Source organism: Streptomyces caniscabiei (assembly GCF_014930365.1).
In the GTDB taxonomy this organism is placed as follows: domain Bacteria; phylum Actinomycetota; class Actinomycetes; order Streptomycetales; family Streptomycetaceae; genus Streptomyces; species Streptomyces caniscabiei.
The window spans coordinates 1-42427 of the sequence record NZ_JABXWI010000038.1 but is presented as its reverse complement, the minus strand read 5'-3'; the positions used below and the strand labels follow the sequence as shown (position 1 = coordinate 42427).

11 protein-coding genes and 1 pseudogene are annotated in these 42427 nt (G+C 74.4%); 9 read left to right on the top strand and 3 right to left on the bottom strand.

Annotated elements, in window-relative coordinates; all coding sequences use genetic code 11:
* From HW837_RS47175 to HW837_RS47135, 6 genes and pseudogenes are all read left to right on the top strand, one after another.
* A partial coding sequence (locus HW837_RS47175) for a type I polyketide synthase (RefSeq protein WP_237270730.1) occupies positions 1 to 2715 on the top strand: 2715 nt, incomplete at its 5' end.
* A gap of 9 nt (positions 2716 to 2724) precedes the next feature.
* Complete coding sequence (locus tag HW837_RS49475; protein WP_193382668.1) at positions 2725 to 12498, top strand: type I polyketide synthase; 9774 nt, start codon at positions 2725 to 2727, stop codon at positions 12496 to 12498.
* A 249-nt stretch (positions 12499 to 12747) separates the two neighbouring features.
* Positions 12748 to 13950, top strand: a complete 1203-nt coding sequence (locus HW837_RS47150; protein ID WP_045558321.1) for a cytochrome P450 — start codon at positions 12748 to 12750, stop codon at positions 13948 to 13950.
* Positions 13951 to 14182: 232 nt separating this feature from the next.
* A pseudogene (locus HW837_RS47145) lies at positions 14183 to 23188 on the top strand (SDR family NAD(P)-dependent oxidoreductase); the annotation flags it as partial.
* A 236-nt stretch (positions 23189 to 23424) separates the two neighbouring features.
* Positions 23425 to 34557, top strand: coding sequence for an SDR family NAD(P)-dependent oxidoreductase (locus HW837_RS49470; protein WP_408994923.1), 11133 nt, complete (start codon positions 23425 to 23427; stop codon positions 34555 to 34557).
* A gap of 144 nt (positions 34558 to 34701) precedes the next feature.
* Positions 34702 to 35769 carry a hypothetical protein gene (locus tag HW837_RS47135; protein ID WP_193382162.1) on the top strand — a complete coding sequence of 356 codons (1068 nt, stop codon included), beginning with the start codon at positions 34702 to 34704 and terminating at the stop codon, positions 35767 to 35769.
* A gap of 225 nt (positions 35770 to 35994) precedes the next feature.
* Here the strand turns inward: HW837_RS47135 and HW837_RS47130 are convergent, their stop codons facing one another.
* The 3 genes from HW837_RS47130 to HW837_RS47120 are packed head-to-tail and all read right to left on the bottom strand — an operon-like array spanning position 35995 to position 39481.
* Positions 35995 to 36972 (bottom strand): Gfo/Idh/MocA family protein, encoded by a 978-nt coding sequence (locus tag HW837_RS47130; protein WP_060886940.1) that lies wholly within the window; start codon positions 36970 to 36972, stop codon positions 35995 to 35997.
* Positions 36969 to 38297, bottom strand: coding sequence for an NDP-hexose 2,3-dehydratase family protein (locus HW837_RS47125; protein ID WP_193382161.1), 1329 nt, complete (start codon positions 38295 to 38297; stop codon positions 36969 to 36971). The genes HW837_RS47130 and HW837_RS47125 overlap by 4 nt, the downstream gene beginning before the upstream one ends.
* Positions 38291 to 39481: a cytochrome P450 gene (locus HW837_RS47120; RefSeq protein ID WP_064744227.1), complete on the bottom strand. Its 1191-nt coding sequence runs from the start codon at positions 39479 to 39481 to the stop codon at positions 38291 to 38293. The genes HW837_RS47125 and HW837_RS47120 overlap by 7 nt, the downstream gene beginning before the upstream one ends.
* 313 nt (positions 39482 to 39794) lie before the next feature.
* Between HW837_RS47120 and rfbA the strand changes: the two genes are divergently transcribed.
* The 3 genes from rfbA (at position 39795) to HW837_RS47105 (ending at position 42341) form a co-directional block, all read left to right on the top strand.
* On the top strand, positions 39795 to 40703 hold the full coding sequence (rfbA, locus tag HW837_RS47115) for a glucose-1-phosphate thymidylyltransferase RfbA (RefSeq protein ID WP_045558313.1): 909 nt from the start codon (positions 39795 to 39797) through the stop codon (positions 40701 to 40703).
* Complete coding sequence (gene rfbB, locus HW837_RS47110; RefSeq protein WP_060886937.1) at positions 40700 to 41656, top strand: dTDP-glucose 4,6-dehydratase; 957 nt, start codon at positions 40700 to 40702, stop codon at positions 41654 to 41656. Before rfbA ends, rfbB begins: the two co-directional genes overlap by 4 nt.
* A 67-nt stretch (positions 41657 to 41723) precedes the next feature.
* Positions 41724 to 42341: a dTDP-4-dehydrorhamnose 3,5-epimerase family protein gene (locus HW837_RS47105; RefSeq protein WP_193382160.1), complete on the top strand. Its 618-nt coding sequence runs from the start codon at positions 41724 to 41726 to the stop codon at positions 42339 to 42341.
* The last annotated feature ends 86 nt before the right edge of the window (positions 42342 to 42427 follow it).

The following is a 42427-nucleotide window of genomic DNA, read 5'->3' as shown; positions in this document are numbered from 1 at the left end:
GAGTTGTCGACCCCGGAGTACTGGGTGCGGCATGTCCGGGCGACGGTGCGGTTCGCGGACGGGGTGCGCGCTCTGCGGGCCCAGGACATCGGCACGGTGCTGGAGATCGGCCCCGACGGCTCCCTCGTGGGGCCGATCCAGGAGACCGTCCCCGACCTCCTCGCGCTCGCCGCCCTCCGCAAGGGGCGGGGCGAGGTGCGTTCCCTGGTCACCACGCTCGGGCGGCTGCACGTCCGGTCGGTGGACGTGGACTGGCCTGCCTTCCTGGGCGAGTCCGGGGCGCGCCGCGTCGAGCTGCCGACGTACGCCTTCCGGCGCGACGCCTACTGGCTGGAGACGACCAGGCAGGGCGCGGACGAACGCGAAGGCGCTGCGGATGCGCACACGGCCGAGGCCCTGAACGTGACCGAAGGCGTGAGCACGGTCGGGGACCTCTTCACCCTGACCTGGCAGCCCGTGGACGGTGTCCCCCCGGCAGAGGCGCGCTGGGCGGTTCTCGGGCAGCCGGACGGACGGGCCGGGGCCCTGGCCAAGGCGCTCGCGCTGCACCCGGGGAGCACGGCCGACGTGTACGGCTGCCCGGAGTCCATGGAGGAGACGACCGAGGTGGTCGTCCTGGCCCTCGACACCGCTACCGGTTCCGACCCGGACCGAGGGTGCCCAGCCGCTGTACGCCACTCCACGCACGACACGCTGGCCCGGGTGCAGGACGTGCTCGCCCATGAGCCGTCGGGGGGCTCCCGTGTGGTGATCGTGACGGGCGGTGCGACCACCGGCGACCCGGCGGGGGCGGCGGCCTGGGGGCTGTTGCTGTCGTTGCAGGCCGAACGCCCCGACCGGTTCGTCCTCGTCGACCTGGAGGACGACACCACGGACGCGCCGGCCCTGGCCTCGGCCGTGGCGATCACGCTGGCCCATAAGGAGTCCCAAGTGGCGGTGCGGGAAGGCGAGTTGTACGTCCCCCGCCTCAAGCCGGCCGAGGCGTCGTCCAAGGAGACGATGCCGACCCGTGAGTCGCCCGACGAGCCGTGGCCCGTTGGTGTGTCGCCCATCGAGCCGTCGTCGGCCGTGGCGTCGTCCGCCGGTGTGTCGCTCACCGTGGCGTCGCCCGTCGAGCCGTGGCCTGTTGGTGTGTCGCCCATCGAGCCGTCGCCGGCCGAGGCGTCGTCCGCCGGTCTGTCGCCTGCCGTGGCGTCGCCCGTCGAGCAGTTGCCGGCTGGTCCGTTGCCCACGGGTCCGTCGCCCGCCGAGCCGTCGTCCACTGCCGCGTCGCCCACCGACCCGCCCGCGCGCGAGCACGGCACCGTCCTCGTCACCGGTGGCACCGGTGAGCTGGGGGGCCTCGTCGCCCGGCATCTCGCCGCCGCTCACGGCGTACGCGATCTGCTGCTGGTCAGTCGACGGGGGGCGGACGCGCCGGGTGCCGGCGCGATCGCCGCCGAACTCGAACAGGCGGGCGCACGGGCCACGTTCGCCGCCTGCGACGTGTCCGACCGCGCGGCGCTCGCCGCCGTCGTGGCCGGGATTCCGGCCGACCGGCCGCTGACAGGAGTCGTCCACACCGCCGGCGTCGTCGACGACGGGGTGATCACCGCGCTGACTCCCGAGCGCGTGAACACCGTCCTCGGGCCGAAGGCCGACGCCGCCCATCACCTGCATGAGCTGACCCGCGACGCGGCCCTCTCGCACTTCGTGCTCTTCTCCTCGGCCGTGGGCACCCTGGGCGGCGGCGGACAGGCGAGCTACGCCGCCGCCAACGCCTACCTGGACGCCCTCGCCCGCGCCCGCCGCTCGCTGGGGCTGCCCGCGACCTCGCTGGCCTGGGGGCTGTGGGGCACCGGCGGCGGCATGGGCGGCCGACTCGCCGACGTGGACCTGCGGCGACTGGCCCGGGCCGGACTGCTGCCGCTCGACGCGGAGCGGGGGCTCGCCCTGTTCGACCGGGCATGGGCGGGCGAGGAGACCGTCCTCGTGCCGATGCGCACCGACCCCGCCGTGCTGCGCGCCCGCGCCGACGCGGGCACACTGCCCCCGGCCCTGCGCGACCTGGTCCCGCAGACCCTCGCGGGGCGGGGAACGTCCCGGGCGGGGCGGCGATCGGGAGCCGGAGCACCCGCGCGGGACCTCGATCGCGCCCACCCGAACGGGACGCCGCCCGACGCCGGTCACGCCGCACAGCTGGCCGCGCTGCCCGACGCCGAGCGGGCCCGAACCCTGCTCGACCTGGTCCGGGCGCGGGCGGCCGCCGTCCTCGACTACCCCTCGCCCGACAGCCTCGACCCGCGCCGGTCGTTCCGCGAGGCCGGGTTCGACTCGCTGACCGCCGTGGAACTGCGCAACAGCCTCGCCGCCGCCACGGGGCTGCCGTTGCCCGCCGCCCTCGTCTTCGACCACCCCAGTCCCGCCGCCCTGGCCGAACAGCTGGATCGTCGCCTCCGCGACCACGCCGACCGGGCGGTCCCGGCGAGGCGACCCGCGCTGCCCGCGCTCCTCGACCAACTGGAGGCGGCGTTCGCGGAGTTGGACGCGGACGATCCCGAACGGCCCCGGGTCGCCGCCCGTCTGCGGACCCTGGCCGCGGGCCCCGCCGTAGCCGTGTGCGCCACCGGCGGCACCCAGGGCGAGGAGCGCGAAGCCGACGTGGACACGCGCCTCGCGGCGGCCTCGGACGACGAGTTGCTGGACTTCATCCGCACGGAACTCGGCAAGGAGTGAACGGTTCACATGGCTGATGACAAGGAACTCCGCGACTATCTCAAGCAGGTCGCCGCGGAACTGCACCGGACGCGGGGGCGCCTGGTCGAACTGGAGTCGGCGGCCCGCGAACCGATCGCCGTCGTCGGCATGGCCTGCCGCTACCCCGGCGGGGTGCGGTCACCGGACGACCTGTGGCGGCTCGTCGCCGAGGGCCGCGACGCGGTCGGCCCCTTCCCCGCCGACCGGGGCTGGGACCTGGCGGCCCTCTACGACCCCGACCCGTCGAAGGAGGACACCTGCTACGTCCGCGAGGGCGGCTTCCTCGACGACGTGGCCTCGTTCGACGCCGCGTTCTTCGGGATCTCCCCGCGCGAGGCACACTCCATGGACCCCCAGCAGCGGCTGCTCCTGGAAAGCTCCTGGGAGGCGCTGGAGCGCGCTGGCATCGACACCCGGACCCTGAAGGGCAGCCGCACCGGTGTGTTCGCCGGCGTCTCGCAGCAGGACTACGCCACCCTGCTGACCGCCACCGAGGGCCGCATCGACGGCCATGGCTCCACCGGGGTCTCCAACAGCGTGCTGTCGGGCCGGATCTCGTACGTCCTCGGACTGGAGGGCCCGGCCCTCACCGTGGACACCGCATGCTCGTCCTCGCTGGTGGCCCTGCACCTGGCCGTACGGGCGCTGCGGGCCGGCGAGTGCGATCTGGCGCTGGCCGGCGGTGCCACCGTTATGGCCACGCCCGATGTGCACGTGATGCTGTCCCGGCAGGGCTCGCTCGCCCCCGACGGGCGGTGCAAGGCGTTCGGCGCCGCCGCCGACGGCGCCGGCTGGAGCGAGGGCGCCGGTGTCCTCGTCGTGGAGCGGTTGTCGGACGCGCGCCGCAACGGCCACCCGGTCCTCGCGGTCGTCCGGGGCACGGCGGTCAACCAGGACGGCGCCTCCAACGGGCTGAGCGCGCCCAACGGCCCCTCCCAGCAGCGGGTCATCCGGGACGCCCTCGCCGACGCCGGGTTGACCGCCGCCGACGTCGACGCCGTCGAGGCGCACGGCACCGGCACCCGGCTCGGCGACCCCATCGAGGCCGACGCGCTGCTCGCCACCTACGGCGCCGCCCGCCCCGAGGGCCGCCCGCTGTGGCTGGGCTCCCTGAAGTCCAACATCGGGCACACCCAGGCCGCCGCCGGTGTCGGCGGCATCATCAAGATGGTGCTCGCGCTGCGCGAACGGGTCCTGCCACGGACGCTGCACGCCGCCGACCCGACCCCGTTCGTCGACTGGTCCGCCGGCACCGTACGCCTCCTCCACGAACCCCGCGCCTGGCCCGACAGCAGCGCCCCCGGACGCGCCGCCGTCTCCTCCTTCGGCGTCAGCGGCACCAACGCCCACGTCATCCTCGAACAGGCGCCCCCCGCCCCCGCCGAGGAACGCGCCGCCCCGGCCTCGGCCCCAACCGGCCTTCTCCCCGCCGTCCTCTCCGCCCACGGCACCGCCGCGCTCCGCGCCCAGGCACGCCGCCTCGCCGACCACCTCACCGACGGCGCCCACTCCGAACCCGCCGTCGCCGACGTCGCGTACTCCCTCGCCACCACCCGCACCCCCCTCGACCGCCGGGCCGCCGTCCTCGCCACCGACCGGGACACCCTCCTCGCGGGCCTCACCGCGTGCGCCGAGGGCCGCCCGCACGACGCGCTCGCCGAGGGGACCGCCGTCACCGGCAGGACCGCCTTCGTGCTGCCCGGCCAGGGCTCGCAGTGGCTCGGCATGGCACGCGAACTCCTCGACAGCGAGCCCGTGTTCGCCGAGAGCGCCCGTGCCTGCGCCGCCGCCGTGCGGGAACTCGTCGACTGGGACGTCCTCGGCGTACTGCGCGGCGAACCCGGCGACGTCGACCCGGACCGCATCGACGTCATCCAGCCCGTCCTGTTCACCGTGATGGTCTCGCTGGCGCGGACCTGGCAGGCGTACGGCGTCGAACCCGACGCGGTGACCGGCCACTCGCAGGGCGAGATCGCCGCCGCTCACCTCGCAGGAGGCCTCTCCCTCCGGGACGCGGTCCGCGTCGTCGTCCTGCGCAGCCGCGCCCTGCGCACCCTGACCGTGCGCGGGGGCATGGCCTCCGTGCTGCTGCCCGAGGAGCGGGTCCGGGACCGGCTCACCCCGTGGGCGGACCGGTTGTGGATCGCCGCCGTCAACGGCCCCGCCTCCGTCGCCCTCACCGGCGACCCCGACGCCTGCGACGCGTTCGTGGCGGCCTGCGCGGCCGACGGCGTACAGGCCCGGCGCATCCCCGGCGCCGGCAGCCCCGGCCACTCCCCGCACGTCGAGGCGCTGCGGGAGCGGCTGACGGCCGACCTCGCGGACCTCGAACCGCGCAGCGGCACGGTGCCGTTCTACTCGACCGTCACCGGCGGCCCCTACGACACCGCCGGGCTCGACGCCGCCTACTGGTGCCGCAACATGCGCGAACCCGTCCGCTTCGAGTCGGCCGCCCGGGCCCTGCTCGCCGACGGCCACCGCCTCTTCGTGGAACCGAGCCCGCACCCCGTCCTCGTCGGCTCCCTCCAGCAGTGCGCCGAGGCAGACGACCACGAGGTGACCGTCACCGGCACCCTGCGCCGGGGCGAGGGCGGCACCGGCCGACTGCGCACCGCCCTCGCGCAGGCATGGGCCGGCGGCGCGCCCGTCGACTGGCCGCGCGTGTTCACCGGCACCACCGCCCGCCGCGTCGACCTGCCCACCTACGCCTTCCAGCGCACCCGCCACTGGCCCGAAGGCCCCCGTCGCGGCGCCGACGTCACCACGGCCGGCCTCAACCCGCTCGACCACCCCCTGCTGGGCGCGCTGGTGCGACTCGCCGACGACGACGGGGCCGTTCTCACCGGACGGATCGCCCCGCACGACCACCCCTGGCTCGCCGGTTACCGCATCGGCGACCACGCGGTCCTGCCCGGCACCGCCTACGTCGAACTGGCTGTCCTCGCCGGCGACCAGGTCGGCTGCGGCCGCATCGAGGAACTCACCCTGCACACCCCGCTGGTACTGCCGTCGGACGGCGCCGTCGGCCTCCAGATCAGGATCGGCGCCGACGCGGCAGGCCGCCGCACCCTCGCCGTCCACGCCTCCACGGCCGCCCCCGGCACGGCCGGCCCATGGACCCTGCACGCCTCCGGCACCCTCGTCCCCGACACCGGCCCCCGGTCCGAGCCCACCGCCCCCGCGACCGGCGGTCAGGTCCCGCACCTGACGGCCTGGCCACCGCCCGGGGCCACGCCCGTACCGGTCGAGGGCCTGTACGAGCGGCTGGCCTCCGACGGGTTCTCCTACGGCCCCGAGCGCCGACTGCTCAGCGCGTTGTGGCGCACCGGCGACGAGGTGTACGCCGAGGTGGCCCTGCCCGCCGGACAGCACACCGAGGCCGCCCGCTTCGGCCTGCACCCGGCCCTCTCCGAAGCCTCGCTGCACGCCCTGTACGCCCTCGGGGACGACCAGGAGCCCGCCGTCCCGTTCTCCTGGTCCGGCGTCGAACTCCACGCCACCGGCGCCGCCCGCCTCCGGCTCCGGCTCACCCGTACCGGCGAACGCACCGTGGCGCTGCTGCTCGCCGACACCACCGGCACCCCCGTGGCCGTCGCCGACTCCCTGCTGCTGCGCCCCGCCGACCCGGCCGGACTGCTCACCGCGCCCCCGGCCGAACGCCTCGACCGCGTGGAGCCCACCCCCGCCGCCCGACCCGCCCGAGCCCGCCGCACGGCCGCCGCCGAGCCCACCGGCGACACCGATCCCGGCTCACTGCGGGCCCGCCTCACCCCGCTCACCGAGACCGAACGCACCCGCGCCCTGCTGCACCTCGTCAGCGACACCGCCGCCACGGCACTCGGACACACGGACGCCGACACCGTCCAGGCGGGCCGGCCGTTCAAGGACCTCGGCTTCGACTCCCTCACCGCCGTCGACTTCCGCAACCGGCTGTCCGCCGCCACCGGACTGCGCCTGCCCGTCTCCGTCGTCTTCGACCACCCCTCGCCCCGCCGCATGGTCCGGGCCCTGTACGGGGAACTGTTCGACGACGCGCAGGCCGCCGCCCCGGACACGCCGGCGACCGTGGGCGCCACGGGGGCCGGCCCGCTGCGCCGCCGCGCCGTCGACGACGAACCCCTCGCGATCGTCGGCATGGCCTGCCGCTTCCCCGGCGGTGTGACCAGCCCCGACGAATTGTGGGACATGCTCGTGGAGGGCCGCGACGGCATCACCGGCTTCCCGCGCGACCGGGGTTGGCGTGCCCAGGACACGGCGCGCGGCGGCTTCCTCGACGACGTCGCCGGCTTCGACCCCGGATTCTTCGGGATCACCCCGCGCGAGGCACTCACCATGGACCCGCAGCAGCGGCTGCTCCTGGAAGCCTCCTGGGAGGCGGTCGAACGCGCGGGCATCGACCCGACGAGCCTGCGCTCCACCCGCACCGGCGTGTACGTCGGCGCCGCCGGGCTCGGCTACTCGCTGCTCTTCCCGCCCGGCTCGGAGCAGTTGGCCGGGTACACCGTCACCGGCACCGCCACGAGCGTGATCTCCGGCCGTGTCTCGTACGTCCTCGGCCTGGAGGGCCCGGCGGTCACCGTCGACACCGCCTGCTCCTCCTCCCTCGTCGCCCTGCACACCGCCGTCCAGGCACTGCGCGCCGGACAGTGCGACCTGGCGCTGGCGGGCGGGGTCTGTGTGATGCCCGACGCCTCGCTCTTCGCCGACTTCGAGCGCCAGGGCGGACTGGCACCGGACGGACGCTGCAAGGCGTTCGCGGGGGCCGCCGACGGCACCGGCTGGTCCGAGGGCGTCGGCCTGCTGGTCGTGGAACGGCTCTCCGACGCCCGTCGCTCCGGGCACCCCGTCCTGGCCGTCGTACGCGGCTCGGCGGTCAACCAGGACGGCGCCTCCAACGGCCTCACCGCCCCCAACGGCCTGGCCCAGCAACGGGTGATCCGCGACGCGCTTGCCGACGCCGGCTGTCTGCCCTCGGACGTGGACGCCGTCGAGGCGCACGGCACCGGCACCCGGCTCGGCGACCCGATCGAGGCGCACGCGCTGCTCGCCACCTACGGTCAGGACCGTGAACAGCCGCTGTATCTGGGCTCGTTGAAGTCCAACATCGGCCACACCATGTCGGCAGCGGGAGTCGGCGGTGTCATCAAGACGGTGCTGGCGATGCGCCACGGCACGCTGCCGAGGACACTCCACGTCGACGAACCGTCGTCGCGGATCGACTGGTCGACGGGGTCGGTGGAACTACTGACCGAGCCCCGGCCCTGGCCGGAGACGGGCCGCCCGCGCCGGGCCGGTGTCTCGTCCTTCGGCATCAGCGGCACCAACGCCCATGTCGTCCTCGAACAGGCACCGACCGAGGAAGACGTCACCGAAAAGCCGACCGAGGCCGCCGCCGGGACGTCCGTGCGGGTCGCGGCCGGGGGGCCGGTCGAGGGCGCCTACGGGACGCTCGTGGCGGGCGCTGCCGGGGCGCCGGCCGAGGTCGCCGCCGAGGCGTCCGTGTCGGTCGCCGCCACGGCACCGGGCGAGGGCGCCCCCCGCTTCTGGCCCCTCCTGGTCGCCGCCCATGACGACGACGCCCTGCGCGACCAGGCGGCGCGCCTGCTGGACCGGCTGGCGACGGACCCGGGCCTGGACGTCGCCGACCTCGCCCGTGCCCTCGCCACCACCCGCGCCGCCCTCGGCCACCGGGCCGCCGCCGTCGTCCGTGACCGGGCCGGGGCGACCGCCGCCCTCACCGCCCTCGCCAGGGGCGAACTCCCGCCCGGCCTGCTGCGCGACACCGCCCGTGAGGGCGCCCTCGCGGTGCTCCTCACCGGACAGGGCGCACAGCGGTTCGGCATGGGCAGGGAACTGTACGCCGCCCACCCCGTCTTCGCCGAGACCTTCGACGCCGTGTGCGTCCACCTCGACCCGCGACTGCCCCGCCCGCTCGCCGAGATCGTGTTCGGCGCCGGGGCGGGGGAGCCCGACCCGGAGGCCGTGCACCGCACCGAGTACGCCCAGCCCGCGCTGTTCGCCTTCGAGACCGCCCTGTACCGGCTCCTGGAGAGCTGGGGAGTGCGCGCCGACTACCTGCTCGGCCACTCCGTCGGGGAGATCACCGCAGCGCACCTCGCCGACGTCCTGACCCTGCCCGACGCCTGCCGTCTCATCGCCGCCCGCGGCCGGCTCATGCAGCAACTCCCGCCCGGCGGAGCCATGCTGGCCGTAGCCGTCGACGAGAAGCAGGCGACCGAGGCGATGGAGGACCACCCGGACCTCGTCGTGGCGGCCGTCAACGCACCCGGCTCCGTCGTGCTCTCCGGCCCGGCGGAGCCCCTCACCGTCCTCCGCGACCGCTTCGCCGAACAGGGCACGCGAGCGAGCTTCCTGACGGTCAGTCATGCGTTCCACTCGCCCCTGCTGGAGCCCATGCTCGACGACTTCGCCCGGGTCGTCGCCGAACTCGACCTCCGCCCGCCCCGGATCCCCGTCGTCTCCAACGTCACGGGCGAGCTCCTCACGCCGGAACAGGCCTGCTCGCCCGACTACTGGGTGCGGCACGCACGGGAGACGGTCCGCTTCGCCGACGGGGTGCGCACCCTGGTCGCCGAGGGCGTCACCGTCCTGCTGGAGGCCGGCCCCGACGGAGTCCTCACCGGCTCGGCGCACAGCTGCCTGGACACGGCCACCGACGCCGAGCCCAACGGCGGCGTCGAGCCCTCCGGTTCCGGTGCCGGTGGTGAACCCGTCGTGTGCGTCGCCGCGCAGCGCAAGGCCGCCCCCGAGGACGAGAGCCTGCTCACCGCCCTCTCCCGTACCCACCTGGCGGGTGTCCCCGTCGACTGGGCCGCCGTCCTGCCCGGCTCCCGAGCCCGCCACGTCGACCTGCCCACCTACCCCTTCCAACGCGCCCGTTACTGGCCCGATCCCCGTCCGGCGGGCAGCACCGGCGACCTCACCGCACTCGGCCTTCGCCCCACCGGTCACCCGCTGGTGGGAGCCCACGTCACCTCGGCCCTCGACGGCACCACCCTGTTCACCGGTGAACTGTCCACGACCGCCCAGCCGTGGCTCACCGACCACGCCGTCCTCGACACCGCCCTCTTCCCCGGCACCGGATTCGTCGAACTCGCCCTCTGGGCGGGCCGCCGGCTCGACTGCCCCCACCTCGACGAACTCACGCTGGCCGCCCCCCTGCTGATCCCGGCCGACGCCCCCGTCCAGCTCCAGGTCACCGTCGGACCGCCGGACGACACCGGCCACCGCACCCTGTCCGTCCACTCCCGCACCGAGCCCGACGAGACCTGGACCGCCCACGCCGAAGGCACCATGACCCCGCAGCCGCCCGCCACCTCCCTCGCCCCGCCTGACGCCGCCTGGCCCCCGCAGGACGCCGAACCCGTCGAACTGGGCACCTTCTACGAGGACCTGGTCGACCACGGCTTCACCTACGGCCCCGCCTTCCGCGGCCTGACCTCCGCCTGGCGGCGCGGCGACGAGGTCTTCGCGGAGGTACGGCTGCCCGAGTCCGCCGGTGGGGGCTTCGCCGTACACCCGGCCCTCCTCGACGCCGCCATGCACGCGCTGGCCTTCCGCCCCTCGGCACCCGCCGACGGAGGCCCGCTGCTGCCCTTCGCCTGGCGTGGCGTCACCGGCCACGAGCAGGGGACGACCGCGCTGCGCGTGCACGTCCGCGACGAGGCCGAGGACCGGGTGGCGGTGGAGCTGACCGACCCCTCCGGGCGCCGGGTCGCTTCCGTGGCCGCCCTGCACATGCGGGCCGCGTCCACCGAGGGCCTCGACGCCACCCGCATCCGCCCCGAATGGCTGCTGCGCACCGAGTGGATCCCGCCCGCCCCCGCACCGGGCGGGGCCGACGACGCCCTCCCGAGCCGTTTCGCGGTCCTGGGCGACGCGACGGCGTACGCCCAGGTGGAACCGCTGCTGCGCACCGCCGGGTCCGTCGAGCACCACGCCGACCTCGACGCCCTGCGCGCCGCCGGGGGACCGCCCGACGTGGTCGTCGTACCGCTGCCGCCCGCCGCCCCCACCTCGGCCGCCGCCCGCGACGCCGTGCACGCGACCCTCGCCCTCCTCCAGGAATGGACCGCCGACACCAGCCTCGCGGGCACCCAACTGGTCCTGTGCACCTCGGGCGCGGTCCGTGCCTCGGACGCCGAGACCCTGACCGACCCGGCGGGCGCCGCCGTCTGGGGCCTCGCCCGCTCCGCCCAGCTGGAGAACCCCGGCAGCGTGCTGCTCCTCGACCACCTGCCGACCGTCACGACACCCCTGCCCCGGGCCGTCGCCCTGGCCCTGGCCCTGGGCGAACCCCAACTCGCCCTGCGCGACGACGAGATACGCGTTCCCCGGCTCACCCGGCTCGGCCACACCGAGGCCGCGAGCGACGAAGGACCCTCCCCGGTCGACCACTCGGTCTGGCCCACCACCGGCACGGTTCTGGTCACCGGAGCCACCGGCACCCTGGGCCGCCTCGTGGCCCGGCACCTGGTCACCCGGCATGGCGTACGCGATCTGCTGCTGGCCTCCCGCCGGGGCGCCGACGCGCCCGGCATGGCGGAGCTGTCCGCAGAACTGGACGCGCTCGGCGCCACGGTCCGCCTCGAAGCCTGCGACATCAGCGACCGTGCCGCGCTGGCCGCGCTCCTGGAGACCGTCCCGGACCTGAAGGCCGTGGTGCACACCGCCGGCACCGTCGACGACGCCACCGTCACCGCCCTGACACCCGCCCAGGTCGACGCCGTCCTGCCGGTCAAGACACAGGCCGTGGAGCACCTGCACGACCTGACCGCCGACCGGGACCTGGACGCCTTCGTGGTCTTCTCCTCGCTCGCCGGCACGATGGGCGGCGCCGGACAGGCCAACTACGCGGCCGCCAACGCCTTCGCGGACGCTCTGTGCGTGCGCCGGGCAGCCGCCGGACTGCCCGCGCTCTCCCTCGCCTGGGGACCCTGGCAGCGCGGCGAGGGCATGACGGCGGGCGTGGCCGACAGCGATCTCAAGCGCATCGCGCGCGTGGGCCTGCGCCAACTCGACCCCCGTGAGGGCATGGCCCTGTTCGACGCGGCCCTCACCACCGGCGCGAGCGTCGCCGTCCCCGTACGACTGGACACCTCGGCGCTCGACCCCGGCTCGCCCACGACACCCGCGCTGCTGCGCGCGCTCGCCACCGGAACCAGAACCGGCGGCGGTGCACCGGCCACCCCGGTGACCGGCGTGCGGGAACGGCTGCTGCCGCTGTCCGAGGCGGACCGCGCCGCCGCCCTCGTGGAGCTGGTGCGGGCGGAGGCGGCCACCGCCGCCGGACTTCCCTCGGCGGAGTCCGTGCCGTCCGCCAAGCCCTTCCAGAACCTCGGCTTCGACTCCCTCATGGCCGTGGACCTGCGCAACCGGCTCTCCGCCCTCACCGGCCTACGACTGCCCGCCACCCTCGTCTTCGACCACCCCACCCCGAAGAACCTGGCCGAACTACTCCAAGAGAGGCTGGACTTGACGCCCAGTCAGGCGTCCGACCCGGCCCTCCTCGCACTGGAGTCCCTGGAGGCGTCCCTGCGGACACCCGCCGAGGACCCCGCCCGCCGGGCCTCCCTGGCCCTGCGCCTGCGCGTCCTGCTCACCAAGGTCGAGGAGACTCCGGGCGCCTCCGGCGGGCCCGCCGTCGCGGCGGCCGGCGGCGACGACACCGACAGCGACATCAGCGCGGCGAGCGCGGAGGAACTCCTCAGCCTCATCGGAGACGAGTTCGGCATCCGCTGACCTCCGGACCCGCCCTCACCCGTCCCCCCCGGACCCGCCCTCACCCCTGCCCCCCCCCGGACCCGCCCTCACCCCTGCCCCCGGACCCGTCCCCACCCCTGACCCCCGGACCGCCCCGCACCCCTTCCCCCGGCCCCGCCGGGTTAGGGGGCGGCGGGCCCGGTTCTGGGGCTCCCAGGCCAGGCACGGACCCGTAGCGTCACGATCACCGTCGCCCCCCCACGCGCTCGCTCACCCCCAAGGAGAACGATGCCCCTCGACATCGAGATCCCGCTGCCCTACCAACGCGACGCCGTCTGCCCGTTCGACCCGGGACCGCGCCTGCGCGAGGCGCAGCGGAACGATCCCGTGCACAGATGGCGCCTGCCCGACGGCCGGCACATCTGGGTCGTCACCCGCTACGACGACGTACGGCAGATGTTCACCGACCCCCGCCTCAGCAGCGCCCTCACCCCGCTGACCCTCATGCTCCCCGGCCTCGACGAGGACCAGCTGCAGGTGGCACCGGGCAGCTTCGTCAACATGGACCCACCGGAACACACTCGGCTGCGCCGGACCGTCGCCTCCAGCTTCACCGCCCGCCGGATGCGGGAGCTCACCCCGCGCCTGGAACAGCTCGCCGAGGACTGCCTCGACGGCATGGAACGGATGGGCGCGCCCGCGGACTTCATGACCGCGTTCGCGTTCCCCTTCCCCCTCTTCGCCATCTGTGAACTGCTCGGTCTCTCCGAGGAGGAGCGCGCCGAGTACCTCGCGCTCACCGCCAAGGCGGCGGTCGGGCTCGCCGGCACCGCCGAGGAGGTCAAGGAGGTCGTCGACGCCGCCCACCGCTTCATGCTGGACGCCGTCACCACCCGGCGCGCGCAGCCGGACGACGGCATGATCGGCATGCTGGTCCGCGAGCACGGAGACGACCTCGCCGACGAGGAGATCGTCGGCATCAGCAACATGTTCCTCTCCGCCGGTTTCGACACCACGGCCAACACCCTCGGCCTCGGCCTCCTCGCCCTCTTCGACAACCCCGGCCAACTCGCCCTGCTCCGCGACGACCCGGGCGTCCTCGACACGGCCGTCGAGGAACTCATGCGCTACCTCAGCGTCATCTCCGCCACCAGCGGCCGCACCGCCACCGAGGACCTGGAGATCGGAGGCGTCACCGTCAAGGCGGGCGAGTACGTCGTACCGGCCCTGGCCGTCGCCAACCGGGACCCGGACCACTACGCCGACCCAGACCGCCTCGACCTCACCCGCACCCCGGCCCAGCAGCTCGCCTTCGGGCACGGCATCCACCGATGCACCGGTGCCGCCATGACGCTGCTGGAGCTGAAGATCGCCTTCCCCGCGGTACTGCGCCGCTTCCCCGGCCTGCGCCTGGCGGTGCCCCGCGAGGAACTCACCTACCGTGGCTACAACATGGTGCACGGCGCCCTGAGCATCCCCGTCGCCTGGTGAGCCCCTCCCCGCGCAGCCCCTGGGAGCCCCCGCACCCCTAGGGCCTGTCTGACAATTCCCGTCTGCCTCGCGACCTCCGGGCGACGACGGGAATTGTCAGACAGGCCCCAGGAGGCGGGCGGCCCGTCCCCCGGCCACCCCCTGAACAGCCCCAAAGCGTCCACCACCAGCGGCAGAACGAGTGGGAGCCCGAGGCATGAACAACACATCTCTCGACGAGGTCATCGACGCGCTGCGCGCCTCCCTCCTGGAGAACGAGAGGCTGCGCCGGCACAATCAGCGGCTCTCCTCCGCCGCCACGGAGCCGCTGGCCGTCGTCGGCATCGGCTGCCGCTTCCCCGACGGCGTGTACCACCCGGACGACCTGTGGCGGCTGGTCACCGAGGGCCGCGACGTCATGACCGGCCCTCCCACCGATCGCGGCTGGGAACACCACCCGGCCTACGACCCCCGCCACCGGGGCGCCTTCCTTGCCGGGGCCGGCGACTTCGACGCCGCCTTCTTCCGTGTCTCGCCCCGCGAGGCCCTCGCGATGGACCCCCAGCAGCGACTGCTCCTGGAGGTGTCCTGGGAGGCCCTCGAACGCACCGGCATCGACCCGCTGTCCCTGCGCGGCAGCCGTACCGGCGTCTTCGTCGGCGGCGCCACCCAGGAGTACGGCGTCCTCCTCGGCGACTCCCCGGAGACCACCGGCGGATACGCCCTCACCGGCCTGCCCGCCAGCATCATGTCCGGGCGCATCGCCTACCACCTCGGCCTCGAAGGCCCCGCGATCACCGTCGACACCGCCTGCTCCTCCTCGCTCGTAGGCCTCCATCTCGCGGGCCGGTCGCTGCGCGGCGGCGAGTGCGACCTGGCCCTCGTCGGCGGCGTCCTCGTCATGACGTCACCGGCCATCTACGGCGAGTTCGACAGCCAGGGCGGATCGGCCTCCGACGGCCGTTGCAAGGCCTTCGCGGACACGGCCGACGGCACCGGCTGGGGCGAGGGCGCGGGCGTGCTGGTGATCGAGCGGCTCTCCGACGCCCGCCGCCACGGTCACCCCGTGCTGGCGGTGGTGCGCGGCTCGGCGGTGAACCAGGACGGCGCGTCCAACGGCCTGACCGCGCCGAACGGACCGGCCCAGCAACGGGTGATCCGCGACGCGCTGGCGAACGCCGGGCTGTCGCCGTCGGACGTGGACGCCGTCGAGGCCCACGGCACCGGCACCCGGCTCGGCGACCCGATCGAGGCCCAGGCACTGCTGGCGACGTACGGGCAAGGGCGCCCGGAGGAACGGCCGTTGTGGGTCGGCTCGGTGAAGTCGAACATCGGTCACACCCAGTTCGCCGCGGGCATCGCCGGAGTCGTCAAGACGGTCATGGCGCTACGGCACGGGGTGCTGCCGCGCACCCTGCACGTCGACGAGCCGACACGGCAGGTCGACTGGTCGGCCGGAGCGGTGCGGGTACTGACGCGGGAGCGGGTGTGGCCGAAGGCGGACCGTCCACGCCGGGCGGGCGTGTCGTCCTTCGGGATCAGCGGCACCAACGCCCATGTGATCCTCGAACAGGCCCCCGAGGACGTACCGGAGCCGGTCGGGGAGGGCCAGGGACCGGATGCCCCCCACCCTCCGCTGCCGGCCCTGGCCCTGCCCCTGAGTGCGCACAGCGCGGCGGCCCTGCGCGCCCAGGCCGTACGCCTCCTCGACCACCTTGACCACCTCGACCGCGGTCCCGGCATCCGCCTGCCGGACCTTGCCCACTCCCTGGCCACCACCCGTGCCCTCATGGAACACCGCGCAGCCGTCACCGTCCCCGCCGGCGACCTGTCCGCCCTGACGAGCGGACTGCGCGCCCTCGCCGAGGGCGAGGACGCTCCCGGACTGGTGCGGGGCACCGCCTCCGACGGCGGGTTCGCGGTGGTGTTCTCCGGCCAGGGGTCCCAACGCGTCGGTATGGGACGCGGGTTGTACGACACGTTCCCGGTGTTCGCCGCCGCGTTCGACGAGGTGTGCGCGGCCTTCGACGCAGTGGTGCCGGGCTCGCTGAAGACGGTCGTCCTCGACGGCCCCGCCGGGGTGCTGGAGTCCACCGACTGGGCCCAGCCCGCGTTGTTCGCCCTGGAAGTGGCGCAGTTCCGCCTGATCGAGTCATGGGGAGTGAAGCCGGATGTGGTGCTCGGGCATTCTGTGGGCGAGATGGTCGCGGCTCACGTGGCAGGCGTGTGGACGCTTGCTGACGCCTGCCGGGTGGTCGCGGCGCGCGGGCGGCTGATGCGGGCCCTGCCCCCGGGCGGTGCGATGTGGGCGGTGCGGGCGGACGAGACGGAGATCCCCCGCGACAGCGGGGTGTCGGTGGCGGCCGTGAACGCTCCCTCCTCGCTCGTCCTGTCCGGCGCCGAGGAGGCCGTACGCGACCTGGCCGACCGGTTCGCGGCCGAGGGACGGACGGTGAAGCGACTGGCCGTCAGCCACGCCTTCCACTCCGCCCTGATGGAACCGATGCTGGAGGAGTTCGCCGAGGTCCTCGCGGACGTCCGGTTCGCCGAGCCGGTGATCCCGGTCGTGTCGAACGTGACCGGCAAGATCGCGGGGGAGGAGCTGTGCACCCCCGAGTACTGGGCCCGGCACGTGCGCGCGACCGTGCGGTTCGCCGACGGAATGCGCGCCGTGCGTGAGCGGGGCGTGGGGACGGTCCTGGAGCTCGGCCCGGACGGTTCGCTGGTCTCGGCGGTGCGGGAGACCGTGCCCGAGCTGACGGCCGTGGCGGCGCTGCGCCGGGACCGGGACGAGCCGGTGACCCTGTTGTCGGCGCTGGCCGAGGCACAGGTGCACGGCGCGACCGTGGACTGGGGGACGGTGTACGCGGGCACGGGTGCCCAGCGGGTGGACCTGCCGACGTACGCCTTCCAGCGCCGCCGCTACTGGCCCGACACCCGTGTCCGCGCGGGCAGGGGCCGGGTGGTGGACGACTGGCGCTACCGGGTGGTGTGGCGGCGCCGGCCACTGATCGCGGGCGCGGCGTCGACGGGTGACGAGACAGGGGACCTGGCAGGTGCCTCGCCAGGTGGTCCGATGGGTGGCGGCCAGGCAGACGTCCTGCCCGGCGCCCTGGGAGATCGTGCCGCGCCCGACCGGGTTCTGACGGGCCGTTGGCTGCTGGTGGAGTCGGCGGAAGGCAGTGGCGCGGAGGTCGCGCGGGCCCTGCGGGCGGCCGGCGCCGAGGTGGAGGTCGCCCGGCACGCCGTGACCGGCGACTTCGCGGGGGTCGTCGCCCTGCCCGACACGGTCGAGGCCGCCGCGGAGCTGGTGCGAGGGCTGCGGTCCGCCGGCACCAGGGTGCCGCTGTGGTGGGTGACGGCCGACGCCGTCGCGGTCACGCCCGGAGACACCGTACGACCCGAGGCGGCGCAACTGTGGGGCCTGGGCCAGGTCGTCGGCCTGGAGGAACCCGCATGGTGGGGAGGCCTCGTCGACCTGCCCGCCGTCTGGGACGACGACACGGGCGTCCTGCTCACGGCCGTCCTCGCGGGCGCCGCCGACGGGGAGGACCAACTCGCCGTACGCGGACCGGAGACGTACGTCCGACGTCTGGTGCGCGCACCGCTGACCCCGCGCGGCCCGGCCCGCGCATGGAAGCCGCGCGGAACGGTCCTGGTCACCGGCGGCACGGGCGGTGTCGGCGCGCACGTCGCCCGGTGGCTGGCCCGCGAGGGTGCCGAACGGCTGGTGCTGACCAGCCGTCGCGGCGCCGGGGCACCGGGCGCGGAGGCCCTCGCGGCCGAACTTCGCGCCCAGGGGACGGACGTGACCCTGGCGGCCTGCGACATGGCCGACCGCGACGTCCTGGCCGCCGTCCTGGCGGCCGTCCCGGAAGACACCCCGCTGACCGCCGTCGTCCACGCGGCCGGCGTCGTGCGCTACACCAAGGTGCGCGACCTGACCCCCGAGGAGATCGAGGAGGTCGTCACCGGCAAGGCGATCGGCGCCCGCCACCTCGACGAACTCACCGCCGGCCTGGACCTCGACGCGTTCGTCCTCTTCTCCTCGGGCGCCTCCTCCTGGGGCGGCGGCTCACAGGGCGCCTACGCCGCCGCCAACGCCTACCTCGACGCCCTCGCCCAGGACCGCCACGCCCGGGGACTGCCCGCCACCTCGCTCGCCTGGGGCACCTGGCGCTCCGAGGGCATGGCCGCTGACCTGGACGAGGAGTCCCTGTCCCGGATGGGGCTGGCCCTCATGGAGCCCGCGCTCGCGCTGTCCGTCATGAGGGAGGCGGTCGAGTACGGCGAGGCCTGCCTCACCGTCACCGACACGGAATGGTCCCGCTTCGCCCCCGTCTACGCGGGCGCCCGCCACCGCCCCCTGATCGAGGACATCCCGGAGGCCGCCCGCGCGCTGACGAACGAGCCGGACGGCGCCGACAGCGGTGCGGCGACAGGGGAGGCCGTCGAGGCGGGCGGAGCGCTGCGGCGCCGGCTCACCGGCCTCACCGACGGTGAACGGCGCTCCGCCCTGCTGGAGTTGGTGCGGGCGAGGGCCGCGTCGGTGCTGGGCCACTCCGACGTGGCCGAGGTCGCCGCCCACCGTCCCTTCAAGGATCTCGGCTTCGACTCGCTCACCGCGACCGAACTCCGCGACCGCCTCGACACGGCCACCGGTCTCCGGCTCCCCGCCACCCTCGTCTTCGACCACCCCACGCCCCTCGCCCTCGCCGAACTCCTGCACCGCGAACTGCACGGCGGGACCGACCCGGCGGCGGACCGCACGGTCGTGGTACGGCGGGCGGACCACGACGAACCCCTCGCGATCGTCGGCATGGCCTGCCGCCTTCCCGGCGGCGTCACGAGCCCCGAGGACCTGTGGCGCCTCGTCGTCGAGGGCCGCGACGAGATCGCCGCCGCGCCCGACGACCGGGGCTGGGACAGGTGGGGCACGACGGACGGCCTGCGGGGCGGCTTCCTCCGCGACATCGGGTGCTTCGACGCGGAGTTCTTCGGTGTCTCACCGCGTGAGGCCCTGGCGATGGACCCGCAGCAGCGACTGCTGCTGGAGGTGGCGTGGGAGGCGATCGAACGGTCCGGCATCGACCCGTCGTCGCTGCGCGCCACCCGCACCGGAGTCTTCGTCGGCGGCTCGCCCACCGGTTACGGCGCCCTCCTCGGCGACGCGCCGGACGCCGGCGGCTATCTGCTCACCGGCAACAGCGGCAGCGTGATGTCGGGCCGGATCGCCTACGTCCTCGGTCTGGAGGGCCCGGCCCTCACCGTGGACACGGCCTGCTCGTCCTCCCTGGTCTCCCTGCACCTCGCGGGCCAGGCCCTGCGCGGCGGCGAGTGCGACCTCGCCCTCACCGGCGGCGTGGCCGTCATGCCCACACCGGGCGCCTTCGACGAGTTCACCCGGCAGGGAGGTCTCGCCCCCGACGGCCGCTGCAAGGCCTTCGCCGACACGGCCGACGGCACCGGCTGGTCCGAGGGCGTCGCCTTCCTCGTCGTGGAACGCCTCTCGGACGCCCGGCGCAACGGCCACCCCGTGCTCGCGACGGTGCGCGGCTCGGCCACGAACCAGGACGGTGCCTCGAACGGACTCAGCGCCCCCAACGGTCCCGCCCAACAGCGCGTGATCCGCGCGGCCCTCGCCGACGCGGGCCTCACCCCGTCCGACGTGGACGCCGTCGAGGCGCACGGCACCGGCACCCGTCTGGGCGATCCGATCGAGGCGCAGGCGCTGCTGGCGGCCTACGGCCAGAACCGTGAACGGCCGCTGTACGTGGGGTCGTTGAAGTCGAACATCGGGCATACGCAGGCGGTGTCCGGCGTGGCCGGTGTGATCAAGACGGTGCTGGCGCTGCGGCACGGGATGCTGCCGAAGACGCTGCACGTGGACGAGCCGTCCAGGGAGGTCGACTGGTCGGCGGGCGCCGTGGAACTGCTGACGGAGCAGAGGCGGTGGCCGGACTCGGGCGACCGCCCCCGCCGGGCAGCCGTGTCGTCCTTCGGGATCAGCGGCACGAACGCGCACGTGGTCCTGGAACAGGCCCCGGAGCCCGACATGACGTCCGAGCCTGTTCCAGCGCCCTGTCGAGGTCCTGTCCCGTGGACACTCTCCGGGCATACGGAGGTCGCGTTGCGAGCCCAAGCAACGCTTCTGATCGCCCATTTGACTGAACATCAGACGTCGCCCGTCGACTCCGTCGCCCGCACCCTGGCCCTGTCCCGTGCGGCCTTGGAGCATCGCGCGGTGGTGGTCGGCGCGGAACATGCGGAGTTGCTGCGGGGTGTGAAGGCCGTCGCGGAAGGGCGTCCGGACGCGGGGGTGGTGCGGGGGCGTGCGGGCGGTGGCGGCAGCGGTGGCGGTCAGGGCCCGGTGTTCGTGTTTCCGGGGCAGGGGTCGCAGTGGGCCGGTATGGCGGTGGAGTTGCTGGTGACCTCGCCGGTGTTCGCCGCCCGGATGGCCGAGTGCGAGCGGGTCTTGTCGGTGTTCGTGGACTGGTCGCTGTCCGAAGTCCTTTCTGATGAGGGCGAGTTGGCGCGGGTGGATGTGGTGCAGCCCGTGTTGTGGGCGGTGATGGTGTCGCTCGCGGAGGTGTGGCGGTCCTACGGGGTGGAGCCGGCGGCGGTGGTCGGGCACTCGCAGGGGGAGATCGCGGCGGCTGTTGTCGCGGGGGCGTTGTCGTTGGAGGACGGGGCGCGGGTGGTGGCGCTGCGTTCGCGGGCGATCCTTGCCTTGTCCGGTCAGGGGGGTATGGCTTCGGTGCAGCTGCCGGTCGACGAGGTACGGGGGTGGTCTCCGCTGGTCGATGGACGGGTGGAGGTGGCGGCGGTCAACGGTCCGTCCTCGGTGGTGGTGGCGGGGAGTCCGGTGGGCTTGGACGAGGTGATCGCCGAGGCGGAGGCGCGCGGGGCGCGGGCCAGGCGGATCGAGGTCGACTACGCCTCGCACACGGCCCACGTCGAGCGGCTCGGCGAGGAGATCCCGGCGGTGCTGGCGGCCGTCACCCCCGTACCCTCCTCGGTCCCCTTCCACTCGACGGTCACCGCCGACCGGTTCGACACGACCGGCCTGGACGCGGAGTACTGGTACCGCAACCTGCGTTCCACGGTGCGCCTCGACGACACGGTGGCGGGGCTGGTCGAGGCCGGTCATCGCGTCTTCGTCGAGATCAGCCCCCACCCGGTGCTGGCCGGAGCGGTCCAGGCGACGGCGGAGGCGGCCGGGCGGGAGGTGGCCGTCACGGGGACATTGCGTCGTGGCGAGGGGGGCCGGCAGCGGTTGCTGCTGTCGCTCGGGGAGGCGTATGCCCAGGGCGTCCCCGTCGACTGGCGGGCATGCTTCACCGCCACCGACATCCCCTCGGAAGCCAACGCGGCAGCCAAGGCCGAAGCCACCGCAGAAGCCGCGCCCGAAGCCGGAGCTGAGCCCGGTCCCGTATCCGGGAGCGGCTCCCGCACCCGTCACGTGGACCTCCCCACCTACGCCTTCCAGCACAAACGCTACTGGCCCGAGACCCTCTCGGTCGGCGGCGGTGGAGGGGGCCGCGCCGTCGACGACTGGCGCTATCGAGTCGTGTGGCGCCGGAGCGCCCTTACCGAGGAGGCCCGCCTGTCGGGACGGTGGCTGCTGCTCACCCCCGAGGACCCCGAAGGGCGGCCCGGCGAAGGGACGTACGACAGGATCGCGATGGCACTGCGGGAGGCCGGAGCCGACGTGGTGAGCGCCGCCGAAGCGGGCTCGGCCGACGCCGCGGGGGACTGGGCCGGCGTGCTCGCCTCGCCCGCGTCCCCTGGCGACGCCGTCACCCTCCTGAGGGACCTGCGCGCCGCCGACCTGGAGGCCCCCCTGTGGTGGCTGACGGAGGGCGCCGTCGCGGCCGTTGAGGACGACACTGTACGTCCCGAGGCCGCTCAACTGTGGGGCCTCGGGCAGGTGGTGGGGCTGGAGCACCCGGACCGCTGGGGCGGGCTCGTCGACCTGCCGACCCGCTGGACGGAGGACACCGGCCGGCGGCTGGCGGACGTCCTCGCCGCCGCGGACGACGAGACACGCGCCGAGGACCAGGTCGCCGTACGCGAGGCCGGCGTGCGTGTACGACGGTTGGTGCGGGCCGTGGCGGGTGGACGCGGGCCCGGGCACGTCTGGACGCCGCGCGGGACCGTGCTGGTCACCGGCGGGACGGGCGGCATCGGCGCCCACGTCGCCCGCCGACTGGCTGCCGAGGGGGTCGAGCATCTGGTGCTGACGAGCCGCCGGGGCGCGCGGGCGCCGGGCGCGGCCGACCTGGGCCGGGAGCTGGAGGCGGTGGGCGCGCGCGTGGCGTTCGCGGCGTGCGACGTGGCCGACCGCGACGCCCTGGCGGCCGTCCTGGCGGGCATACCGGACGAGGCGCCGCTCACCGCCGTCGTCCACGCGGCGGGTGTCGCGACCTTCTCCGACGTCCTGTCCATCGAGGCGGACGAACTCGTGGCCGGTACGGCGGCGAAGGTGCGGGGCGCGCGGAATCTGGACGAGCTGACGGCCGGTCTGGACCTGGACGCGTTCGTGCTGTTCTCCTCCGGCGCGGCGGTCTGGGGCAGTGCGGGCAACGGTACGTACGCGGCGGCCAACGCCTACCTCGACGGTCTCGCGCACGAGCGGCGCGCGCGTGGTCTGACGGCCACCTCCGTCGCCTGGGGCGGCTGGGCGGGCGGGGGCATGCTCCAGGGGTCCGAGGCCGTCGCGGGACAGCTGGAGCGGATGGGGCTGCGGCAGATGCAGCCCGAGCTGGCGATCGACGTCCTGTGGGAGGCCGTCAGCCACGGCGAGACGACTCTCACCGTGAGCGACATGGACTGGGAGCGGTTCGCCCCCGTCTACGCGCTCGCCCGCCGCCGTCCGCTGATCGAGGAGATCCCCGAGGCCGCCCGCGCCCTGCGCGGCGACCGGCCCGACACCGACGGCGCGAGCGACGGCGACGGCGTCCGGCTGCGTGAGCGCCTCACCGGGCTCACCGATCTCGAACGGCACGACACCCTGGTGGAGTCGGTGCGCGAGCACGCCGCCGCCGTGCTCGGCCACGCCTCCCCGGAGGACCTCACCCCCGACCGGCCGTTCAAGGACCTCGGGTTCGACTCGCTCACGGCCACCGAACTCCGCAACCGCCTGAACGCGGCCACCGGCCTCCGGCTCCCCGCCACCCTCGTCTTCGACCACCCCACCCCCACCGCCCTCGCCACGCTCCTCCGCGAGCAACTGCTCGGCGACGCCCCGGACGGCCCGCCGGACGCCCTGCGCGTCCAACGGGAACTCGACCGTGTGGAACAGGCTCTGCTCCCGGCGGTGTCCGCACCCCACCTGGACCCGGACGCCCGGTCCGACATCGCGCGGAGGCTGCGGGACCTGGCCGCCCGTCTCGACGCCACGGACCAGGCGGCGGCGACGCACCCGGCCGACGTCCTGGAGTCCGCCACCGACGACGAGATCTTCGACCTCATCGACCGCGACCTGGGTGTCGGCTGAGGCCCACCCCGACCGCCCCGTCCTGCCGCGTCCCCCACACCGATCTGGAGTCGACCATGACCGAGGACAAGCTCCGCACCTATCTGCGGCGGGTCACGGCGGAGTTGCAGCAGACCCGCGACCGGCTGCGCGAGTCCCAGGACAAGGGGCGCGAGCCGCTGGCCGTCATCGGCATGGCGTGTCGTCTGCCCGGCGGCGCCGACTCGCCCGAGAAGCTGTGGCAGCTCGTCGCCGACGAGGTGGACGCCGTCGGCGGACTGCCCACCGACCGTGGCTGGGATCTCGACGACCTCTACGATCCCGACCCCGACAAGCCGGGCAAGACCTACACGCGGGACGGCGCGTTCCTCTACGACGCCGGTGACTTCGACCCCGCCCTGTTCGGGATCTCGCCGCGCGAGGCCCTCGCGATGGACCCCCAGCAGCGACTGCTCCTGGAGACGTCCTGGGAGGCGGTCGAACGGGCCCGGATCGACCCGTTGTCGCTGCGCGGCAGCCGCACCGGAGTTTTCGTCGGCGGCCTGCCCACCGGCTACGGCGCCCTGCTCATGGACTCCGTCGAGGACCAGGGCTACGCCATCACCGGCGGCACCGGCAGCGTGATGTCCGGTCGGGTCTCGTACTCCCTGGGGCTGCAGGGCCCGGCGGTCACCGTCGACACCGCGTGTTCCTCCTCCCTCGTCGCCCTGCACCTCGCGGGCCAGTCGCTGCGCCAAGGCGACTGCTCCCTGGCCCTGGCCGCCGGGGTGGGCATCCTCGCGACCCCGGCGGGTTTCGTCATCTTCGCCCGCCAGCGCGGCCTCTCCGCCGACGGCCGCTGCAAGGCCTTCGCGAACGCCGCCGACGGCATCGGCTGGGGCGAGGGCGCCGCCGTCGTCCTCCTCGAACGCCTCTCCGACGCGCGCCGCAACGGACATCCCGTACTGGCCGTGCTGCGGGGCTCGGCGGCCAACCAGGACGGCGCCTCGAACGGCCTGAGCGCCCCCAACGGTCCTGCCCAACAGCGGGTGATCCGGCAGGCATTGACGAACGCGGGCCTCACCCCGTCCGACGTGGACGCGGTGGAGGCGCACGGCACCGGCACCCGTCTGGGCGATCCGATCGAGGCGCAGGCGCTGCTGGCGGCCTACGGCCAGAACCGTGAACGGCCGCTGTACGTGGGGTCGTTGAAGTCGAACATCGGGCATACGCAGGCGGTGTCCGGCGTGGCCGGTGTGATCAAGACGGTGCTGGCGCTGCGGCACGGGGTGCTGCCGAAGACGCTGCACGTGGACGAGCCGTCCAGGGAGGTCGACTGGTCGGCGGGCGCCGTGGAACTGCTGACGGAGGCCCGCGAGTGGCCGGAGGCGGGGCGCCCGAGGCGGGCCGGTGTGTCGTCGTTCGGGATCAGCGGCACCAATGTGCACGTACTCCTGGAGGAGGCCCCGGAGCCAGCCCCGGCCACCGGGCCTGTCCCGGCCATCGAGGCCCCCGAGGCCGCCCCGGACGCCCCCACGAACGGGCGCGGCCGCCGGGCAGGCAGGGACGGCGACGGCAGCGGACCTGGCGACGGCAGCGGGCCCGGCGGTGACGACGTGCCGAGCCGTCCCGTGAACCAGAGCCGCGCGCACGGGGCCGATCCCGACGACGCTCCGCAACTCGGCGGTGCTCCGCAGCCCGGGGACGCTCCGGGGCCCGGCCCCGCCACCGGCCCGCTCCCCTGGACGCTCTCCGCCGCCACCGCCGCCGCCCTGCGCGGCCAGGCCCACCGCCTCCTGGCCCACCTGACCGGGCACCCCACCGCCACCGCCGCCGACATCGGACACTCCCTCGCCACCACACGCGCCGCCCTCGCCCACCGCGCCGTCGTCCTCGCCGACTCCCGCGACGACCTCACGGACCGGCTGCGGGCCCTGGCCGAGGGCGACGACGCGCCCGGCCTGGTGACCGGCGAGAGTGGCCACGCCAAAGCCGTCTTCGTGTTCCCGGGGCAGGGCTCGCAGTGGCCCGGCATGGCGGTCGAACTGTGGGAGACGTCACCGGTCTTCGCCTCGCGGATGGCCGAGTGCGAGGAGGCGCTGTCGGCGTTCGTCGACTGGTCGCTGACCGAAGTCCTCACCGGGAGCCGCGAGTTGACGCGGGTCGACGTGGTCCAGCCCGTGCTGTGGGCGGTGATGGTGTCGCTTGCGGAGGTGTGGCGGTCGTACGGCGTGGAGCCGGCGGCGGTGGTCGGGCACTCCCAGGGCGAGATCGCGGCGGCGGTCGTCGCCGGAGCCCTGTCCCTCGAGGACGGCGCCCGGGTGGTCGCGCTGCGCGCGCAGGCGATCCTCGCGCTCTCCGGCCGGGGTGGCATGGTCTCCGTCCAACTCCCCGCCGACGAGGCACGCGAGGCGCTCGCACGCTGGGACGGGCGGATCGACCTCGCGGCGGTCAACGGCCCGGCCTCCGTCGTGGTCGCGGGCGACACCGGAGCCCTCGACGAACTGCTCTCCTGGGCCGACGAGACCGGGGTGCGGGCGCGCCGCATCGCCGTGGACTACGCCTCGCACTCCTCCCATGTGGACGCGATCCGCGAGGAGTTGGCGGAGCTGCTGAGCCCCGTGGCACCGGCGTCGTCGCGGGTGGCGTTCCACTCCTGCGTCTCCGGCGGCCGTCTCGACACGGCCGGGCTCGACGGCGCGTACTGGTTCCGCAATCTCCGGCAGCCGGTGCGGTTCGAGGAGACCACGCGCGCACTGCTGGAGCAGGGGCACAACCTCTTCGTCGAGGTCAGCCCGCACGCCGTGCTGACGGGCGCGGTGCAGGACACGGCCGAGGCCGCCGAACGCCAGGTCGCCGTCACCGGCACGCTCCGCCGGGGCGAGGGCGGCCCGCGTCGCATGCTGCTGTCCCTGGGCGAGGCGTACGTGTGCGGGGCGCCCGTCGACTGGCGGTCCTGCTTCGCCGGCACCGGTGCCCGGACCGTCGACCTGCCCACCTACGCCTTCCAGCACCAGCGGTTCTGGGCCGAGCCGCCCGCCCCCACCGGGGCCACGGCGGCCCGGGCCGTCGATGCCTGGCGGTACCGGGTGGCCTGGCGGCGGATCAACCCGGCCGCCGCCACCCCACCGTCGGGCCGATGGCTGGTGGTCGTCGCCGACGGCGACGGGGGAGAGGTGGCCGAGGCGCTGCGCACCGCAGGAGCCGAGGTGGACGTCGCCACGGCCCCCGACGGCCTTGTCGAGGGCGCGTACTCGGGGGTCGTGTCCCTCCTGGAGGCCGCCGACGACGCCCTCGTCCTCGTACGCCGTCTCCACGCCACCGGCGTGCACGCGCCGCTGTGGTGGCTGACGCGGGCCGGTGCCGCCGTTGCCACGAGCGATGCCGTACGCGGCACGGCCACGCAGCTGTGGGGACTCGGACAGGTCGTCGGCCTGGAACAGCCGGACCGGTGGGGCGGGTTGATCGACCTGCCCGCCACCTGGAGCGAGAGCACCCCCGCACTGCTGGCCGCCCTGCTGGCGGGGGCGGCGCGGGGCGAGGACCAGCTCGCGATCCGCGGATCCGCCGTCTACGCCCGACGGCTGGTGCGCGCACCCCTCACCGACCGTGGGCCCGTCCGGCCGTGGAAGCCGCGCGGCACCGTGCTCATCACGGGCGGCACCGGCGGGATCGCCGCCCACCTCGCCCGCCGACTGGCCGCCGAGGGCGCGGAACACCTGCTGCTGCTCAGCCGCCGCGGCGCGGCCGCAGCGGGAACCGAGGCACTCGCGGAGGAACTGCGGGCCCTGGGCGCGGAGGTGACGTTCGCGGCGTGCGACGTGGCCGACCGCGACGCCCTCGCCGCCGTCCTGGCCGCGACACCGGAGCGGTGGCCACTCACCGCCGTACTGCACACCGCAAGCTCCACGAGCTACGGACCAGTGCTCGACGTCGAGCCACGGGAGTTCGCCGACGGTACGGCGGCGAAGGTGCGGGGCGCGCGGAATCTGGACGAGCTGACGGCCGGTCTGGACCTGGACGCGTTCGTGCTGTTCTCCTCCGGCGCGGCGGTCTGGGGCAGTGCGGGCAACGGTACGTACGCGGCGGCCAACGCCTACCTCGACGGTCTCGCGCACGAGCGGCGCGCGCGTGGTCTGACGGCCACCTCCGTCGCCTGGGGCGGCTGGGCCGACGGCGGCATGCTGGACAGCTTCCCCGGGCTCGCCGGACAACTGGAACGCATGGGGGTCCGGCCGATGCGGCCGGAGTCGGCCGTCGACGTCCTGTGGGAGGCCGTCGAGCGGGGCGAGACCACGCTGACCGTGAGCGACATGGACTGGGAGCGGTTCGCCCCCGTCTACGCGCTCGCCCGCCGCCGTCCGCTGATCGAGGAGATCCCCGAGGCCGCCCGCGCCCTGCGCGGCGACCGGCCCGACACCGACGGCGCGAGCGACGGCGACGGCACCGCCGCCGGACGGCTGCGCGCCACCCTCACCGCCCTGAGCGAGCCCGAACGGCGTGCCGCCCTGCTGGAGTTGGTGCGGTCACGCGCCGCGTCGGTGCTGGGTCACGCGGACGCGGCGGAGCTCGCCGCCCACCGCCCGTTCAAGGACCTCGGGTTCGACTCACTGACGGCGACCGAACTCCGCAACCGGCTCAACGCGGCCACCGGCCTCCGGCTCCCCGCCACCCTCGTCTTCGACCACCCCACCCCCACCGCCCTGGCGACCCGCCTGCGCGAGGAACTCCTCGGCGGCACCGACGCGACCACCGCCCCGCCGCCCGCGACACGGGCGCCGGACGACGATCCGCTGGCCGTCGTCGGCATGGCCTGCCGCTACCCCGGCGGCGTCCGCGGCCCCGAGGACCTGTGGCGGCTCGTCACCGAGGGCTCCGACGAGATGGCGGACTTCCCGACCGACCGGGGCTGGGAGGCCCTGTCCCTGTACGACCCCGGACGGCAGACCGCCCTCGCCGGACAAGGGGCCTTCCTCTACGACGCGGGCGACTTCGACGCCGAGTTCTTCGGGATCTCCCCGCGCGAGGCCCTCTCCATGGACCCGCAACAGAGACTGCTCCTGGAGACCTCCTGGGAGGCCCTCGAACGCACCGGCGTCGACCCGCTGTCCCTGCGCGGCAGCCGTACCGGCGTCTTCGTCGGCGGCACCCCCCAGGAGTACGGCGCCCTGCTGGTGAACTCCGCCTCCCTGGCGAGCGGTTACGCCCTGACCAGCTCGTCCGGCAGCGTCATGTCGGGCCGCGTGTCCTATGTCCTCGGACTGGAGGGCCCGGCGGTCACCGTGGACACGGCCTGCTCCTCGTCCCTGGTCGCCCTGCACCTGGCGGGACAGGCGCTGCGGGCGGGCGAGTGCGACCTCGCTCTCGCGGGCGGCGTCACCGTGATGTCCACCCCCGGAGCCTTCGCCGAGTTCGCCAACCAGGGCGGCCTCGCCCCCGACGGCCGCTGCAAGGCCTTCGCGGACGCCGCCGACGGCACCGGCTGGGGCGAGGGCGTCGGCATCGTCGTCCTCGAACGCCTCTCGGACGCACGGCGCAACGGCCACCGCGTCCTCGGCCTCGTCCGGGGCTCGGCGGTCAACCAGGACGGCGCGTCCAACGGTCTGACCGCCCCCAACGGTCCCTCACAACAGCGCGTCATCCAGGCGGCGTTGGCCGGGGCGGGACTGGCACCCTCCGATGTCGACGCGGTCGAGGCCCACGGCACCGGCACCCGCCTCGGCGACCCGATCGAGGCGCAGGCGCTGCTGGCGGCCTACGGCCGGGGCCGGGACGCCGACCGGCCCCTGTGGCTGGGCTCCGTCAAGTCGAACATCGGGCACACCCAGTACGCGGCGGGCGTCGCCGGGGTCATCAAGACCGTCCTGGCACTGCGCGAGGGCGTCCTGCCCCGCACCCTGCACGTCGACGAGCCCACCCGCCAGGTCGACTGGTCCGCCGGCACGGTACGCCTCCTGACCGACAGCCGCCCCTGGCCTGAGACGGGCCGCCCCCGCAGGGCCGCCGTATCCTCCTTCGGCATCAGCGGCACCAACGCCCACCTCATCCTCGAACAGGCCCCGGACGACCGGCCGTCGGAGCCCGCCCCGCCGCCCCACGACGCGCCGGGAGCCGAGGAGGCCGACACCCGGCCCCCGCAGTCGCCGCAGTGCACCGAGGCCCGAACCGCCGACGCATCCGACGACGCCGACCACCCACACCCCCCGAAGCCTGGCAACACCGAGCCCGCGACCCCACCCCCGACCCCGCCCGCCGTCCCCTGGCTCGTCTCCGGCCACACAGAAGCCGCGCTCCGCGCCCAGGCCGCCCGCCTCCTCGCCGACCTGCGCGAACGGCCCGGCACCGCACCCCTCGACATCGCCCGCTCCCTGGCCACGACCCGCAGCGCCCTCGCCCACCGCGCGGCCGTCGTCGCCGACACCGTGCCCGCCCTGCTCGACGGCCTCCAGTCGCTCGCCGAGGGCACACCGCCCGCCGCCGACGTCGTCCGGGGCGTCGTAAGGGAGGGCCCGCTCGCGATCGTCCTTCCCGGCCAGGGCTCCCAACGGCCAGGCATGGGCCGCGACCTGTACGCGCGCCACCCCGTGTTCGCGGCGGCCTTCGACGAGATCTGCGCCGCCTTCGACCCGCTGCTGGGCCGAACCCTGCGTGACGTCGTGTTCTCGAAGGACCCGGAACGCGCGGCGGAGCTGAACCGGACCGAGTTCACACAGCCGGCGCTCTTCGCCGTGGAGACGGCGCTGTACCGGCTGCTGGAGAGCTGGGGTGTCCGCCCGGACGCGTTGATCGGTCACTCCGTCGGCGAACTCGTCGCCGCCCATGTCGCCGGTGTCTGGTCGCTGCCCGACGCCTGCCGGGTGGTCGCCGCCCGCAGCCGTCTGATGCAGGCGCTGCCCGTCGGCGGCACGATGCTCGCGGTCGAGGCCGACGAGAGCGAGGTCGTGGCCGTGCTCGCCGCCCACACCGACCGCAGCGTCGGCATCGCCGCCGTCAACGGCCCCTCCTCGATCGTCGTGTCCGGTCCGGAGAACGCCGTCCTGGACGCCGCGGCGGAGTTCGTCGGGCGCGGCTACCGCACCAGGATGCTCACGGTCAGCCACGCCTTCCACTCCCCGCTCATGGAGCCCATGCTCGCGGACTTCGCAGCCGCACTGGCCCAGGTCGACTTCCACGAGCCGACCCTGCCCGTCATCTCCAACGTCACGGGCACCCCCGCCGCCGCCCGCGACCTGTGCGCCCCCGCCTACTGGGTGCGGCACGTCCGGGACGCCGTCCGGTTCGCCGACGGTGTGCGCACCCTGCTCGACCGGGGCGTACGCACCTTCCTGGAGGCCGGCCCCGGTGGCGCCCTGACCGCGATGGCCGCCGGAACCGCCGCCGACCACACCCGGTCCACCGTGACCTGCCTGGCCGCCCTGCGCGACGGCGACCGCGGTGAGGCCGACGCGCTCGTCACGGCCCTCGCCCGGCTCGCCGTCGGGGGCACGCCCGTCGCCTGGCAGGCGTACTTCGCGGGCGGCGACGCCCGCACCGTCCCCCTGCCGACCTACGCCTTCCAGCACCAGCGGTACTGGCTGCGCGTGCTCGGCGGCGGCGGAGCCCGCGCCGGCCGGGAGGCGGCGTCCGTCGGCCTGAGCGCGGCGGGGCACCCCCTGCTCGGGGCCGTCACCGCGCTGCCCGGTTCCGGCGGACTGCTCTTCACCGGCCGACTCGACGTCACCGACCACCCCTGGCTGGCGGAACACGCGCTGGGCGGCACCCCGGTCCTGCCCGGTACCGCCCTCGTCGACCTGGCCCTGCACGCCGGTGGCCACACCGGCTGCGACCGGCTCGACGAACTCGTCATCCACGCGCCCCTGCCGCTGCCCCACACGGGCGGCGTCGCCCTCCACCTGACCGTCGACGCCGAGGACACCGACGGACGACGGCCGTTCACCCTCCACGCCCGGCCCGACGACGGCCCCGAAGAGCCATGGACCCGGCACGCCACCGGTGTGCTCGCCCCCGCACCGCTCACTACCCCGGCCCCGGACAACACCCCCTGGCCGCCGCCCGGCGCCCGACGCGTTCCCCTGGACGACTTCTACTCCGCGACCGCCGAGGCGGGCCTGGACTACGGCCCTGCCTTCCAGGGCCTGACCGCCCTCTGGCAGGCGGACGGCGCACTCCACGCCCACGTCGCCCTGCCCGACGCCGACGATCCGGAGGGCGAGACCACCCCCGGCCGCGGCGAGGACGGCCACGCCCTGCACCCCGCCCTCCTCGACGCCGCCCTCCAGCCGCTCGCCCTCGGCATCCTCGGCGCGGACCGGACCGCCTCCACGGCAGTCCCCGCCGGACTGCCCTTCGCCTGGTCGGGCGTACGGCTGCACGCGACCGGCGCGGCAGAGCTGCACGTCAGGCTCACCCCCACGGACGACGGCGGGGTCAGCGTCCGGGCCACCACACCCGACGGCCTGCCCGTCCTGGACATCGCCACCCTGACCCTGCGCGCCCCCGCGCCGGTCCAGGCCGCCCGGTCCGCACAGCCACGCACCGAGCCCCTGTACCGCCTGGAGTGGCCCGCGGTGCCCCTCTCCACCGCCCCCGCGCCCGATGGCTGGGGCATGCTCGGCCTCGACCCGCGTGAACTGCGCCCCCGGCTGGCCGCCGCGATCGGCGAGGACGTCGTCCCGTACCTCGACCGCGGCGCCCTCACCGAGACGATCGACACCGGTGGTCCCGCGCCCGCCACCGTGGTCGTCCTCTGCGACCCGCCCGGCCACGACGACGCCGGAGCCGACGCCCACGTGGCGACCGGGCGCACCCTCGATCTGCTGCGCCCCTGGCTCGCCGAGGAGCGGCTGGCCGGCACCCGGCTGGTCCTCGTCACCCACGGGGCCGTCGCCACGGGCCCGGACGACCCCGGCCCCGCCCCCGGCGCCGCCGCCGTATGGGGTCTGGCCCGGAGCGCGCAGACGGAACACCCCGACCGTGTGGTCCTGGTCGACCTCGACGACGCGGACACCTCCCTGGTCGCCCTGCCGGGCGCCCTGGCCACCGGAGAACCCCAACTCGCCCTGCGCCACGGCAAGGCCCGCGTCCCCCGGCTCACCCCGCTGCCGCCGAGCGCACCGCCGACCGCCCCGGAACCCGCCGGGACACCGCGAGGAACCTCCCCCCATGACACCTCCCGCGCGACCCCCCACGGCACCGTCCTAGTCACCGGCGCCACCGGAGCCCTCGGCACGCTGGTCGCCCGGCACCTCGTGACCCGCCACGGTGTACGTCAGCTCCTGCTGGCCGGCCGACGAGGACCGGCGGCGCCCGGCGCGGACGAACTGGTCGCCGAACTCACCGAGGCCGGAGCCCGCGTCACCTTCGCGGCCTGCGACGTGGCCGACCGCGACGCCCTCGCCCGGCTGCTGGCGGACATCCCCGCCGAGCATCCCCTCACCGGGGTCGTCCACCTCGCCGGCGTCGTCGACGACGGCCTGCTCGGCGACCTGACCACCGAGCGCCTCGACGCCGTACTCCGCCCCAAGGCGGACGCGGCCTGGCACCTCCACGAGCTGACGGCGGACCTCGATCTCACCGCCTTCGTGCTGTTCTCCTCCGCCGCCGGGGTGCTCGGCAGCCCGGGCCAGGCCAACTACGCCGCCGCCAACGCCTTCCTCGACGCCCTGGCCCAGCACCGCCGCTCACAGGGCCTGGTCGGTCTCGCGCTGGCCTGGGGCCCCTGGCAGGGCACCGGCGGCATGGCCGACGCCCTCGACACCGGCGACCGGGCCCGGCTGGAGGGCAGCGGACTCCGGCCGTTCACCGCCGAGACGGGACTGGCCGCCCTCGACCACGCCCTGACGGCAGCGGACGACGCCCTCCTCGTGCCGCTCCGCCTCACCCCCGGCGCCGCCTCCTTCCCCGCCGACCGGATCCCGGCCGTCCTGCGCGCCCTGGTGCGCGGTACGGTGCCCCGCCGGACCACGGTCCGACGCGACGAAGGGGTCGGCGCCACCGCCCTCGCCGCGCTCGACCCGGCCGCGCGCGAGAGCGCGCTGCTGGACCTGGTGTGCGCGCAGGCCGCCCGGGTCCTCGGCCACGGCGGCACCGACGCCTTCACCCCGGACCGGGCCTTCGGCGAGCTGGGCTTCGACTCGCTCACCTCCGTGGAACTCCGCAACCGGCTCGCCACCACCACCGGACTACGACTGCAACCCACCCTCGTCTTCGACCACCCCACCCCCGGGGACCTGGCCGCCGCCCTGAACCGTCGGTTCACCACGCCCGCGCCGGACGCGGCACCCGCGCGGGCGGCCGCCCCCGCCGACCCGCCGGACCCGACCACCGCCGTGGCCCACGCCGTCGAGGCCCTCTACCGCCACGCCGTCACCGTCGGCCGCTACGACCAGGCCGGCAAGGTCCTCATGAATTCCGCCGGGCTGCGCCCCGCCTTCACCTCGCCCGACACGGTCGGCAAGGCACCGGGACTGGTCAAACTCGGCGAAGGCGCCGCCGGCCACCCGGCCCTCGTCGGCCTGCCGTCCACCTCGGTGTGGGCCAGCGACCAGGAGTTCGTCGCCCTCGCGAGGCCGCTGCGCGGGCTGCGGGACACCCACTCGCTGATGATGCCGGGCTTCGTCGCCGACGAACTGGTCGCCGGCAACGTGGAGGCGGCGGTCGACCACGCGGCCCGCACCATCGTCCGAGCCCTGGACGGCGCCCCGTTCGCCCTCGCCGGCCGTTCCTCCGGCGGCTCGCTCGCCTACGCGGTGGCCGCCCGCCTCGAAGAACTCGGCACTCCCGCGACCGGTGTCGTCATGCTGGACACCTATGTGGCCGGCACCCCGCAGACCGACTACATCGTCCACGCCATGGAGTCGCGTTCCCTCGAACGCGAGGCCGAGTTCGGCCGGATGACCGGCCTGCGGCTCACCGCCATGGCCTCGTACTTCTCGCTCTTCGAGACCTGGCGACCGCGCCCCCTCACCACCCCCGCGCTCCTGGTCCGCGCCTCCGAGATGATCGCCGTCGACCCCGACCACCCGCACAGGAGCCCCGAGGAGTGGCAGTCCGTCTGGCCCGTCCCCCTGGACGTGATGGACGTACCCGGCGACCACCACTCGATGATCGAGGAACACGGGGAGACCACCGCACGCACCGTCCACGACTGGCTGACCGCCCACGACGGCTGAGCACCGACGCGAGGAAGCACCCCGCGACGCGTTCCGGCAGCCCGGAACCTGGTGGATTCCCCGCCCGCAGTCCGGAAACCCGGTGGATTCCCCGCCCGCGGGCGAGACACAATCCCCCGGGAACCGGGGCCAGGGGGAGCTTGTTTGGACGTGTTCGAGTGTGCCGCGTGCGGTACGGAGCTGACGGCGCCGGTGTCCCGGGTCGCCCTCCCCGGCCACACGTACTACGGCGGGTGGGAGGAACTCCACCCTCCGTTGATGGAGCCCGCGACGTACGCGGTCGACCCCCTGCCCACCGGACCGCCCTGGCGGTCGTGGGAGGAGGTCGGGGCGGACGAGGCCGCTCGGCGGGGTGTGTTCGCGCCGGTCTACCGGGTGTCCTTCGGAGCGCGCGACAGGATCGTCATCGCCCCCGGCGACTCCCGGTCCATGACCCTGATCCCCGACAGGTGCGAGGGCTACTGCCGGGGCGTGGACGGCAGGGCCGGCCCCAACCTGGCGTGCGAGGGGTGCGGACGGGCCGTGGCGACCCGCATGGACGACTGCGGAATGTGGCAGACGGTGTGGCTGGAGCCCGACACGGTCGTACGTCGCCCCTCGGGACTCACGGCAGGCCCGCCTCCCGACTGGGACGATCTGCTGCGCGCCGAGCACCGCGTGCCGCCCGTCGAACCCGACGGATCGTGGAGCCGTCGCTGGGAGGCGGCGATCGGTGTCGCACTGGCCCATCTCGTGGCGGTCACCGAGGGCCACCCGGTGCGTCTCCCCGCCGGTCCCGTCGCCGAGTTGCTCGGCCACGCCGTCGGCCGGTACCTCCCCGCCGGGCCCGATCCCCGCTCCGTGGGGCCGGCCGGCCCGGGGATCCACCTGCCCCGGCCCCGTCCCGATGTCCTCCTCGTCCCCCGCCACCCCCTCACGGGAGCGCCCTGGCGGCCGCCGGGCGACGAGGAGGCCGTGGTGCCGTTGGACAGCGGCGTCTGGGCCTACCTCGTCCACCCGGGTGAGACCTCGCCGATGCCCGCGACAGGGGTTCTCCCGGAGGGCGTCCTGCGTGACGACTACCCTCTGCCGCCGCGCCCGTTGGACCGTCTGACGCCCCACCACCAGGCCTTCGGGGCCACCTTGGCCCGGCTGCCCGCCGTGCGCTCACCCCGGTTGCGTGACTACCTCGAGAAACACCGTCCTGGCCTGCCCCGTGTCGCGTCGGGCTGACCTGAGAACACCGCCCGGACGGGAGGCGCCGCCGGATGGTGGGGGCGCCTAGGGCGTGTTGCGAAAGTCCCGCCTGCCTCGCGACGCCATGCACGCACTCTCGCCGCACCGGGCGAAAGCCCAAGTACATCCAGTACGAGGGCTTCCGCCCGGCACGCCGAGAGCACGCACCTGACGCCGCGAGGCCCGCCCTTCGGGCGAACGACGGGACTTTCGCAACACGCCCTAGCGGATCACCCGCGCACACGCCCGGACCCGGTCCACCAGGTCGGCCATGGCGAGGAGTTCCTCCGCCCCGTCCCGTGGCGGCACACCGTCCAGCACGGCCGCCGCGAAGCCGCGGACGACGGCCCCGTACTGGTCGTCGGCCGGCAGCGTGACCTCCTGGACGAGGTCCTGCTTCTCCAGCCGGACGACGGGACGGTGGGTCGGTGGTGGGGTGAAGGCGCGGTCCAGGAAGATCCGGCCGGCGCTGCCCCACAGGGCGTAGCAGCAGCGGTACGCGTGCTCGAACCCGAACGACAGCTCGGCGGTGACCCCGTCCGGGGTGGTGAGCAGGACATGGCCCGCCACGTCCACGCCGAGCGCCGGGTCGATCCGCGACACCGCGCCGACCGGCTCGAGTCGGGGACCGAGCAGCAGTCGCGCCGCCCGCAGCGGGTACACGCCGACGTCGAGCAGGGCGCCTCCGCCGAGGTCGGCGCGGTGACGGATGTCGCCGGCCGGCAGCGGGGGAATGCCGAACGCGGCGCTGAGGGAACGCACCTGGCCGATCTCGCCCTTCGCGACGAGCCGCCGTACCTCCTCGTGCTGGCGGTGGTGGACGAACATGAGGTTCTCCATCAGGCACAACCCGGCGCCACGGGCCGTGCCGAGCATCTCCACGGCCTCGGCCCGGCTGGTCGCGAGCGGCTTCTCCACCAGGACGTGCAACCCGCGGCGCAGCGCCTCGACGGCCCACCGCGCGTGCAGACCGGTGGGCAGCGGGATGTACACGGCGTCGAGGTCGGTCCGGGCGAGCAGTGCCTCGTACCCCTCGACGGGTTCCCCGCCGAAGCGGTCGGTGAACCGGCGCGCCTTGGCCGCGTTCCGGCCGGCCACCGCCACCAGCCGTGTTCTCGGTTCCGCGACGATCGCGGGCAGCATCCGCCGCCAGGCGATGTCCGCGCAGCCGAGTACGCCGACACGGACGGGGGCGCTCATCCGATGGCCTCCGCGCACGCCACGAGGGTGCGCGCCTCGATGTTGACGTAGTGGCTGTGCCGCAGCAGTTCCTTCAGCTGCCTCACCGTCATCCAGCAGTACCGGGGCGGCACGTCCGTCGGGAAGTCGTCGTCCAGCTCGGCGATCACATACCGGTTCTCCGCGGCGAAGAACCGTCCGCCCTCCTCGGACTGGAGACGGTCGTAGCGGATCCGGTCGGGGGGGAGGGCGTGGAACAGGTCGAGAAGGGGCGGGCGTCGCTCGGGCGGCAGAGAGGCCTGCTCGTCCGGCACGCACATCACGGTGGGGCCGATCTCCAGCCTGTCCAGGCAGCCCTCCTGGGCCTGCGCCTGCATCAGGTAGTGCGGGACGCCTCCGAACCGGCGGCGGAGCAGGACCGCGAGCCCCCGGGCGCAGGGGGCCAGCATCGGCTGGGTCCACGACGGCACCTCACGGTGCGGCGCGGTGACGTCCACGGCGATGATGCGGAAGCGCCCGCCCGCGTCGTGCGCGATCTCGGTCGCGGTCCGGGTCCAGCCGGTGACACGGTCGAGCGGGACGACGCCGGCCGTCAGCTCGCAGCGTGTCTTGGCCTCGGTGAACCAGCTCGACAGCTCCGTCATGGAGTGCAGGGCGCCGCGCTCGCCGCCGGGGTGCTCGGGGGGCAGACACGACAGGACCGTACGGGCGTCCATGTTGACCAGGTTGTCGCGGTGGAGCAGGGTCCTGATCTCGTCGAGGGTGAGCCAGCGGAAGTCGTCGTGGACCGGTAGGTCCTCGTCCACCTCGACGATCATGTTGCGGTTCCGCTTGCGCAGGAACCAGGAGCCCTGTTCGGACTGGAGGACGTCGACCAGGACACGGCCCTGGCCCCGGCGGTCGGTGAAGTGCTCCAGATAGCGGACGGATCCGCCCCGGTGCACCCGTGTGTAGTTGCTGCGGGTCGCCTGCACGGTGGGGGAGAGCTGGATGCCGCCCACGTTGCCGGGTTCCGCCTTCGCCTGGAGCAGGAAGTGCCGCACTCCGTCGACGGTCCGCGCGAGGATGCCGAGGACGCCGATCTCCGGCTGGTCGATGATGGGCTGAGACCAGCCGTCCCGGCCCTCGGGGCCGGCCCCCCGCACGCACAGCCCCCGTACGCTGAAGAACCGGCCGGTGTGGTGCCGAAGATCGCCCGTGGCGGGGTCGAAGTCCCAGCCCGACAGCGCCGAGAACGGGATCGGCTCCACCCGCTGCTCGTTGACCCGGGCGCGTTCGGCGAACCAGTCGGCGAACTCCGCTTCCCCGAGCCGCCCGTTCGCCTCGGTCCGCGCCCCGATCACCATGTGACGGGCAGGCAGGCGGGACCGCGCAGCATTCCCCCGGTGAACGGGATGTCCTCCGCCGGGACGGCGAGCGCCAGCCGGGGGAAGCGCTGGAGCAACGACCCGAGGGAGACCTGGAGTTCCATCCGGGCGAGCTCGGCGCCGATACAGCGGTGGGCGCCGTGGCCGAAGATGAGATGCGGGTTCGGTGAGCGGTGGATGTCCATCTCGGTCGGGTCGTCGAACACGGCGGGATCGAGGTTGGCGGACTGCGTGTCGATGATCACGGCCTCGCCCTTGCGGATGGTGCCGGAGCCGAGTTCGACGTCGTCGACCGCGATCCGCACGAGACCGCCCGTGACCGACAGCGGCGCGAAGCGCAGCACCTCCTCGACCGCCGACGGGACGAGATCGGGCCTGGCCCGCAGCTCCGCCAGATGGTCGGGGCTGCGCAGCACGAGGGCCGCGCAGTTGGCGATCTCCTGGGCGCTGTTCTCGAACCCGCCCACCAGCAGGGCGAGGGCGAGGCCGACGAGCTCCTCCTCGCTGAGCCGGTCGTCGTCGTCACAGGCCGATACGAGCCGGCCGAGCAGATCCTCGGACGCGGTCCGCCGGCGCTCGGCGACCAGCGCGGTGATCATGGCCATGATCTCGCCGAACGCCGACTCCACCGCTGTCTGCTCGGTGCCGGTGAACATGGTGTGCGCCAGCTCACGGAAGGTGTCACTGCGGTCGTCGACCACGCCGAACAGGGCGCAGATCGCGAGGATGGGGAGCGGCTGGGCCAGCGCGGTCACCAGATCGGCGGGCGGCCCCTGCTCCTCCATGGCGTCGAGCAGCCGCGCCACCGACTCGACGACGCGTGGCCGCATCGCCTCGACACCGCGCTTGGTGAACGCCTGGGCGACCATCCGCCGCAGCCTGGTGTGCTCCGGCGGGTCCATGGTGACGATCGACGCGTCGTGCAGCATCACCGGCGACGACCGGGGAATGTCCACACCCGCCGTCGCGGCCCTGCTGAACCGGGGATCGGCCAGCACCGCCCGGACGTCCGCGTGCCGGGTGATCAGCCGCGCCTCCATGCCGTAAGCCATCCGGACGCGGGCCAGCGGCTCGTTCTCCTGGAGTTCTCGGTAGCAGGGAGGATATGCGAAGCCGACGGGTTCGGCCATCGGGAACCGGTGAATATTCGCAGCTACGTCCATTTCCTGACTCCCTGTCAAGTGCGCGAGCGTGAGAGGGCACAGTGAATGCGCTGCGAAGCTATCCGGCGCGGGCCGGGTCGAGTCGGTTCCGTTGCGTTTCTAGGGGTCGGGAGCCGGGTGGGCGCTCTGAACTAGGGGTTTGCGTAAGGGGGAGTACGCACTTTTAAGGGTCACCGCAGCCCCGTGGCCCTTCCCATTTCCCCTCACGAATGGAGAACATTCCCCTGCCTGTCCGTCGCGCCTTCGTGGTGCGGGACCGTTCTCGACGTGGGGAGTGAACAGAATTGTTTTCCCGATCGGTGTACGAGGCGCCATGAAAGGAATTGTCCTCGCGGGCGGGAACGGAACTCGACTACTGCCGCTGACGGCCGTCGGATCGAAACAGCTGGTGCCGGTCTACGACAAGCCGATGATCTATTACCCGCTCTCCATCCTCATGCTCACCGGTATCAGAGACATCCTCCTCGTCACCCGCCCCGCCGAACTCGACCTGTTCCGCGCCCTGCTGGGCGACGGCAGCCACCTGGGCATGACCATCGACTACGCCGTCCAGGACGAGCCGCGCGGCATCGCCGACGCCCTGCTGGTCGGCGCCGACCACATCACCGGCGGCGACTGCGCCCTGATCCTGGGCGACAACCTCTTCCACGGCGCCAACCTGCCCTCCCTGCTGCGCCGCAGCGCCCACCGCCTGCGCGGCTGCGTCCTCTTCGGCCACCAGGTCGCCGACCCGGAACGGTTCGGCGTCGCCGAGGTCGACGCCCGGGGCCGCCTTGTGTCCATCGAGGAGAAACCCGCCCGCCCCCGGTCCCACCTGGCCGTCCCCGGGCTCTACTTCTTCGACGACGAGGTCGTGGACATCGCCAAGGGCCTCACCCCCTCCGCCCGGGGCGAGCTGGAGATCACCGATGTCCTGCGCGCCTACATGGAACAGGACCGCGCCGACCTCGTCTGGCTGGGCCGGGGCGTCACCTGGCTCGACACCGGCACCCACGAAACCCTGCTGGAGGCCGCCCAGTTCGTCCGCGACGTGCAGCGACGCCAAGGGGTACGCATCGGCTGTGTCGAGGAGGTGGCCCTGTACCTGGGCTTCATCGACGCGGACGAGTGCCACCGGCTGGGCGCCGCCATGCGCCAGTCCCCCTACGGCCGCTACGTCATGGAACAGGCCCGTGCCCACACCCCGGACGCCTGGCCCCCGACCCTCCCGGAGGACCTGTGAACCTGCTCGTCACGGGCGGCGCCGGCTTCATCGGCTCCACCTACACCCGGATGCTGCTGGACGGGACCGCCGGCACCCTCGACGTCTCCCGGGTGACGGTGCTGGACAGCCTCACCTACGCGGGCCGGCTGGACAACCTCGACCTCGCCGACCCCCGGCTGACCTTCGTGCGGGGCGACATCTGCGACCCCGGGACCGTCGCCGAGGCCATGGCCGGCGCGGACCAGGTGGTGCACTTCGCGGCCGAGTCCCACGTCGACCGGTCCATCGAGGACGCCCACGCGTTCGCCCGCACCAATGTCGTCGGCACCCAGACCCTGCTGGACCAGGCACTGCGTCAGGGCGTGGACCGCTTCGTGCACGTCTCCACCGACGAGGTGTACGGCTCCGTCGAGACCGGCGCGCGGTCCGAGACCGACCCCCTCGACCCCAACTCGCCCTACGCCGCGTCCAAAGCCGCCTCCGACCTCCTCGCCCTGTCCTTCCACCGCACCCACGGCCTCGACGTCCGCGTCACCCGCTGCAGCAACAACTACGGCCCCCGTCAGCACCCCGAGAAGGTCGTCCCGCTGTTCGTGACCCGGCTGCTCACCGGCCGTGACGTGCCGCTGTACGGCGACGGCCGCAACGTCCGCGACTGGCTCCACGTCGAGGACCACTGCCGGGGCGTGGACGCCGTCCGGCTCAAGGGGCGGCCCGGCGAGATCTACAACATAGGCGGCGGCACCGAACTGACCAATCGCGAGCTCACCGGCCTGCTGCTGGACGCCTGCGGACGTGACTGGCATGCGGTGCGCCAGGTCCCTGACCGCAAGGGACACGACCTGCGCTACGCGATCCGCGACGACAAGGCACGCGCGGAGTGCGGCTATCGGCCCCGGGTCGACTTCGACGCCGGTCTCGCCCGGACCGTGGAGTGGTACCGCCGCCACAGGTCCTGGTGGGACCGCTGAGAGGCGGTCCCTCCCACCGAGTTCCCGTCCGCCGCAGTTCGCCGAGCGTCCCCACGGAGGGAAGTCCATGAAATACCGCGCACTGAAGGTCGAGGGTGCCTTCGCGTTCGAACCCGACGCCTTCCCCGACGAGCGGGGCAGATTCACCGCCCCCTTCCAGGAGAGCGTGTTCACCGCCGCTGTCGGCCATCCGTTCCCGGCGATCGGACAGGCCAACTGCAGCACCTCACGGCGCGACGTGCTCAGAGGCGTGCACTACACCCGTACCCCGCCCGGGACGGCGAAGTACGTCTACTGCGCCCACGGCAAGGCCCTGGACATCATGGTGGACCTCCGCGTCGGATCGCCCACCTTCATGGCCTGGGACGCGGTCACGCTCGACGCGGACCACCCGAGCGCCGTCTACTTCCCTCTCGGTGTCGGGCACGCCTTCCTCTCCCTGCGGGACGGCACGGCCATGTGCTACATGCTCTCGGGCGAGTACGTGGGCGACGACGAGTACGCCGTGTCGGCCCTGGACCCCGCCCTCGGACTGCCCCTGGGTGACACGCGCGACCTCGTCGTCTCCGCCCGCGACCGGGAGGCCCGCACCGCCTCCGAGGCCCAGGCCCTCGGTCTGCTGCCCCGCTACCAGGACTGCGTCGAGATCGAACGCGGCTCCGGCCGCGCGGCCCGGTTCCCTTGACCGGCCGCGTACGCGCGCAGCCGCCCACCGCCCCAGGAAAGGACACCCCCTTGACCTCCGCCACCTCCCGACCGGCGATGGCCTAC

What these genes read in the sequence shown, in the direction of transcription:
- HW837_RS47120 (WP_064744227.1), bottom strand. Translation starts at nt 39,481, where the DNA reads ATGGACGTAGCTGCGAATATTCACCGGTTCCCGATGGCCGAACCCGTC.
- HW837_RS47105 (WP_193382160.1), top strand. Translation starts at nt 41,724, where the DNA reads ATGAAATACCGCGCACTGAAGGTCGAGGGTGCCTTCGCGTTCGAACCC.
- HW837_RS49475 (WP_193382668.1), top strand. Translation starts at nt 2,725, where the DNA reads ATGGCTGATGACAAGGAACTCCGCGACTATCTCAAGCAGGTCGCCGCG.
- HW837_RS47150 (WP_045558321.1), top strand. Translation starts at nt 12,748, where the DNA reads ATGCCCCTCGACATCGAGATCCCGCTGCCCTACCAACGCGACGCCGTC.
- HW837_RS47130 (WP_060886940.1), bottom strand. Translation starts at nt 36,972, where the DNA reads ATGAGCGCCCCCGTCCGTGTCGGCGTACTCGGCTGCGCGGACATCGCC.
- rfbA (WP_045558313.1), top strand. Translation starts at nt 39,795, where the DNA reads ATGAAAGGAATTGTCCTCGCGGGCGGGAACGGAACTCGACTACTGCCG.
- HW837_RS47125 (WP_193382161.1), bottom strand. Translation starts at nt 38,297, where the DNA reads ATGGTGATCGGGGCGCGGACCGAGGCGAACGGGCGGCTCGGGGAAGCG.